We start from the raw sequence: 55,771 nt of genomic DNA on the forward strand, positions 1-55,771 counted from the left end.
ATGGACGTCGCGCTGCAACCTGCCAAAGCTGTCAGCGCAAGAACCACTATGTACACGGGCCTGTTCATGGGGTGCTCCTGCTACTGCGCCTTGTTGCGGCTGATGACCTTGGCTTTCACTTCTTCAGCGTAGCCGGCCAGCTTTTCCTCATCGCCTTGAAACAATGAGCACAGGCGTTCGATGGCTTGCGCATCGACCTCATTGCCTGCCTGGCGCAGTTGCTGTTCGAGACGCCTGAGTTCCACCACCGACCAGCGCAGATCCGACGCCAGCCCTTGCAGATCGCGTCGCAGTTCCTGTTCGAATTCGTTAAGCCACATATTGACCTCCTGACAGCTGCGTCAGGCCATTTTAGACCCGGTTTCGCAGGCAGGGCGGGGTGTTCGTCCGATCCGCAGCCGAAGCTGTGGAACTTAACGACACTGCCGATATCAATGTGTGTCGCTGAACTACGCTCGACCTGTGGCCGAGTGCACACCGACGGGCTACATTTTCATTTTTCAGGATCAAGGACACATCATGCGGATGTTGATGGGGGGGATTGCGCTGGCCTTGCTGGCGGGGTGTTCGTTGCCGGCGTCGCTGGTGCCGGGCGAGCCCAATGACACCAAATACAGTGAGAAACCGCCGAAGGAATACGCCGCCTGCGTGCTCCCGGCCTGGCAACACGAAGTATCGAACACCACCCAGACCTCGATTTCCAACGGCTACCGCATCAATGCGCCGAGCGTGATCACCGCTGACGAGATCCTCGACATCGTCAAGTACAAGGACGGCAGCCGGATTTCCCTGTATCAGGGGCCGCCGTGGGCGAAATCCGCGGCCATGCGCAAAGCGATGAAGGACTGCCTGTAGACCTCAGTCGCCGACATCGGTCACCGGGATGAGACTGTCTGCGCCAGGCGCGCTTTTCTTTTCCCGGCGGTCATTCATCCAGGTTTCGATTTTCGCCCCAAATTCCGCAGGCGCCTTGCGTCCGACCCTGCGGGCCAGATCGAGGATGGTTTGCTGGGCGAGGGCTTCTTCCATACGCTTTTGCGCCACCATCATCGCCCCGTGTACCGAGCAGGGGCCGTCCAGCGCCCAGTCGGGCGGCGAGCCATCAAACAGCGCACAACGACCACGGATTTCCCGGCAATCGAAAATCGACTTGCGCCCGTCGATGGCGTTGACGATGTCGAGCAGGGTGATTTCGTCCGCCGGCCGCGCCAGTTTGAAACCGCCGCGCATGCCTTCGGTGGCGACCACCAGTTTGCCCTTGGCCAGTTTGGTGAAGATTTTCGCCAGGTAATCCAGGGGCACGCCTTGCAACTCGGCCAGGTCGCGCACACTCGCTTCGCGGGTGTCGCCGCCGTTGCCCACCAGAAATATCAGGCAGTGGATGCCGTATTCGACACCCGCACTGTAAAGAGACATTCAGATCTCCGACTTGATTAGTCGTAAATGTTAGCAGCGCGCAAGCTGCCGGGCAACGCATCCCTGCGCCCGCCAATTATTTTCCATACCGCCGATTATCCATCCGGACCAGAGTCCGTAAGGCTTTGCGAGCGAATGTCGAGACTTTAGATGATGGGCATCGAGAAAAACCGGTTGCAGGTTTTAACTCGGATCAATACAGTCGTAGTTGTTGGCTCGGCAGCGGCAGTCGCAGTTTAGAGATCGGCGCCCCGTCAGCCGCATGCAATCCAATGACGTTCAATACGGGTCTTCCCCCCTGGAGTTCACAATGAAACAGCAGATTCTGGTCATCGGCGCAGGTTTTGGCGGCATGTGGACCGCTTTGAGTGCCACCCGCCTGTTCGACATTCATGGACACAACGACGTCGAAGTCACTGTGCTGGCGCCCCAGGCCGAGTTGCGTGTGCGTCCGCGTTTCTACGAACCCAATGCGCATCAACTGGCGGCGCCGATTGGCGAGCTGTTCGACGCGGTGGGGGTGAAGTTCATCAAGGGCGCGGCTGACAGCATCGATGTCGAGCGCAAACAGGTCGGCTACACCGATGCAGCAGGCGCCAAAAAGCTGTGCAGCTACGACAAACTCGTTCTGGCCACCGGCAGCGGCCTGGCTACACCCAATACACCGGGCGTGTCCGAACATGCGTTCGATGTCGACCAGATCGAACAGGCCGTGCGCCTGGAGAATCACCTCAAGGCCCTGGCCAACCAGCCTGCGAGCAAGGCACGCAACACGGTGGTAGTTGCCGGCGGTGGTTTCACCGGGATTGAAACGGCGACAGAAATGCCGACCCGCTTGCGCGCCATTCTGGGAGAGGGCGCCGATATTGAAGTGATCATCGTCGATCGCGGGAACAAAATCGGCGGTTCGATGGGCGAGGAGATTGCGCAATCCATTGCTGAAGCCAGTCTGGCAACCGGCGTGAAATGGCACCTGAATGCCTCGGTCGTCAGTGTGGATGGCAACGGCGTGAGCCTGTCCGACGGCACGCATATTGAAGCCAGCACCGTGATCTGGACCACTGGCGTGCGCGCCAGCTCGCTGACCGCGCAGATTCCCGCCGAGCGCGATCATCTGGGCCGTCTGCATGTCGACGCGCACCTGAAGGTCATTGGCCAGGACGACATCTTCGCCACCGGCGACGTGGCCCATGCCGCCAGTGACGCGATCGGCAACTACGCGCTGATGACCTGCCAGCATGCCATCGTGCTGGGTCGTCATGCCGGCAATAACGTGGCCGCGCAGATCCTTGGCGTCGCACCGACGCCCTACAGCCAGCCCAAGTACGTCACCTGTCTGGATCTGGGTGCCTGGGGCGCGGTGTACACCGAGGGTTGGGATCGCCAGGTCAAGCTGGTCAAGCAGGAAGCGAAGGCGCTGAAAACCCAGATCAACACCCAGTGGATCTACCCACCAGCGGCCAATCGTGAAGCCGCGTGGGCGGCCGCCGATCCGTTGATTCCGATTGCCTGATACACGACTTGAACAATCCCGCCCGGACCTTCCCGGGCGGGATTTTTTTTGCCGCGAATTGCCCGCGTGAAATTTATCGTGTAGTTTTTCATGAAATTATAAATACAAAATTTCACGAGGCCGTATGTTTCAGCAATCCACGCAGCATGTCGCCAGTTACTACGCCCACTCTTGCGCCGACCAACTGGTCAACAGAACGCCGCTGGAAGGCGAGCAGGAGACCGAGGTCTTGATCATCGGTGCCGGTTTCAGTGGATTGCACACCGCGTTGCGCCTGGCCCTGGCCGGCAAACGCGTGACCTTGCTGGAGGCCAGCCGCGTGGCCTGGGCCGCTTCGGGGCGCAATGGCGGGCAGGCGATTCTCGGCTGGTCGTGCGACATGCCGCCGCTGGAAGCCGCCCTCGGTTATGAGCGCGCCCGACGCCTGTGGGACGGCATGCGCTGGGCCGCTCGGGAGCTGCGGGATTTGCCCGGTCGCCACGGATTCGATTGCGATTATCGCCCCGGCCACCTGTGGACCTCGGTGATGCCACGGCGAGTGGGCCTGTTGACCGAATGGCAACACGAGGCCAGCCACAAGTGGGGCCACGATGCCTTGCAATTCGTCGAGCGCCGCGACTTGCCGAAATGGGTCGCCAGCGAGCGCTATCAGGCGGGGCTGTACGATCCCGAGGGCGGTCATTTGAACCCGCTGAAACTGGCCCTCGGCCTGGCGGCGGCGATCGAACGCGCCGGTGGTCGCATCCATGAACAAAGCAAGGCGCTGAACTATCGCCAGCAGGGCAACGGCTTTGTGGTGAGCACCGAGCGCGGGCAGGTTCGCGCCGACGTGCTGGTGCTGGCCTGCAACGCCTACCTCGACCGGCTCGACCCGCAGTTGGCCAGTTGCGTGCTGCCGGTAGGCACCTACCAAGTCGCGACGGCACCGCTGAGCAAGGAGCAGGCCACGGCGCTGTTGCCGAGCAATGTGTGCGTGACCGACAACCAGTTCGTGCTCGACTACTTCCGGCGCACCCCGGACAACCGCCTGCTGTTTGGCGGCGGCTGCACTTACCTGGGCGGTATGCCCAAGGACATTGCCGCAGCGACCCGGCCGTTTCTGGAGCGGGTGTTCCCGCAACTGACCGGCGTCGAACTGGAGTTTGCCTGGGGCGGTCACATCGACCTGACCCTCAAGCGCACCCCGGACCTCGGTCGACGCGGCGAGCTGTACTGGATGCAGGGCTACTCGGGCCACGGCGTGTTGCCGACCCTGGCCGGCGCCCGTGCGGTGTCCGATGCGATTCTCGGCCAGTCGGACGAACTGGCCCTGTATCAGGGCCTGGACAACGGCAGTTTTCCCGGCGGCAAGTATTTCGCCGCGCCGCTGGAAGCCATTGGCAAAGCCTGGTACCGGCTGCGCGACAGCATTTGAAGCGTCAATTTCTGGAAGCCATTCGATGGACATGCAAGAAGAAATCTCGGCGTTGGCGATCCTTATCCAGGACCTGCGCAAGCACAAGAAGTACACCCTCAAGGAGCTGGCGGACAAAATCGGCCGCTCCGTCGGGTTCCTGTCCCAGGTCGAGCGCGGCCTGTCGCGCCCGACCGTGGCCGACCTGACCGCCATCAGCGAAACACTCGGCGTGCCGACCACTTATTTCTACAGCCTGCCCAAACCCATGGCCTTGCCCTGGGTGACGCGCCCGGACGAGCGCCGCACGCTGTACTACGCCGACGGCATCACCGACATCATGGTGTCGCCGAAGATGCGTGCGTCCTTTTCCATGCTCGAAAGCCAGCTCGAACCCGGCGCCAGCAGCGGCGATCGGCACATGAAGGACAGCTCGGAGCAGGGCGGTTACGTGCTCGAAGGCGAGCTGACCCTGTGGCTCGACGACAACGACCCGGTGACCCTGCACGCCGGCGACAGCTTTCAACTGGCCAGCCATGCCCACTGCCGCTACGGCAACCTTTCCGCTCAAATGACCCGCGTGCTCTGGGTCTATACCTGATAACAACAAGGAACATCACGATGGATGCTGTGTGCTCTGAACTGCTGGCCGAGGTTCGCAACTTCCGCCATTGCAACCCTGAAGTGCGCTACGTCGACCTGATCTCCCTGGACATTCCGGGGCACTTCTACGGCAAGCGCTACCCGATCGAAATGCTCGAAAAAGTCGCCGCCGGCAGCGTCTTGAAGTTGCCGCAGAACTGCGTGTTGCTCGGTACCCAGGGTGGTTTGTTCAAAATTGGTGATTACTGTTTCAACGACGGCGACCCGGATGCACCGCGACGCCTGGTGCCCGGCACGCTGAAGCTGGTCAACTGGGAGAAACAACCCCTGGGCCAGATGCTGATCACCTCCGACGGCACCGAAAAGCCCATCGAATTCGAGCCTCGCGAAGTGCTGGCGCAAGTGCTGAACAGGCTGCACCGCAAAGGCATTTTCCCGGTGGTGGCGTTCGAACTGGAGTTCTACCTGTTCGACAGTCGCTTGAAGGACGGCCTGCCACAATTCCCCCGTGATGAACTGACCGGTGACGCCGACGATCAGCCGAACATGCACATCGAACGCCTGTCGCGCTTCGCCCCGGTACTCGATGAAATGGTCGAGACCGCCCGGGCGCAAGGCATCGAGGCCACGGTGATCACCGCCGAACTCGGTCCGGGTCAGTTCGAAATCAACTTCGGCCACCTCGACGACGGCCTGCGTGCCGCTGACTGGGCTGCCCTGTTTTGCCGCAGCACCCGCGGCGTGGCCCTCAAGCACAACTACCGCGCCAGTTTCATGGCCAAGCCCTACCTGCAACACCCGGGCAGCGGCATGCACGTGCACGTCAGCCTGTACGACAAGGCCGGCAACAATCTGTTGGCCGCCAACGGCCAGCGCGCCTTGCGCCATGCCGTGGCCGGGTGCCTGGACGTGTTGCCGCACTGCATGCCGATATTCGCACCCAACCACAACGCCTTGCGCCGTCTGAGCGGCACGGTCAACGTGGCGTCCCGCGCCAGTTGGGGCTTTGAAGACCGCGACGCCTGCCTGCGGGTGCCGGACTCCGACCTGAAAAACCTGCGCATCGAACATCGCCTGGCCGGCGCCGATGCCAACCCGTACCTGGCGTTGGCGGCGATTCTGGTGGGCCTGGAGCGCGGTCTGGAAATGGAGCAGGAGCCCATCGCGCCGCTCAACGAAGACCGCGACAGCGGCATCGATTTTCCGTTGGAAATGCTCGAAGCCGTGCGCTCCCTGCAAAGCCATGCAGCGCTGCGCGAAGGCCTGGGGGCGGAGTTTGTCGACGTTTATTGCGAAAACAAGCGCCAGGATCATCTGGCATTTCTGCATGACATCAGCGCGCGGGAATACCGCTGGTTTCTCTGAGGTCCCGTAGGAAATGTGTGGATATTTAAAGGCTTAGGAGATTTAGTAACCGGATAGTGAACAAAAATATCTTGTTACAGGCCGAAATATTCCGTAATATCCGCGCCGCGTTCACCACCACGGTTTATGCATTTTTAAATCCCAGGCGTCCATCAGCTGCCTGGGATTTTTTTTTGCCTGAAAATCAGTCAGGCACTGATTCCATTGCCGGTTTGCTCAGCCTCATCAGCCCGTAATAACTCAGCGCCGGCACCAGCAACCCGACCACCCACGCCAGGTCCACGCCCTCCAGTGCCGTGGCCACCGGGCCGACGTAGAGCGTGGTGTTCATGAACGGGATCTCCAGGGCAATCGCCAGCACGAAACTGCCGCAGGCGATTTTATTCACCCGCCCGTAGATGCCGTTCAGGTCGAAGATGTCGGCAATCCGGTACTCACCCTTGCGCAGGCAGTAGTAGTCCACCAGGTTGATCGCCGTCCACGGGATCAGGAAGTAGCTCATGAAGAAAATGAAGTTGAGGAAGAAGTTGATGAAGTCGTCCTGACTGACGGTGCACAGCGCCGTGGCGATCAGGCTGATCAGCAGCATGAACACGCCGCGCACCCGTGGCGTGACCTTGAGCCGGGCGAAGGGCTCGATCACGGTGATGGTCGACATGAACGCGCCGTACAGGTTGAACACGTTGATCGACACCTGGCCATAGACGATGAAGGCAAACAACAGCACCGCGGCGCTGCCGAACAGCCCGGCGACATGACCGCCGACGTTGTTCGAGAAGTCAGCGATGCCGACACTGAGGATGGCGCCGAGAATCATCATCCACGCACCGCCCAGCACCGTACCCGCGTAGCTGTACCAGAACACCTGCGCCGTTGGCGTTCGGCTCGGCAGATAACGCGAGTAGTCCGCGACATAGGGCGCATAGGACAGCTGCCAGGTCACGGCGATGCTCACCGCCACCAGAAACTTTGCCAGCGAGAACCCGCTCGGCAACCACTGTTCGGCGGGGATCGGCAGTTGCAATGCCAACAGCGTCGCAGCGGCGAACACCAGCAGCGAGAGGACCGACAACAGCTTCTGCAAACGGTGGATCAGGCGATAGCCATACAGCGCGACGACAAAACACAGGGCGCCGATCAGGTAGATGTTGCCGCTCGCCGGCAGCGGGCTGACGCTCTCCAGTGCCTGGGCCGCCAGCAGGGTGTTGCTGACGAAGAAGCCCAGGTAAATCAGCATCACGAACAACAGCGGCAACACTGCCCCCAGCACACCGAACTGCGCCCGGCTCTGGATCATCTGCGGGATGCCCAGTTTCGGCCCTTGCGCAGAGTGCGAGGCCATGAAAATCGCCCCCAGCAGCGAACCGAGAATGATCGCCAGGGCACTCCAGAACAGGTTGAGCCCCATCACCACCGGCAACACCCCGGAGGCGATGGTGGTGATGTTCATGTTGGCGCCGAACCAGATGTAGAACAGCGATGCCGGGCGACCATGACGCTCGTTTTCCGGAATGAAATCGATGCTTCTTTTTTCAACTTGCATGGCGCTTACTCCTGAGTCCGGGCGAGGTGGGCGTGCAGACGGTCGATGGTGCCGGGCAGCTCATGGGGCTGGTGGGCAAACAGGTCCGGTTGCGCGGGTTTCAGGCTCAGGTAGTCGTGACCGGCGAGGGCGCGCAGGCATTGCGCGCAGGTGAGCATTTCCAGCGAGTAGACCCAGTTGGCCAGGATCAACAGCGCCGAATAGTGCCCGGCCAGGGTGGTCGTGGTGCAGGCGTCGCTGACTAGTCGCACGCGATAACCGAGGGCGAACGCGTCGAACACGCTGGTGAGCACGCAGACGTCGGTCAGCACGCCGCAGACGATCAAGGTCTCGACCTTCAGGGCTTTGAGCCGGGCATCGAGGTCGGTGCGATGAAAGGCGCTGTAGCGGCCCTTGTCGAACACCCATTCATGGGGTCGCGGTGCCAGCGACTCGATGATCTCCACTTGTCGGGTGCCGGCGCGATAACCCAAAGGGCCGCCGTCGGCCGCGAGGGGTTCGCCGGGAGGCAAGTCACTGCCGTCGGCCTGGTTGATGTGACGGGTGTACATCACCGGCATCCGCTGCTGGCGGGCGGCGTCGAGGAGGGCGGCGGTGTTGGCGACCACCGTAGGGAAATTTTCGAGGACGAAACCGTCCTCCTGCTGCATGTCGATGATCAACAGCGCGTTGTTATTGTTCATTGGGCAAACCTGATCAAAGGCCAAATACAAGGCAACGCACACGCCCGGCAAGTACGGGCGTGAGGTGCATGTTTGTCGGATTTGGGCTCAGTGAACTATTTGCCAGAAACCGTTCTGCTTGGCCGTGACGCTGGCGCGCAGACGTTTGAAATGCAGGTGCGAAGCGCTCCATTCACCGCGCAGGTAAGCCCGCGCGGCACCGGAGGGGAGGGCATGAAACCGGAGGCGATCAACCATCATTGAATTCACCCCCCTGTAGGAGCGAGCATGCTCGCGAAAAACTTCTGGACCACGCGGTCCTTCAGATGACGCGCGTTATCGTTGACGTCCATCGCGAGCAAGCTCGCTCCCACAGTGATCTGTGTTGAACCCCGGATTTGTGTTCGGGGGCAGTCTGGCGCATTCAGCGAAAAGCTGGCACCACGTGCTTGATGAACAGCTCCAGGGACTTTTTCTTTTCCGCGTGGGGCAGGCTGTTATCGCACCAGAAACTGAACTCGTCGACACCCAGTTCCTGGTAGTACTTGATGCGCGGAATGATCTCTTCCGGGGTGCCGATCATCGCGGTCTTGTGCAGGCTTTCCAGTTCGAATTCCGGGCGACCGGCGAATTTCTCTTCCGGGCTGGGCTCGAGGAAGCCGTTGACCGGCGTGGTCTTGTTGCCGAACCAGGCATCGAAGGTGCGATAGAACCTGGAGATGGCCTTGGCCCCCACTTGCCAGCCTTGGGGATCGTCGGCGGTGTGCACGTGGGTGTGACGCAGCACCATCAGTTGCGGGCGTGGCACGCCAGGGTTGTTGTCCAGTGCGGCCTGGAACTTGTTCTTCAGGTCCAGCACTTCTTCGTCGCCCTTCATCAGCGGCGTGACCATCACGTTGCAGCCGTTGGCCACGGCGAAGTTGTGCGAATCCGGGTCGCGGGCGGCGATCCACATCGGTGGGTTCGGTTGTTGGATCGGCTTGGGCACGCTGGTCGAGGTGGGGAATTTCCAGATGTCGCCGTCATGGGCGTAGTCGCCGTTCCACAGGGCGCGCACCACCGGCACCATCTCGCGCAGTGCCTGGCCGCCGCTGGACGCAGGCATGCCGCCGGCCATGCGGTCGAACTCGATCTGGTAGGCACCACGGGCCAGGCCCACTTCCATGCGTCCGTTGCTGATCACGTCGAGCAGTGCACATTCACCGGCCACCCGCAGCGGGTGCCAGAACGGCGCGATGATGGTGCCGGCGCCCAGGTGAATGGTGGTGGTCTTGCCCGCCAGGTACGCCAGCAGCGGCATCGGGCTCGGCGAGATGGTGTACTCCATGGAGTGGTGTTCGCCGATCCATACGGTGCTGAAACCACCGGCCTCGGCCATCAGGGTCAGTTCGGTCAGGTCCTCGAACAACTGGCGGTGGCTGACGCTTTCGTCCCAACGTTCCATGTGTACGAACAGGGAAAACTTCATGACGTGTACCTCGAATCTTTTGTTGTTGGCCTGTCGACTGCGGGCCTGTTGCCAGGGATGAGCGCGGCGCGCCCCGGGGTGTTCTCGCCAGTGTAAAGCGCGTCTTGGAGTACGGCTGGCCGGCTGATTGAATATTGGTATACCATAATACGGAATATCCGCAAAATATTTCTCTCAAACGGTCAAGCACTCACCTCACAAGGAAGGCGAGCTCAATGAACATAAAACAAAAACTGACCCTGGCTTTTGCCGTCATCGCCAGCCTGCCGGTGTTGCTGGTGGCGGTGCTGATCATCCTCAACCTGCGCAACGAAGCACGCGAAGCCTTTACCGACAGCAGTGCGCGGGAAATTCGCCAGGTCGAAACGGCCATGCAACTGTTCTTCGAAGGCATCAGCCAGAACGTCGCTTACCTGGCCGAGCACCCGCAGTTGCAGGCCATCGATGGCCACCTCAAGCGCTACCTGGGCAGCGACGCGGCGCAGGTGCCGATGGGCGAGCAGGATCAACGGGTGTTCCAGTTGTTCGCCGGGCTGGCCAAGAGTCATCCGGCCTATGCCTACCTGTCGTTGGGCACCGAAGAGGGCGGTTATGTGTTCTGGCCCGGTGACCCGAAACTGGCCGGCTACGACCCGCGCACCCGGCCCTGGTACAAGACGGCGTTGGCCAACCCGGGCAAGACCTTGCGTACCGATGCTTATTACTGGGCGGCCGACGACGTCGTGTTGGTCAGCACCGTGCGCAGTTTCAGCAATCAGCTGGGCAGCCATGGCGGCGTGGTGAACATCGATGTGTCGCTCAAGCAACTGACCGATCTGGTCAAGCAGATCAAGCTGGGTGAAAGCGGCTACCTGATGCTGATGGAAGGCAACAACACCGTGCTGGTCGACCCCCATGATCCGAGCCACAACTTCAAGGCACTGGCGGAGCTCGGCGAAGGCTATCGACAGTTGGCCGAGTCCGGCAAAGGCCTGGTCGACGTTGAGTTGGCGGGCGAGCGCTACATGGCCTTTGTCTGGCCCTCGACGTCGTTGGGCTGGCGCTTTGTAGGCGTCGTGCCTGAGCGCGAAGTGATGGCCGCCGCCACACGCCTGACCTGGATCATCGCCGCCATCGCGCTGGTCTGTGCCGGGTTGTTCGCCATGGCCGGCGCCTGGTTTGCCGGGCTGATCGTCAAGCCGATTCGTGGGGTGGCCAATGGTCTGGAAGGTATCGCCCAGGGCGAGGGCGATCTGACGGCGCGCCTGGCGGTACGTGGGCAGGATGAAACGGCGCAACTGGCCGGTTGGTTCAACCAGTTTCTCGAAGCGATTCGCAGCCTCATCCAGCGCATCGGCCAGGCGTCGGGGCAGATCCACAGCAGTTCGGGCAGTGCCACCGAGGTGTCGGTGGAAATGGCCGAGGTGGCCTCGCGTCAGCGTGAAGCCGTGGACATGGTGTCGACGGCCTTTCATGAAATGGTTGCCACCTCCCACGAAGTGGCGCGCTCCTGCAGTCAGGCGGCGGATTCGGCCGACAATGGCCAGCGTCAGGCCCGCACCGGGCAGCAACAGATCGATAACGCGGTGAACAATGTCGGGCGCCTGAGCCAGGAGATCGGTCACTCGGCTGATGCGATGCAGCAACTGGAACAGGACAGCAACGACATTCAGTCGATTCTCGGCACCATCCGTTCGATTGCCGAGCAGACCAACCTGCTGGCCCTCAATGCGGCGATTGAAGCGGCGCGCGCTGGCGAGCAGGGCCGGGGGTTTGCCGTGGTCGCCGACGAGGTGCGTGCGTTGGCCAAACGCACCGCGGACTCGACCAGTGAGATCGACGGCCTGCTCGGCAATCTGGCGCGGCGCACCCACCAGATGGGCAAGCAAATGCATGCCAGCCTGGAGATGTCCCAGGAGACGGTGCTGTCGATCAACGAAGCGCGGGCAAGTTTCGGTCTGATTCGCGAGTCGGTGGACGTGATCCGTGACATGAACACGCAGATCGCCACGGCGGCGGAAGAACAGCACCAGGTGGCCGAGGACATCAATCGGCACATCAGCCAGATTCACGGTGATGCGCAACGGGTCGCCAACCTCGCGGACGCCACCCGTGAAGACGCGCAGAACCTGACCGAGCTGTCGCAAACGTTGAATGGCCTGGTGAGCCGCTTCAGGACCTGACCTGCAATCGCGAGCGGGCCCGCTCCAGCAGCGGGACGCTTTGCTCAAGGGGGTATGACTTGAAGTCATGCCCCCATGACTTTTAATGGTTACAGCCCCGCCAACCCCCGGTGTTAAAAAATCGCAAACCAGCTCATCAACAACAAAAAAGAGCGTTTGCAACCATGACCCATCATCACTGCTGCGTCTTCGCACATTTCCCGCTGCGCTCTTCGAATCCCGACTTTTGCCACGCCAGGCCCGCTGCCTGCGTGCGCTTCTGACCGTCCCCAACATCCCTCTGCGTCCTGACAAGAGAAACGATCATGAAAGAACTCGACCTGTACATCGGTGAAGGCTTCGAAGGCCCGGGCGTGAACGCCGCGCACATCAACATCCTCATCGGCCCGCGCAACGGCCCGGCCGGCCAGGCGTTCGCCAACAGCCTGGCATCGCCAAGCCAGGGGCACTGCCCGTTCATGGTGATCGCCCAGCCGAACATCCCGGTCAAGCCGATGACCCTGTACGTGAACAAGGCCGCGATCAGCAGCGACCTGCACGGCAACGCCACCTGGGGCGCGTCCCAGGCCGGTATCGCCAAGGCGGTTCTCGAAGCGCTGCTCGACGGCACCCTGCCGCCGGAAGCCGAAGACGAGTGGGCCATCGTCACCGCCAACTGGGTCAACCCGTCCTGCGACGACCTCGATGCGGTGTACCTGAACAACTACAACGCCTGCCGCACCGCGATCCGCGCCGCCCTGACCGGCAAGCCGGAAACCGCGCAGCTGGCGGACGTGGTCGGTCACATCAGCAACCCTTTCTACACCCCTAAAGCCTGAGGTCCGCGCCATGCAATACATTCGTTTGGGCAACTCCGGTCTCGAAGTCTCCCGCCTGTGCCTGGGCACCATGAACATGGGCACCCCGGACTGGAAACCGTGGATCTTCGATGAGAAGAAAAGCGAGCCGATCGTCAAGCACGCACTGGACAACGGCGTGAACTTCATCGACCTGGCGGACTTCTATTCCGCCGGCGTCGGCGAAGAAGTGGTGGGGCGCATCGTCAAGCGCCTGGCCCGTCGCGAAGACCTGGTGATCACCACCAAGGTCGGCTACGGCACCCGTTCGGGCATCAACGCCAGCGGCCATTCGCGCAAGCACATCATGGACAGCATCGATGCGTCCCTGAAGCGCCTGGACATGGATTACGTCGACGTCTTCATGCTGCACTACTTCGACGTCAACACCCCGGTCGAAGAGACCATGAGCGCGATGAACGACATCGTGCGCTCCGGCAAGGCCCGCTACATCGGCGTGTCGACCATGCTCACCGGGCAACTGGCGAAGATCCTCATGGCCTGCGAGCGCAATGGCTGGGTCAAGCCGATCAACATGCAGCTGCAACTGAACTGCGCCTACCGCGAAGAAGAGCGCGAGATGATCCCGTTCTGCCGCGATCAGGGTCTCGGTGTCTCGGTGTTCAGCCCGCTGGCCCGTGGTCTGCTGACTGGTGACGTGCAGTCGACCCGCAACCAGACCGACTTCTTCACCCAGCAGATGTACAGTGACGAAGCCTCCTTCGAAATCGCCCATTCGGTGCAGCGTGTGGCCCGTGCCCGCGGTGTGTCCAACGCGCAGATTGCCCAGGCGTGGGTGGCCAACCATCCGGGCGTGGATTGCATGCTGGTCGGCGCCGACACCACCGAGCAGTTCGACAGCGCCCTGGCGGCCCTGGAGACCAAGCTCGATGCCGAAGAGCTGCACGAGCTGGAACGCAACTACACACCGTGCGACGTGATCAACGATTACACCGCCGGCAAACGTATCCTGCGCACCGCCCGTCCGGGTCTGGAACGCTTCAACCTGACTGAGGCGGTGGCATGAGCGCGTTGATTCGGCACGGCAATTTCATTGATGGTGCATGGAGCAGTGGAGGCGCCACTTACCCGGTGCTGAACCCGGCCAACGGCGAGTTGATCGCCGAGGTGCAAAAAGCCGGCGCTGAAGAAACCAACCAAGCCATCGCAGCCGCCGAGCGTGCCTTGCCGGCCTGGCGCAAGCTGACCGCCAAGGAACGCAGCCAGCGCATCAAGCGCTGGGGCGAGCTGATGCTGAGCAACCAGAAGGAACTGGCCACCTTGCTCAGCCGTGAGCAGGGCAAGCCTCTGGCCGAAGCCATGGGCGAAGTGGTCTACGCAGCGAGTTTTCTCGAGTGGTTCGCCGAGGAAGCCAAGCGCGCCTACGGCGATGTGATCCCGAGCCACAAGGCCGATGCGCGGATCATCGTGGTCAAGGAAGCCATAGGCGTCGTCGCGGCGATCACCCCGTGGAACTTCCCGCTGGCCATGGTCACTCGCAAAGTCGGCCCGGCACTGGCGGCCGGTTGCACCATGATCCTCAAGCCCTCGGAAGAAACCCCGCTGTCGGCCTTCGCCCTGGCGGTGCTGGCCGAGCAGGCCGGGATTCCCGCCGGTGTGTTCAACGTGGTCTCGGGTGATGCCGTGGCCATTGGCGGTGCGCTGCAGGCTTCCAGCGTGGTGCGCAAGCTGTCGTTCACCGGCTCGACCCGTACCGGCAAATTGCTGATGCGCCAGGCCGCGGACACCCTGAAAAAGGTCTCGCTGGAGTTGGGCGGCAATGCGCCGTTCATTGTCTTCGACGATGCCGATCTGGATGCCGCCGTCAAAGGCGCGATGGCCTCGAAATTCCGCAACACCGGGCAGACCTGCGTTTGCGTCAACCGCTTCTTCATTCAGGACGGCGTCTACGAGGCCTTCACCGGCAAGCTCGCCGAAGCCGTCGCCGCCATGCGTGTCGGCAGTGCCCTGGAAGGCGAAACCGAACAAGGTCCGCTGATCAACGCAGCGGCGCTGGCCAAGGTCGAACTGCACGTCAGTGACGCAGTGGAGAAGGGTGCCAAAGTCTTGTGCGGCGGTCGTCGCCATGCGCTGGGCGGCACCTTCTATGAGCCGACCATCCTCGCCGAAGCCAACGGCGAGATGCTGATCGCCCAGGATGAAACCTTCGGACCGGTGGCTGCCTGCTTCCGCTTCAAGGATGAAGCCGAGGTGCTGCAAAAGGCCAACGACACGCCATTCGGCCTGTCGGCCTACTTCTACAGCCGCGACATCGGCCGTGTCTGGCGCATGGCCGAAGGCCTGGAAGCGGGCATGGTCGGGATCAACGAAGGGATCATTTCCACGGAAGTGGCACCCTTCGGCGGTATCAAGGAATCGGGCCTGGGTCGCGAAGGTTCGAAGTACGGTCTGGATGACTATCTGGAAATCAAATACCTGTTGATGGGTGGTTTGTAACCCTCAGTCGGTACCCCTGTAGGAGCGAGCCTGCTCGCGATGATGGCGTGTCAGTCGACATCAGTATTGCCTGACTCAGCGCTATTGCGAGCAGGCTCGCTCCTACAGGAATTACACGTTTCTTTTCTCCATCTATAACAACAACTGGAGACGAACATGTCCGTAAAACCGGTAAAAATCGACGACCTGCCCATTGGCCGCTTTCACATCAAAATCGCCGGCCTCACGTTCGGCGCGCACTTCACCGACGGCTACATCCTTGGCCTGATCGGTATCGCTTTCACCTTGCTGAGCCCGCAGATGCAGCTGGACGCATTCTGGCAGGGCCTGATCGGTGCTTCGGCGCTGATCGGCCTGTTTCTCGGCAGCCTGTTCTTCGGCTGGATCTCCGACAAGGTCGGCCGGCAGAAAATCTTCCTGGTCAGCTTCGTACTGATCACTGTCGCTTCGGTGATGCAGTTCTACGTCGAGTCGGCGCTGACCCTGTTCCTCTGTCGGGTGCTGATCGGCATCGGCCTCGGTGGTGACTTCAGTGTCGGCCACGCCATGCTGGCCGAGTTCTCGCCGAAGAAACACCGTGGCGTGTTGCTCGGTTCGTTCAGCGTGATCTGGACCTTCGGCTACGTCGCCGCGACCTTCGTCGGTACCGCCATGCTCAGCCTCGGTGACGACGCCTGGCGCTGGATGCTGGCCTCGTCGGCGATCCCGGCGGCGTTGATCCTGATTGCCCGTATCGGCACCCCGGAATCGCCACGCTGGCTGGTCAATCAGGGGCGCATTGCCGAGGCCCGCGCCATCGTCAAGAAGCATCTGGGCGAGCATGTCGAACTGGACGAAACCCCGTCCGGCGAGACCCGTTCCGGCTACGCCGTGCTGTTCAGCCCCGAGTACCGCAAGCGCACCGCGTTCAACTGCCTGTTCTTCGTGTGCATCGTGATGCCGTACTTCGCCATCTACACCTTCCTGCCGTCGATCCTGCAGAAAATGGGCTTGGCCGAGGGCTTCGGCACTGAGCTGATGTTGAACATGCTGTTGATCCTCGGTGCGCTGATCGGCATCTGGTGCACGATCAGGTTCACCCGGCGCGGGTTCCTCATCAACTCGTTCATCATCCTCGCGGTGGCGCTGTTCCTGCTGGCGGTGTTGCCGGGCAGTGCGGCGTGGCTGATGGTGCTGGTGTTCGGTGTGTTTACCCTGGTGTTGTCGGCGGTGAGCAACCTGGTCGGCGTGTTCCCGGCCGAGAGCTTCCCGACCGAAGTGCGCGCCAGCGGCATTGGTCTGGCGACGGCGGTGAGCCGTCTGGGTTCGGCAATCAGTACCTTCCTGTTGCCGGTGAGCGTGGCGGGTATCGGTTTGAGCCCGACCATGGGCATTCTCGCGGCGATCCTGGCGATCGGTGCCTTGCTGTCCTGGGCCTGGGCACCGGAGACCAAGTCGCTGACCCTGAGTCAGGCGTGCAAGGTGCAGAGTCCTGTTGAAGGTGGTGTGACATTGGCGGTAAAAGCCGCAACACCGGTCTAGAAATCATCCACAAATCCCTGTGGGGGCTTGCCCGCGATGGCGGTGTGTCAGATTGCAGATGTACCGACTGACCCTCCCTCATCGCGGGCAAGCTCGCTCCCACAGTGGGTATTGGTGTGCAGGGAATGACAAGGTGTCAGGGATTACTGACCACACTCAGCCATTCGGTAAACAAGCGCACCTTCGACAGGCCCTGCTTGTCATTCGCCACATCCAGCCAATAACCATACGGCCCGATCACCTCCACCGGGGTGATCGGCAGCAGGCTGCCGTTGGCCAGTTCCTTGACGATCATCTGCCGGTCGATCACCGCCAGGCCACCCCCGGCCAGGGCTGTGTGAATCACCTGGTCCAGGGTGCTGAATTCCAGCCCTTGCCCGGCATCGACATCCTCGCGGCCCATGGCCGCCAGCCAGTTCTCCCAGACCTTCAGGCGCTTGCCGTCGTGCAGGATGTGCAGCAATGGAAATTGCCGCAGGTCCGGCGGCTGCTCGCCGTTGAACAGCTCCGGGCTGGCGACGGCGATGTGCCGTTCCATCACCAGTAACCGGCTGCTGCAATGGTGCGCCGCTTCCAGACCGAAGCGAATGTGGCAGTCGATTTCGGCGAGGCTGTCGTGGCCCATCTGGTTGGTCACGCTCAGGCTGATGTCCGGGTAGCGTTGCACGAAGGCGCGCAGGTGCGCGGACAACCAGCGCGTGGCCCAGGTCGGCGGGGCGACGATGCGCAAGCGCTGGCGCAGATTGGGTACGCGCACGGCTTGCAGCGCGCGTTCAATGTGGTCGAAGGCTTGTGCCAGGTGCGGCGAGAGGGCCGTGCCGCTCTCGGTCAGCGACAGGCCCTGGGGCGTGCGGATGAACAGCGCGACGCCCAGGTAATCTTCCAGCTGTTTGATCTGCCGGCTGACCGCACCCTGGGTGACGTTCAGCTCCAGGGCTGCCTGGCTGAAACTGCGATGCCGCGCGACTTCTTCGAAGACACGCAGCATGTTGAGCGAGGGCAGTTGACGCATGAAAGGAGGGCTCCGCACCGGCCGCCGCTGTTGAGTGGGGCAGGTTTTCTGTACGAAATATCCGAAGGCCCTATCTGACTATGTGTATGGAGCGGTTGCAAGTGTTGTTTCGACCGGCCCCATCGCGAGCAAGCTCGCTCCCACAGGGGATTGGTGAACATCACAGATCCTATGTGGGAGCGAGCTTGCTCGCGATGGCGTCCTTAAGGACGGCGAAGATGCCTGATCAGAAGTAGTACCCGATGTTCATGTACAACTGGTTCTCCCACTGATCAGACCCACCCGCACCCAGGCTCTGGGTGTAGCTGCTGCCGCCGATGTAAGGGTCGTTCTTGCCGAAGATCCACTCGGTGGCGATCCACAGCTTGCTGAAGGAGAATGAGGTGCCGAGGATCGCCCGCTGGGAGGTCTTGAAGTCATCGGCGGATTTGTCGAAGGCGCTGTAGTTGGCGTACAGCTTGACCCCGCTGATCTGGTCGAACAGGTACTTGCCCGCCACGTCATAGCTCAGGTCCGCCACATACAGATTGCCGCGGCTGGCGACGTTGTAGGTGCCGTCGTAACCGCCCAGGGTCACCACTTCATCCGAGCCCGGGTTGCGCGGCGACATCTGTTGGCGCGCGGCCTGCAACTGCACGCCCCACGGACCGTTCTTGCCCAGGTAATGCACGGCCGCGACGTTGCGTCGACCGTTGTTGTCGGTGTCCTTGTTCTCGATGCTCGAGGTCAGGCCGGAAATACCCACTTCGGATTTCCACGGCCCCAGGTCCAGCGCCTTGGCCACCCGCAGTACCACGGTGTTGCGCTCCTGGTTGTTGCTGCCATCGGCCACATAGCTGTCCGCTTCGGAGACCACGCTGGAATAGGTCACGCCTTTGCTGGTGCCTTTGCCTTGCCACGCCGGGCGCAGGTAGTAACCGGCCTGGACGTTCCAGTCGCCACTTTGCTGGATGTATTTGGTGCCGATCTGCTGCACGTCTTCCAGGCCGATGACGTTGCCCAGGGTTTCGTAGAAGGTGCTGCCGAAGTAGGGCTGCAAGCCGAACGGCACCGTGTTCAGGCCCACTTGCACCTGCTGGTCGGGGTTGAACTTGTAGCCAACCCAGGCGTACTTGGCGAACTGGATGTCGCCGTAGTTCTTGGTGTACTGGTAGGGGTAGGAGCGACCGTAGAAACGGTACTGGGCTTCACCGATCCAGCTCTCGGAATTGTATTTGGCGCTGAGGAATACCGTGTCCAGGCCGAACTTCTGAATGTCGCGGTCCGGGTCGTAATCCCAACGGGCCCGAACGGCGCCGCCAAGGTCCAGGTTGTCGGTGACCTGGACTGCCATGGCCGGTGCGGCCAAGGCGCCAAGTACCGGAATCAGGGCAAGGGAATGGATGGCGCGAAGGGTGGTTGTGCGCAATGTCGTGTTCCTTTTTTTGGTTTTATGGTGGCAACAGCAACCCAGGCCACGGCGAATGCCGTAGCGTGGGGAAAGGGTTTATGGGTCAGTGGGCCTGGGGTCTGATCAGGCGCAAGGTCGGGCCATCGTCGGGTGTGGCCGGCAACGCCGAAGCGCCCGGTGCCGCCGCCAGCAACGTCTGGGTGTAGTTGTTCTGCGGACGCAGCAGCACCTGTTCGGCGCTGCCGTATTCGACCACTTCGCCCTGGCGCATCACCGCGATGTAGTCGCTGATCTGCGCCGCCACGCGCAGGTCGTGGGTGATGAACAGGATGCTCAGGTTAAGCCGCTGCTGCAGCTCGGCCAGCAACTCCAGCACTTGCTTCTGCACCGAGACGTCCAGCGCCGAAACGCTTTCATCGGCGATCAAAACCTCGGGACGCATCGCCAGCGCCCGGGCAATGCCGATGCGCTGGCGCTGGCCGCCAGAGAACTGCCGGGGCTTGCGTTTGAGGGCGTCACGTTTGAGGCCGACCTGTTCGAGCAGATCACCGGCCTCGGCCCAGGCATCCTTGGCCGACAAGCCGCGCAACTGGGCCGCGCGGGCAATGATGTCGCCGACCCTGTGACGTGGATTGAGCGAGCCGTAAGGGTCCTGGAAAATCATCTGGATGCGCCGCCGATTGGCTGCCAGCGCAGCGCCACGCAGGGCGAGGAAATCCGTGTCACCAACCCAGACGTGACCGCTGTCGCTGTCGACCAGGCGGATCGCCGCTTTCACCAGGGTGCTTTTGCCCGAGCCGGACTCGCCGACGATCGCCAGGGTCTTGCCCCGTGGCAGTTGCAGCGAGACATCCCGCAGCGCTGCCACCGAGCGGCCGCCGACGTTGTAGGTCTTGTTCAGGCGTTCGATGCGCAGCGCCAGTTCGCCATCGGCACTGGGCACATGCAACTCCGGGTGCAGCGCCGGGACGGCGGCGATCAGTTTGCGTGTGTAAGGGTGCACCGGCGCGTTGAGCACCTGGTCACGCTCTCCGATTTCCACCAGCCGGCCACCTTCCATCACGGCGATGCGGTCGGCGATTTCCGCGACCACGCCGAAGTCGTGGGTGATGAACAGAATGCCGTGCTGGCCACGGCCACGCAGCTCGCGCACCAGCTTCAGCACTTGCGCCTGGGTGGTCACGTCCAGCGCCGTGGTCGGCTCGTCGGCGATCAGCAGGTCCGGGTTCATCGCCAGCGCCATGGCGATCACCACCCGTTGGCATTGGCCGCCGGAGAGCTGGTGCGGGAAGCTGTTGGCGATCCGTGGCGGGTCGGGCAAATGGGTCGAGTCGAGCAGGGCGAGCATGCGTTCGCGGCGTTCGGCGGCGGGCATCTGCGGGGCGTGAATGTCGAAGATTTCCTCGACTTGTTGACCGATGCGAATCGCCGGGTTCAACGCCGCCATCGGCTCCTGGAAAATCATCGCGATGCGGTTGCCGCGCAAGCGCCGCAGGTCCTGTTCCGGCAAGCGGCAGATGTCATCGCCGAGAAAATCGATCACGCCTTCGCTGTGACGCAGGCCCTTGGCGTAGTCGCCCATGATCGCCGCCGAGAGCACTGATTTGCCCGAGCCGGACTCGCCGATTACACAGAGAATTTCGCCTTTGCGCACTTCGAAGTTGATGCCGTGCACGGCATGGCTGCGATCGGCACCGGCCGGCAATTCAATGGAGAGGTTCTCCACGCGCAGCACTTGTTGCAGGTTCTGTGGGTGGCTCATGCTCAGCTCCTTGCGCCTTTCTGCGCGTGTTCGTCGAGGCCGTCGGCCAACAGGCTCAGGCCCAGCATCAGGGTGGAGATGGCAATGCACGGGAAGATCACCAGATGCGGGAAGGCGATGGCCATGCTGCGGCCTTCGTTGATCATGCCGCCCCAGTCCGGGGTTGGCGGCGGCAGGCCCAGGCCGAGGAAACCGAGGGCGCCGATCATGATCGCGGTGTAGCCGATGCGCAGGCAGAAATCGACGATCAGCGGGCCGCCGCAGTTGGGCAGGATTTCCACCAGCATGATGCGCAGCGAGCCTTCGCCCTGGGTGATCGCGCTGAGCACGTAGTCGCGCGAGCGAATGTCGATGGTCAGGGCACGCATGATGCGGAAGATCGCCGGGGCGCTGGTGAAGGTCACCGCGATCAGGATGTTCAGCGCCGAGGCGCCGAGGGCGATGATGATCACGATGTACAACACCAGCACCGGGAACGACAGCACGGTGTCGGCGACGTAGGACAGGAAACCGTCGACCTTGCCGTTGAAGTAGCCGGCGCACAGGCCCATGGCGATGCCCACGGCGAAGGCGGTGAGGGTGGCAAGGATCGACCAGAACAGCACGGTGCGGGTGCCCCAGATCAGCCGCGAAAGAATGTCGCGGCCAATCATGTCGGTGCCCAGCAGGAATGTCTGGCCGTCGGGATCCGCGGTCATCGGCGTCAGCAGCGGGCTGAAGCTGGCCAGCGGATCATGGGGTGCCAGCCAGGGCGCGAACGCCGCGACCAGCACCCAGCCGCCGACCAGCAGCAGGCCGAGCAAGGCCAAAGGATGCTTGAACGATTGCAGGAAGCTCATTGGCCACCTCCGCCGAGACTGCGCAGGGTGATGCGCGGGTTGAGCCAGGTGTAGGCCAGGTCGGAAAAGATTTTTGTCGCGCCGACCACCGCGCCGCTGATCATCGCGCAGGCTTCGATCAGGTAGACGTCGTGGTTCAGTGAAGCGGTGTAGAGCAGCGAGCCAAAGCCCTTGTAGGCGAAGAACACCTCGACCACGATCACATTCGACAGCAGCCAGGGGATGTACAGCATGATCACCGTGATCGGTGCGATCAGCACGTTGCGCAGGGCGTGGCGCAGCACGATGCGCGAGGTCGATGCACCCTTCAGGCGTGCAGTGCGGATGTACGGCGCCTGCATCACTTCGACCATCGAGGCGCGGGTGATGCGCGCCAGGTAGCCGATGCCGAACAGGCACAGCACCATCAGCGGCAGGGCCAGTTCTGCACTGTTGAAACCGTCGCTCATGCTGCTCACGCCCGGCAGCCAGTTGAGCCAGAACACGAAAATCGCCGAGACGAACACCGCACTGGCGAAATCCGGAATGGAGGTGGTGACGATCGACAGGAACGACACCAGGCGGTCGACGAACGAGCCCTGGCGAATGCCCGCCAGAATGCCCAGGGTCAGGGCCACCGGGACCATGATCAGCAGCGCCAGGCCGGCAAGGATCAGGGTTTGCCCGAGGTTGGGCAGCAGCAGGTTGATCACCGGTTCACGAAAGTGCACCGAAGTGCCCCAGTCGCCACTGACGAAATCCTTCAGCCACACCAGATAGCGCCACAGGAACGGCTGGTTGTAGCCATGTTCCAGCAGCCACGCGGCGCGCTGGTCGGCGGCGGAGTAGGGGCCGAGGACGTTGATCGCGACGTCCTCGATGTTCAGTTCGAGGGCGACGAATACGATCAGCGACACCGACAGCAGGGTCGCGATCAACGCCATCAATTTGCGCAACAGAAATTCAGCCATGCTTGCAGGCTCCGGCTAATCAAGGGATGCGTGCCCGCCGTACCAGGCGGTGGGCGGGCACCGAGAGGGCTGCGCGTCAGGCGCTCAACCAGACTTCATCCATTGGGTAGAAGTCCGAGGGGTGAACTTTGAAGCCCTGGACCTTCTTGCTGGTGGCAGTGAACTTGTCCGCCCAGAACGGCTGCACCATCACCGCGTCGTCCTGAAGGATGCGCTCGACCTCCTGCATGGCCGCGGCGCGTTGTTTCGGGTCGATGATGCCCATGGCCTTGTCCAGGGCGGCGTCGAAAGCCGGGTTGCTGTAGTGGCTTTCGTTCCACGCTGCGCCGCTGCGGTAGGCCAGCTCCAGGGACATCACCCCCAGCGGACGGTGTGCCCAATAGGTCAGGCTGAACGCGGCCTTGTCCCAGATCGGCCAGTACTGGGTGGCCGGGATCACCTTGAGGTTGATGCGGATGCCGGCTTCCAGGCAGTTTTGCTGGAGGATCTGTGCGGTGTCCTGTTCGTAGCGGCCCTGGGTGTTGCCGACGATCAGGTCGATGTCCAGGCCATTGGCGAAACCGGCTTCGGCCAGCAGTTTTTTCGCGCCCGCGACATCGCGTTCGCGTTTGGGCAGCGGTGCGTATTCCGGATGGGACGGCGCGACGTGGTGGTCTTCACCGAGGGTGCCCATGCCGCGATAGGCGATTTTCAGCATCTGCGCGTTGTCGGCACACAGCGCCACGGCTTTGCGCACGCGCACGTCGCTGAAGGGCTTCTGGTCGCAGGCCATGCGCATGACCACGGTCTGCGCCGACTTGCAGCTGAGCAGTTGTGCGCCCGGCAAGCGTTTCGCCAGGTCCAGCTCGGCCACGGTGACGCGGTACAGCACATCGACCTGACCGGCCTGCAAGGCGGCCAGATGGGTGGAGATGTCGGTGCCCATGTCGACGTAACGCAGTTCGTCGAGGTTGGCCGGTTTGCGCCAGTAGTCGGCGCGCTTGGCGAAGGTGGCCTGCTTGTTCACCGCAAAGGACACCAGCTTGAACGGGCCGGTGCCGATCGGGTTTTTCGTCCAGTCGTCACCGTTCTTGAAGCTGCGGTGCACCAGGGTGCAGGTAAACGCGCTGAGCATTTCCGGAATGGCCAGGATCGGCCGCTTGAGCACCAGGCGGAACTGATAAGGGCTGACTTTCTCGACGGCAGCGATGTCCTGGAACGCGGTGCGGTTGACCGACTTGGAGTCGGCGGCGATCCAGCGATTGAGGTTGTGCTCGACATCGTCCGAAGTGAACTCGTCGCCGTTGCTCCACTTCACGCCCTGACGCAGGTTGAAGGTCCAGGTCTTGAGGTCCTCGGACGGGCTCCAGCTCTCGGCGAGGTAGGGGTGAGTGATGTTGTCGGCGTCGACCCAGGTCAGGAATTCCAGGGAGTTGCGCAGCAGGTTCGAGGCTTCGATCCAGGTGATCAGCATCGGGTCCTGGATTTCCTGGATGGCGCAGGCAAAGCGCAGGCTGCCGCCCTGACGGGGTGATTGCGCGTCGGCGGCGAACGCCGAATCGCCAAGCAGGGCCGAACCGATGAAAGTGCTGGCACTGGCCACGGTGACGCCGAGCAGGACGGCGGTGCGCAGAAACTGACGACGATTGATCTCGCCGCTTTTGACTTGGTTGCACAGGGCGTTGACGGCGGGATGCGGCGCAGTACCGTCCAGCGTTTTCAGCTCGTCGAGATGGGGCATGGGGCAGCTCTCATGTTGTTTTTATTAGAGATGGCCGCAGTTTTGTCATCCGTGCCTTGGTCGACAAACGATAAATTCAGCGTTTAAACGTTCGATAAACGCATGTTACTGGCGAGGGGCCATGCCAGTGCCTGATCTAGACCGGCCGAACACAACCCTTGTAGGAGCGAGCCTGCTCGCGATGGCGGTGTATGGGGCGACATTTTTGTGTCAGGTACGATGCCATCGCGAGCATGCTCGCTCCTACAGAGGGGCGCTGTGTGTTGAAGCAGGGATTGTCCTACACAACACAAAAATGCATGTTACTGCGGAAATTTCCTACGGAGCGTGGGATGCTAGTGACCAGGTCAGTCTTCCACGAGAGCCCTCCATGAAACGAAAAATGCCCGGCCTCAATGCCCTCAAAGCCTTCGAAGTCGCCGGCAGCACCGGCAGCTTCACCCGCGCTGCCGAACTGCTGAATGTCACCCAGAGCGCAGTCAGCCGGCAGGTGCGTCAGCTTGAAGAACAACTCGGCGAGAACCTGCTGGAGCGGCGTCACCATCACCTCGACCTGACCAGTGCCGGGCGCGTGTTGCTGCGGGCGTTGCATCAGTCGTTCGACAAGATCGAGCTGACGGTGCGCAGCATCCAGCAGAAAACCCATTCCAATCGTCTGCACATCAACGCGCCGCCAACCTTCACCAGTCGCTGGCTGATGCCACGCCTGGGACGCTTGCGCGAGCAGCACCCGGAGCTGGAACTGAGCATCACCACGCGCCTGCAGGACAGCCTGGCAGAAACCAGCACACTCGATTGTGCGATTCGTTTTGGCGATGGCGAGTGGGACGGGCTCAACAGTTCGCTGTTGATTCAGGAACGGCACATTGCGGTGTGCGCGCCGTCCCTGTACGCCCGGGAGTGGAGCGAGCAGGGCCTGGACCTCAATCGCCTGACCCTGCTGCATGTGCTGGCCCGCGAGGATCAACGCTACCTGACCTGGAAGCATTGGCTGGATGCGGCGCGCATTACCGGCGTGGACACCCAGGGCGGCTATGAATTCGACTTGCTCGACCTGGCGATTCAGGCGGCGACCGATGGCTTGGGCATCACCATTGCCGACTGGCACATGGTCGCCTCGGAACTGGCCAGCGGGCAATTGACCCAGGTGCTGAACGTGCATGTCGACGGCCATCAATCCTACTGGCTGGTGACCCGGCCCGAGCAGACCGAGATGCCGCAATTGCAGGTGTTCGCCCAGTGGTTGCAGGAAGAGATCTGGTTGGCGCAGCGGCAGCTGGAGCCTTCGACTGCGGCTGTCTAGTCAACGCAGGCCTACTGTGGGAGCGAGCCTGCTCGCGATGGTGGCCCGGGCAACGCGGGGTGTCTGGTGCCCCGTGTCATCGTTGACGACCATCGCGAGCAGGCTCGCTCCTACAGAGAATCGAATCGCTGGTGAGTAACCTGCATTTTTCGAATGTTACACCGCTCAATAAATCGTTTGTTCAAAGCGCGTCAGATGCCAAAACTGCCGGAACTGGATAAAAACAACGATGGGCGATGCACATGCGAGTCGAGCGAAATTTTGTTAATGGCCACTTCACCGAACCTGCCAGCGAGGCGCTGATCGCGGTCTACAACCCTGCGACTGAAGCCCTGGTCGGTCACGTTTCGGCGGCCACCGCCGATGAAGCCACCGCGGCAGTCGAGGCGGCGCAAGCAGCACAAAAAGTATGGGGCAAGCTCACCAGCATCGAGCGCGCCGATCACTTGCGTGCCTTCGCCGATGCCCTGGAAGCCAATGCGCAAAACATCGGTGAAGCGCTGGCCGCCGAATCCGGCAAGAGCGTTGCCGACGCCAGCAACGAAGCCCGTTACGCCGCGCAGATCACCCGCTACCACGCCGAGTGGGCACGGCGTATCGAAGGCGAGATCATCCCCAGCGACAGCCCCAACGAAAACCTGTTTCTGCACCGCGAACCGATTGGTGTGGTCGCCTGCCTGATTCCGTTCAACTACCCGGTCTACACCCTGCTGCGCAAGATCGCCCCGGCGTTGATTGCCGGCAACACAGTGGTGGTGCGTCCGAGCAACAACACGCCGACCTCGGCTTTCGAGATCGCCAAGGCCGTGCAGCAGTCCGGTTTGCCTGCCGGGGTGGTGAACATCCTGACCATGGATCACGGCACTGCTGCAGTGGTCTGCACCCATAAAGCCGTGGGCCTGATCACCCTGACCGGCAGCGTCAACGCCGGGCGCATCGTGCTCGACTACTGCAAGGCCAACATCGCCAAGCCGTCCCTGGAACTGGGTGGCAAGACCCCGGCGATCATCGAGGCCGATGCCGACCTTGAAGCGGCCGCCACGGCCATCGTCGGCTCGAAGACCACCCACTGCGGTCAGTTGTGCACGGCGGTGGAGCGGGTCTACGTACACGAGAGCGTGCATGACCGCTTCCTCGCGCTGCTCAAGGCGAAGATCAGCGCGGTGCAGTTCGGCGATCGCGCCAACGATGCTGCTCTGATGGGGCCGTTGGTCAACGCCAGCTCGCAGAAGAACATCCATGCCATGGTCGAGCGCGCCATTGCCGACGGCGCGGTACTGGAAGCCGGTGGCTTCTTGCCGGAAGGCAAAGGCCATTTCTACCCGCCGACCCTGCTCAGCCATTGCCGCCAGGACATGGAAATCATCCAGGAAGAAATCTTCGGCCCGGTACTGCCGGTGCTCAAGTACCGCGACATCGACGAAGCCCTGGCCATGGCCAACGATCACCAGTTCGGCCTGTCGTCGGTGCTCTACACCGAGAACTACCGCACCGCGCAGAAAGTCGCCAACGCCATCGAGGCCGGCGAGCTGTACGTCAATCGCACCCCGGCCGACCCGTACCAGGGTTACCACGCCGGCTGGAAGCGCTCGGGCCTGGGCGGTGATGACGGCAAGCACGGCATGCTCGAGTTCACCCAGACCCGTCTGGTGGTGATGAAGTACTGATCTGCACGCAATACCTCCTGTGGGAGCAACTCGCTCCTACAGGGGCCTGAGTAACTATAAAAACAATTATCAGAGCGCTCCGGACCACCGGGCGCCAGAGGTCTACTCGATGTCCAAGCCTGCAACCCCTGTTGCCGCTGTTCGGGATGCGAACGCCGGTTCACACAGCCACAGCGACAAGGGCAGTCGCTATCTGCAATTGATGCTGCTGGTACTGGCCGCCGGTGCGATCTACCCGATCCTGTACCTGCGTCAGGTCTACCAGACCACCATGCTCGAAGTGTTCCAGATCAACCACAGCGAGCTGGGTTATCTGTACTCGATGCTCGGCACGATCTTCCTGCTGTCCTATCTGCCCAGCGGCTGGCTGGCGGATCGCGTGGCGCCACGCTTCCTGATTTTCTTCTCGCTGGTGGCCACCGGTGCCCTGGGCCTGTGGTACTCCACGGCGCCATCGATGACCGGGTTGATGATCATCTTCGGTTGCTGGGGCCTGACCACCGGCCTGACCTTCTGGGCCTCGGTGCTCAAGCGCGTGAAGATGATTGCCCACCACAGCGAGCAGGGCCGCTTCTTCGGCATTCTCGATGGTGGACGCGGCCTGGTCGAAGCCTTGCTGGCCACCGTTGCCCTGGCGTTGTTCGCCTTTGCCACCGAAACCCGTGGCGAGTCGGTAGCCGAAGGCTTCAAGCATGTGGTGTATCTGTATTCCTTCACCTGTATCGCCATCGGCTGTGTGCTGGTGCTGATCAAGGACCCGAAGGCGATGGAAGACACGCCAGCGGTGGAGAAGGGCAAGTACAACCTGCTCAGCGACCTGATCACCCTGGTGAAAATCCCCGAGCTGTGGCTGGTGACGGCGATCGTGTTCTGCGGCTATCACATCTTCTGGGCCACCTACAGCTTCTCCGACTACCTGCAAGGTGGCGGCATGACCGCCGTGATGGCCGGCACCATCACCACCATCAAGCTGTGGATGCGACCCATCGGCGGCATCGGTGGCGGCTGGCTCGGTGACAAGTTTTCGAACATCTCGGTGCTGTGCGTGGCCTTGCTGCTGGCCAGCCTGGCGATGATCGGTCTGATCGTGTTCCCGGCCCTCAACAGCCTCGGCCTGCTGATCGGCACGGTGATCTTCATTGGCCTGATGACCTACGCCATTCGCGGGTTGTACTGGGCGATCCTCGACACCTGCAACATTCCGCTGCGCATCACCGGCCTGGCCATCGGCATCGTCTCGGTGGTGGGTTACCTGCCGGACGCGTTCATTCCCTTGATCAATGGCTACCTCACCGAACAGTTCCCCGGTGCCTTTGGTTACAAGCTGTATTTCGGCTACATCGCCTTCGTCGGCCTGCTCGGAACCCTGGCAGCCCTGACCCTGCGCGCACGAATCAATCGTAAATCCACGAATAAGAAAACAGGTGCCTGAGATGAAAATCGTCGCCCTTGAAACCCATATCGTTGCCGTTCCGCCACCGCACATCGGCGGCATGTACTGGCTGTTCGTCAAGATCAAGACCGACTGCGGCATCGAAGGCGTCGGCGAAATCTACGCCGCAACCTTCGGTCCCAAGGCCATGCTGCCGATCATCGAGGATGTGTTCGAACGCTACCTGCTCAACCAGGACCCGCACCACATCGAGCGCTTCTTCCGCCAGGCCTATTCCAGCGGTTTCACCCAGCGTCCGGACCTGACCATGATGGGCGTGGTCAGCGGCCTGGAGATGGCCTGCTGGGACATCATCGGCAAGGCGGCGAACAAGCCGGTGTATGAGCTGCTCGGTGGCAAGGTGCATGAAAAGCTGCGCTCGTACACCTACCTCTACCCGGTGAACAGCAAGGGCGAGTACGACTACGACGATCCGGACCTGGCGGCCGAGTGCGCCATCGAGAACATGAACAAAGGCTTTACCGCCCTCAAGTTCGACCCGGCAGGCCCGTACACCGCGTACTCCGGCCACCAGATCTCGCTGGAAGTGCTGGAGCGCTGCGAAACTTTCTGCCGCAAGATCCGCGAAGCAGTGGGCGACAAGTGCGACCTGCTGTTCGGCACCCACGGGCAGATGGTGCCGTCTTCGGCCATACGCCTGGCCAAGCGTTTGGAGAAGTACGACCCGCTGTGGTTCGAAGAGCCGGTGCCGCCGGGCCAGGAAGACGCCATGGCGCAAGTCGCGGCCAAGACCAGCATCCCGATTGCCACCGGTGAACGCCTGACCACCAAGTACGAATTCTTCAAGCTGCTGCAAGCCGGTGGTGCGTCGATCCTGCAGATGAACGTCGCCCGCTGCGGCGGTCTGCTGGAGGCGAAGAAGATCGCCAGCATGGCCGAAGCCTACTACGCGCAGATCGCCCCGCACCTGTACAACGGGCCGATTGGCGCGGCGGCGAGTTTCCAGTTGGCGACCTGCACGCCGAACTTCCTGATCCAGGAAAGCATCATGACCTGGGGCGGTTTCCATGCCGAAGTCCTGACCAGACCGCTGCAATGGGAGGACGGCTACATCATCCCGTCCACCGAGCCGGGCCTTGGCGTGGAGCTGAACATGGAGGTGGTGCGCAAGCATTCGCCTTACACCGGTGAGCGCCTGCACCTGCAAATGGCGCCGACTCCGGCGGATGTCAAAGACACTTCGCCAGCCAGGGGCTGATGGGCTCTCAGACAATCGCAAAACCTGTGGGAGCGAGCTTGCTCGCGAAGAGGTCAGTGCATTCGGCATGGATGTTGACTGATCCGACGCTATCGCGAGCTCCCACAGGGGCAGTGCCTTGCTCAAGGGCATTCTTTGTATAACGACTTACGCGGTAACCGTGCATGACATACGACTACATCATCGCTGGCGCCGGTGCAGCAGGCTGCGTTCTGGCCAATCGCCTCTCGGCTTCCGGGAAACACACGGTGCTGCTGCTCGAAGCCGGCGGGAAGGATTCGTCCCTCTGGTTCAAGATCCCGGTCGGCTTCGCCAAAATGTATTACAACCCGACCTTCAACTGGATGTACTACAGCCGCCCGCAGAAGCAATTGAACAACCGCGAGATCTACGCGCCGCGGGGCAAGGTACAGGGTGGTTCCGGCTCGATCAACGCCATGATCTACGTGCGTGGCCAGGCCCATGACTTCGACGACTGGGCGGCCAACGGCAATGATGGCTGGGGCTTCAAGGACGTGCTGCCGTACTTCCGCAAGCTGGAAAACCATCCGCTGGGCGACAGCGAGTATCACGGTGGCAGCGGTCCGATCAGCATCACCCCGATGAAGGGCCAGACGCACCCGATCTGCGATGTGTTCCTCAAGGGTTGCGATGAACTCGGCTACCCGCTGAGTGACGATTTCAATGGCCCGAAATTCGAAGGGGCGGGGATCTACGACGTCAACACCCGCGATGGTCAACGTTGCTCCAGCAGCTTTGCCCATCTGCACCCGGCCTTGAGCCGCCCGAACCTGAGCGTGGAGCATTACGCCCTGGTCGATCGCGTGTTGTTCGATGAGTCGCAGCAGCGGGCCACGGGCGTCGCCATCACCCAACACGGCGTGACGCGCACCTTCATGGCCAATAAGGAAGTGATCCTCTGCGCCGGCGCGGTGGACACGCCGAAGATCCTGCAACTGTCCGGTATCGCCGATCAGGCGCTGCTGGCCCGGCACAACATCCCGCTGGTCAAGCACCTGCCAGCGGTGGGGCAGAACCTGCAGGATCACCTGTGCGCCAGCTACTACTACAAGGCCAACATCCCGACGCTCAACGACCAGCTCAGCTCGCTCTTCGGCCAGTTCAAACTCGGCCTCAAGTACCTGTTCACCCGCAAAGGTGCGCTGGCCATGAGCGTGAATCAGGCCGGTGGTTTTTTCCGTGGGGACGAGCAGCAGGCCAATCCGAACCTGCAGCTGTACTTCAACCCGCTGTCGTACCAGATCCCGAAGAACAACAAGGCCAGCCTCAAGCCCGAGCCTTACTCCGGTTTCCTGTTGTGCTTCAACCCGTGCCGGCCGACCAGTCGTGGCACCATCGAGATTGCCTCGAAGAACCCACGGGATGCGGCGCTGATCGACCCGAACTATCTGAGCACGCAAAAGGACATCGACGAGGTGATCCAGGGCAGTCGCCTGATGCGCAAGATCATGCAGGCGCCGGCGCTCAAGGGCATTACCGTCGAAGAGGTGCTGCCGGGCCCGGTGGTCGATACCGACGCAAAAATGTTGCAGTACTTCCGCGAAAACAGCGGTTCGATCTATCACCTGTGCGGTTCTTGCGCGATGGGGGCGGACCAGCAGAAGTCGGTGGTGGACAAGCGCCTGAAAGTCCATGGCCTGGACGGTTTGCGCATCGTCGATGCGTCGATTTTCCCCAACGTGACCTCGGGCAACACCCACGCCGCGGTGCTGATGGTGGCGGAGAAGGGAGCCGACCTGATTCTGCAGGACGCCTGATGTTCGACGTCCGGTTGCATCAAAAATGAATTTCCGTCGAGTCCGCTGCTCATACGTTTAAGCAGCGGTTCAGAGCCCGCGAATTCATTGAGGCAATCAGGGAGCGGCACGGTCATGAGTGGAGTACCGACGGCAGGTGGACATCCAACCGGCGGGTTGATTCTGGTGGTAGAGGACGATCCGCTGATCCTTGAGTTTCTCTGTGAGATTCTTCAGGAGGAAGGCTTTCAGGTCGAGCCGCACGTCAGCGCGGACGCAGCAGTGGTGTACCTCGAAGAGCATGCGCCGGAAGTCGGCATGCTGCTGACGGACATCACCATGCCCGGCACGCTCAATGGCGCAGACCTGGCCAATCAGTTCGGCGATCGCTGGCCGGACAAGCCGATCATGATCATGTCCGGGTTCGAAACCCCGGACAGTTCAGGCGTGCGGCACCCGGTGTCATTCATCAAGAAACCCTGGGCCATTGGTTCGTTGCTGGACTGTGTCACCAGCACATTCAAGCCAACCCGGCTGAACTGACCGCAGCGCAGATGCTACATTGCCGGACCTGTCCGTTCGGCACCCGCGAGGTTCCCTTGTCCGATCACGCTGTCTTCAATACCACTTACCGCGCCTTTCTGTTTGATATGGATGGCACTGTGCTCACCTCCATCGCCGCTGCCGAGCGTGTCTGGACCACCTGGGCGGTGCGCCACGGTGTCGATGTCGAGCGTTTCCTGCCGACCATTCACGGTGCCCGTGCCATCGACACCATCACGCGCCTGGGCTTGCCCGGCGTGGATGCCGAAGCCGAAGCGAAGTGGGTCGCCGAGGCGGAAATCGAAGACGTCGATGGCGTTGCCGAGGTGGCGGGCGCAACGGGTTTTCTCAAGTCATTGCCGGCCCACCAATGGGCCATCGTCACGTCCGCTCCACGGGAGCTGGCCTTGCGCCGTATGGCGGCAGCGGGCATTACCGAGCCTGGGGTGATGGTGACCGCCGAGGATGTCACGGCCGGCAAGCCTGATCCGGCGGGGTATCGTTTGGCGGCACGGCGACTGGGAGTCGAGATCGGGGACTGCCTGGTTTTCGAGGATGCCAACGTGGGCATACAGGCGGCGGAAGCGGCGGGTGCCGATATCGTCGTTATCACCTCGACCCATGAGCAGCCAATCCAGACGCGCCATGCGACGCTGGCGAATTACGAGGCGGTTGAGGTTCGCGTGGAGAACGATGGTCTGCGACTGCACGCTCCCACAGTGGGGCAGTGCGCGAATCAGTAGATCCTCGGGATCAGCCGCCAGGTGTGGGCGCAATAGGCGTCGTACTCGCTGCCGAACTGTGACCGCAACAAGGCTTCTTCGGAATGAATCCGTGCAATCAGCGGGATCACCGTCAACACCGCCAGCAACAACCCGACCCCCGAACGAAACGCCAGTGCCCAGCCCACGGCAATGACCAGCATCCCCAGGTAACTGGGGTTGCGCAGATGCCGATAGATGCCATCGGTCACCAGGCGGTGTCCCGGCTGGATCGCCACCAGTCCGCTGAATCTGTTGCCCAGCACGAACACCGGCCACAGGCGCAGCGCACCACCGAGGATGAACAGCAAGGCCCCGAGCCAGCGCACGCCTTCGCCACCGAAGGTGCAGAAGTCGATGCGGTCGGTATAGGCCGGGAGAAAACCGCTGACCAGACCGATGATGCCGAACGCCGGAATCACCCAACGGTTGGCCCGATCCTCCCGCTCACCCGAGCTCAGATTGACTCGACTGAACAGCGACACAACGGCCATCACCAAAGTTGCCAGCGCGACGACTGTCAACGATCCATGGGAGAAGTACGCGGCAAAACCACCGATGCCCCAAATCGCCAGGGCGAGGTAGGCGAGGGTGCTGACGATGGCGAAAAACGCCAGTCTGGCTGAAACGTTCATGACGGCCTCACTCAAACAAAACCACCTCCCTACAGTGTAGGAGCCGGCTTGCTGGCGCTGCTGTTTATCGATTGATCTTCAATGTCCATTGTCCGCACGTAGCTGGCTACGCAGCCTGATCCGAGCGGGCATTGCGCCGGATCACCTGCGGCGGTTGTCCAAACGCGCGCAGGAACGCTTCGCGCATGCGCCGGCGATCAATGAAGCCGCTTTCGGCGGCAATCTGGTCAAGGTTCAGCCTGCCGCGTTCGAGCATCTGCCGCGCCGTTTCCAGGCGCAGGTTCTCGATGGCCTTGGCTGGTGACTGACCGGTTTCGGCACGGAATGCGCGACTGAACTGGCGCGGGCTGAGGTTGGCCACTTCGGCCAGTTGCTCGACCGACAGGGTTTGTGCGAGATGCTCGCGGGCGTAGGCGAGCACGGTCTGGATACGGTCGGATTTCGGTTGCAGTTCCAGCAGGGCCGAATGCTGTGACTGGCCTCCGGCACGGCGGTGGTACATCACCAGTTTCTGCGCCACGGCGCGGGCCAGTTCGGCGCCGTGGTCCTTTTCCACCATGGCCAGGGCCAGGTCGATGCCGGCGGTCATGCCGGCGGAAGTCCAGATCGAACCGTCGACCACATAGATGCGGTCTTCCTCGACCTTGATCGCGGGAAAGCGCGCTTGCAACTCCCGGGCGTAGGCCCAGTGCGTGGTTGCCCGGCGCCCGTCGAGCAAGCCGGCCTGGGCCATGACAAACGCACCGGAGCAGATCGAGGCGGTGCGCCGAGCCGTGTCGACGCTGGCACGCAGGTAGTCGATCAGGCCTGCGGAGGCCTGATCAAGGATCGAATCGCCACCGACGACGATCACCGTATCGAACACCCGCTCCCCGAATGCTTCGGTGCCGACGAAAAGGCCGCCGGAGGCACGCAGGGTCTGGCCGTTTTCCGATACCACGCGCACGTCGTACAGCGCTTCACCGGCGCTGAAGTTGGCGTACTCGAAGACCGGCATGGCTGCCAGCGCCATGGACTGGAATCCCTCGAAAACCACGAACGCCACGGAGATCATCGGAGTGTCCTCATATAACGATGTCCGAAAAACGTACTTTAAACGTCATTTGAGACGTTGGCGAGTGCATTTATAACGTTTCCACCACGGCGAATGTCTCGCCAAACGTAGAGGAAACGCACCATGACACTCTCATCCAAAGGTACCGCCCTGATCACAGGCGCCTCTTCGGGCATCGGCGCGGTGTATGCCGACCGCCTGGCCCGCCAGGGCTACAACCTGATTCTGGTCGCCCGCAGTCAGGGCAAGCTGAACACCCTGGCCAATCGCCTGGGCAATGAAACCGGGCGTGCGGTGGAAGTGGTGGTCGCTGACCTGATGGAAAAGGCCGATCTGCTGCGCGTCGAACAAATCCTGCGCAGCGATGCCAGCATCACGCTGCTGGTCAATAATGCCGGGGTCGGGGCGGTGCTGCCGTTGCTCGAGAGCCCGGTCGATGACATGGAGCAGATGATCAGCCTCAACGTCACCGCGCTGACACGTCTGGCCTACGCCGCGGTGCCGGGGTTTGTCGCCCGGGGTACCGGCACCGTGATCAACATCGCTTCGATCGTTGCCTTTGCCCCCGAAGTGCTCAACGGCGTGTATGGCGCGACCAAGGCCTTCGTGCTGGCGTTGACTCAATCGATGCAGCATGAGCTGGCGGAGAAGGGCTTGCGCATCCAGGCGGTGCTACCCGGTGCGACCGCTACCGAGTTCTGGAACGAGGCCGGCCATCCGGTGGAAAACCTGCCATCGGAGATCGTCATGCAGGTCGATGACATGGTCGATGCCGCGTTGGCGGGCTTGGCCATCGGCGAAGTGGTGACTATTCCGAGTGTTCACGACGGGGCGCAGTGGGACCGCTACGAGGCGCAACGCCAGGTGCTCTCCGGGTTGTTCGGCAACGCCACGGTGGCGCCGCGTTACCGCTGAAAACAGCGCAAGCAAGGCAGGGTCGTGAAGGCTATCCGGCGTTCACGAGCCCTGTTGCTGGCGTCGAGGATCGTCAGTGATCGGCGGCAACCCCTTCCTGGACAAGGATGGCGCGGGCCAGGTCCTCATCGCTGGCGTTGTTGAGGGCAGGATTGTCCTGGCGGATTTTCTGCAGGACGGCCTCCAGGTAAACGCCACGAATCGCACCGCCACTGGCGACGAAGCTGGAGGCATCGTCCCGTGCTGGAATCATGAGTTTATGGTCTTTGAAGGTCGAGTAGAGCGAGGCGGAGACGCCGGCCGAGGTGGCAACGTCTTCGGCATCCACTTTGGCCAGGGCCGAACCTGCAGGCAAACAAAGCAACAGAGAGGTAATGATAAAAATGCGGCGCATGACGGTGTCCTCCGACAGCATTTAGCAGCATAAGGGAAGTACCACATAATTTAGGATGCGCGGCGCTCCTCAGGAGTTCCCAGGCAATCCAAAGCAGCGTCTGCAGACGACCGATGATCGGTGGCAGGCCTGCTGTGCAGACTTCGGGTCTATGCTGGGGAGTGCGACTATCGCCATCGGAGAACTCTGATGATCACTGCGCGCACTGCCTGGTTGCTGGCCGACTACAAACGCTGGGCCAATCAGCGCCTGTTTGACAGTCTTGCGGCATTGCCGGCAGGGGAGGTCAGCAAAGCGCGCGATTCAGTGTTCAAGAACATGATCGGCACCCTCAATCATGTCTATGTAGTCGATTGCATCTGGCAGGCCCACCTGGAAGGCCGCGGCCATGGCTTCAAGACCTCCCATGACCTGTTGCATGCGGACCTGCTGGATTTGCGCCAGGCACAAAAAGAGATCGACGCCTGGTATTGCAGCTGGAGCGCCCGGCAATCGGATACGTCGTTGAACGCCTCGATCGAATTCAATTTTGTCTCGGGTGAAAGCGGGTCGATGAGCGCGGGAGCGATGCTCATGCACGTGGTCAATCACGCCAGCTATCACCGGGGCTGGGTGGTGCAGATGTATTTCGAGATTCCGGCGATGCCGCCGGTCACCGACATGCCGGTGTACTTGCGTGAATCCCGGCCGGCCGTCTTGCACACCCTCAGTCATCCGGTCGTGACGTCGGCGACGGTTGTGCCGTTCTCGAATGCCACCAGCGTTTTGCCGAACCGTTATCGTTGAAGTGTTGAGTCGGTGATTTCTTCGACGTAACGCTTTGCGGCAAGTCGTCTATCGTAATCAGTTGCCTTCAATCAATGCGCTTGCCGTTTCCGGTGACCGGACCGGCTGCGCCTGCATAACCGTCACTGGAGCTCGAGCATGAAGATTGATCTGAGTGGGAAACTGGCGATTGTCAGCGGCAGCACCGCGGGTATCGGCCTGGGCATCAGCAAGGCACTGGCCGAAGCTGGAGCGACAGTGGTGGTGATCGGTCGTGATGCGGCCAAGGTCGAGCAGGCGTTGGCGAGTATTCGCCAGCAAGTGCCGGGCGCGCAATTGCGCGGACTGGCGGCTGATCTCGGCACGGCCGAGGGCGCGGACAAGCTGTTCGCCGCCGAACCCCGGGCCGACATCCTGGTGAACAACCTGGGGATCTACGAGGCGGTGGATTTCTTCGACACCCCCGACAGCGAGTGGACGCGCTTCTATGAGGTCAACGTGATCTCCGGTGTGCGCCTGTCCCGGCATTACGTGCCGGACATGGTCAAGCAGGGCTGGGGGCGGGTGATTTTCCTGTCCTCCGAATCCGGGATCGCGATCCCGGCCGACATGCTCAACTATGGCGTGACCAAAAGCGCCAACCTGGCGGTATCCCATGGCCTGGCCAAGCGCCTGGCCGGTACCGGGGTGACGGTCAATGCGATCCTGCCGGGGCCGACCCTGACCGACGGCGTGGAGCACATGCTCAAGGATGCCATTGCCCAGTCCGGTCGCAGCCTGCAGGAGGAGGCCGATGCCTTCGTGCGCAAGGCGCGGCCGACTTCGATCATTCAGCGAGTGGCGGATGTCGCGGAAGTCGCCAATCTGGTGGCCTATATCGCTTCTCCGTTATCCTCGGCGACCACCGGCGCGGCCCTTCGGGTCGATGGCGGTGTGGTCGACAGCATGGCTATCTGAACCCTATTGATTGAGAGAGCGCATTGAATGGCAAAGGCATCAGCAACGATCGACCTCGCGGTTTCGGCCGATCAGGTCTGGCAATTGATCGGCGGGTTCAACTCGCTGCCGGACTGGATTCCGTTTATTCCCCACAGTGAACTCAGCGAGGGCGGGCGAGTGCGCCGCCTGAAGACGGTGGACGGCGTGGTGGTGGTCGAACGTTTGCAAATGTTCGACCACGGGGCGAAAACCTACAGCTATTCGTTCGTGGAGGCGCCGTTTCCGGTGACCGGGTATCTGGCGACGATCAAGGTCGAGCCGTTGGGCGAGGGCGCGCGGGTGACCTGGTCGGGACGCTTCGAACCGGTTGGCGTGAGTGATGCTGAAGCCGAGGCCACGTTTGCTGCGGTGTATCAGGGTGGGATTGACGCGTTGCGTGCGCGTTTTCAGGCCTGAAGCATGGCACAACCCTGTAGGAGCGAGCATGCTCGCGATGGCGATTAGACAGGCAAAGAAAAGTCGTCTGATCCAACGCCATCGCGAGCATGCTCGCTCCTACAAGGTGATTGAATCAGGCCTGTGGAATCAGGCTTTCCCTACAATCGAGCACCAACCGTGCGCCGCCCAGTTCGCTGCTGCCCACCTCCAGGGTAAAACCGTGCAGGCTGACGATGGCGGCCACAATCGACAGGCCTAAACCGAAACCGCTCTTCTGGTTGCCGGCTTCGGCGCGATAGAAACGCTGGAACACCGCTTCGCGTTCCGACTCGGGAATGCCGGGGCCGGAGTCGAGCACTTCGATGCGGGTGTGCCCACCCTCATTGACCCCGCGCAGGATCACCGCACCGCCTGGAGGGGTGAACTTGATCGAGTTGCTCAACAGATTCGCGACGGCCTCGAACAACAAGGCCCGATCGCCGTTGAGCGGCGGCAAATAGGCCGGTACGTGCAACTGAAAAATCAGACCGTCGTCTTCGGCCAACGGCAAGTAGAACTCGTGCAACTCCTGCAGCAACGACACCGGGTCCAGTTGCACGAAGCCGGAACGTCGCTGCCGATCCTCCAGTTCGGAAATCCGCAGCAAGCCGCGAAAACGCGCCATCAGGGTATCCGCTTCGGCCAGCACCGAATCCAGTTGCGCGGCCTGGGGTGAACCTTCACCGGCCTGTTGCTGCATGCGGTAAAGCTGCGCGCGCAGGCGTGTCAGTGGCGTGCGCAAGTCATGGGCGATGTTGTCGCAGACTCCCTTGACCTCGTTCATCAAGCGTTCGATGCGCTCGAGCATGGCGTTGACGATGGTGGCGAGCATGTCCAGTTCGTCGCGCCGATTGGACAGCGGCAGGCGCCGGGTCAGGTCACCGGCAACGATGGCTTCGGCGCTGGCCTGGATACCGCGAATGCGCCGCAACGGGCGACGACGCAACAGGTGCCAGCCGACGATGCCGGGCACTATGGTCAGGGTTACCCCCCAGAACAGGGCATGCAGGATGATCCGGGTTACCGCGAATAGCGAGCCGTTGTCGCGTACCAGCACCAGCCAGCGACCGTCCAGGGTGCGGGTCGCCACCGCGTCACAGCTGTCGGCGGGCAGGGTCTGGTCGCTGTTGGCATCGTCAGACGCGTCGCAATCGCTGAGCATGTGGATTTTGCCGTCCAGCGGCAAGTCGGGCGGGAGAAAGCGCAGTGCGCCGCTGAGGTAGCGGTGCTGGGCGTCGAACAGGCCATAGGCGTCGATGCCGCGAATGTCGAAGGTCATGCTGACGGCGAGGGCGTCCACCAACTGCTCGCCGGAAAAGCGCGAGAACAGATGCTGGCGCTGCATCAGCGAGTGCTTGGCCAGGTTGTCCAGGTAGGCGGAGACCTCGTAGTACATGACGCCCATGAGAATCCCGCTCCAGATCACGAACAGCGAACTGTAGAGCGCCAGCAAGCGGCTGCTGGAAGAGCGCCAGCCTTTAGACGGGTTCAGCAATGACATAACCCGAGCCTCGCACGGTCCGAATCAATGGGACATTGCCAGGCGGGTCGATCTTTTTGCGCAGACGGCCGATGTGCACGTCGATCAGGTTGGTGCCCGGGTCGAAGTGATAACCCCAGACCTCTTCGAAAATCATCATCCGCGAAAGGATCTGCCCGGTGTTGCGCATGAGGAATTCCAGCAGCTTGTATTCGGTGGGCAGCAGCATCAGCAACTGACCATCGCGGCTGGCTTCGTGGCTGATCAGGTTCAACTCCAGATCGGCCACGCGCAAGGTCGTGGCCTGGGCAGTCACAGTGTTCTGCCGGCGCAGCAGGACTTCGACCCGGGCGGCCATTTCGTCGGTGGCAAAGGGTTTGGTCAGGTAGTCATCGCCACCGGCACGCAAGCCGCGCACGCGTTCATCGACATCGGACAGGGCGCTGATCATCAGGATGGGCGTCGACACGCCCATGGTCCGCAGGGTGGTGACAATCGCCAGGCCATCGAGCTCCGGCAGCATGCGATCGAGGGTGATCAGGTCGTAGTTGCCGCTGACGGCGCGCTCCAGGCCTTCGCGACCATTGTCGACCCAGTCCACCTCAAGGCCGTGGCTGCTCAGTTCGGCGACAATTTCCCGGGCGGTTACGGCGTCGTCTTCGATGGTCAAGATTCGGGTCATGGATTGGCCTGATTAAATGTTCACAACGTTCGGCGGCATTTTGCCAAGAAATGACCGCAGGCTTGCTAAATAAAACTTCATGGATATGCCTGAACTTTAGTTCAGTGCATAAAACCCGCTGAGGCTGACCGTTCGTTGCAGATTGCATGAGCGGCAGAAGTTCAAACTTTATAACCCATTGAAATTGATCAACTAATTTAAAAAGCGTAACTGGCACGCTGACTGCAATTACCAGGCTGAAGAGTTGTAACACCATCTTTCTGCCTGGAGCGACACAATAATGAATAGATCCTCTGATGGTTTCTATCCTGCCCTGGATGATTCAAGCACGCTCTCGGGGGTGTCCTGGGGGGCGATTTTCGCCGGGGCGGCTGCGGCGGCGGCACTGTCGCTGATTCTGGTCCTGCTCGGTTTCGGCTTGGGTTTTTCCGCGGTGTCACCCTGGGCCCATGAAGGCGTCAGTGCCAAGGGCCTGGGGATTTCCACCATTGTCTGGCTGGCGTTCACCCAGATTGCCGCGTCCGGGCTCGGTGGCTACATTGCCGGGCGCCTGCGGGTGAAGTGGGCGAACCTGCATGGCGATGAAGTCTACTTCCGCGATACCGCCCACGGCTTTCTGGCCTGGTGCGTGGCCACGTTGGTGACTGCCGTGCTGGTGGCCGGTTCGGTCAGCAGTGTGGTGGGCGGTGGCGTGCAGGCCGGGGCGAACATGGTCGGTGGCGCAGCCACTGCCGCGACCCAGGCCATGGGCACGGCGGCCAGCAATACCAGTGGCGACCAGTACGGTTACTACATCGACAGCCTGTTTCGCGATGATCGCCCGGCTGCGGTCAGTGATGACGCCGCCCGTGGCACCGTGACCCGCATCTTCGTGCAATCGCTGAGCAATGGCGGTCAATTGGCCGCCGAGGATCGCACCTATCTCGCGCAACTGGTTGCCCAACGGACCAACCTGACCCAGGCCGATGCCGAACGTCGCGTCGATGAGGTCTACGCCCGCACCCAGAAAGCCGTGGCCGACGCCAAACTGGCCGCCCAACAAGCCGCTGACACCGCCGCGAAAGTGGCTGCATGGACCACGCTGTGGATGTTCGTAGCGCTGCTGATCGGTGCGTTCTTCGCCAGTCTTGCCGCTACCTTCGGCGGTCGCCGTCGGGATGCCGTGGTGTATCTGGAAACCGACACCTATGTAGCTACCGCACCTGTTCGCTAACCCAGGAGAATCATCATGCGCTCATTACTGTTGTTCTTTCTCGGCGTGCCAATCCCGATCATCATCCTGATTGCACTGTTCATGCATTGATAAGGCGGCTGTTGCGCCACTGATCAAGCCGTTGCAAAAAAACGCCGCCCGGAGCACTTGTTTCGGGCGGCGTTTTTGATGACTGGGTTATTCAATCGGTGTGCTGACAAACACCTCAAGCCCTTCGGCATACGCGGTGAACTCCGCGATCCGTGGATACTGACCGGCATCCACCTGGTCCGGCACCACCAAGCGAGTAAAGCTCCACGCCACCGCCAGCGTGATGCCGTCCTGATCAATCGAGCCATCGGTGCGCAGTGGTTGTTTTTCCAGTTCTCCTTCCAGTGCCGCATACGCCGCCGACAGTTGCCCTTCGACACGCTCCACCCACGGTGCGTATTGAATGTCTGCCGGCCGCAGGTTGCGCTCGTAATAAAGCTGTACGGATTTTTCGCTGGCCGCCAGGGCCAGGCCAATCAGGCGCAAGGCGCGCAGGCGCTGCCGAGGTTCACTCGGCATCAGGCTTTTCGCCGGGCCGGCCAAGGTTTCCAGGTAGTCGATGATCAAAGTCGAGTCCATCAACACCTCGCCGTCATCGAGCACCAGGGTCGGCGCCTTGACCACCGGGTTGATGTCCTGGAAATGCGCGAAGTGGCGGAACACCGATACCGATTCGTGTTCCAGGGCAATGCCCAGGCGTTTGGCGGAAATGGCGGCGCGTCGTACGTAGGGTGAATCCAGCATGCCGATCAGCTTCATGGTCCTTTCCTTTATATGGCCACGTCGGGAGGGACTACCTTAGCCGAGGTTTTGCGGGGTGCAAATGCAGCCGTTTGTCTTCTATATACCTCCGCTGAATTGAATTTCTTGCTATAAACGCACTCCGATTAGCGCCGCAAAGCCTCCCATAGGGCATTTTCAGGGCTTTGTCGGGCAAATTCGCTGTCTTTTCAGTTGCTGAGGCCTCAAGTCGGCCTTAGACTGCCGCCCCTCGTAAATTGAGTGCCGGGTGGCGCTTGGAACCCGTGGTGCCTTTCCGATGACCCGAGCGGTCGGCGCGGAACGCTCCCTTATTCGCCTTAATGCACGTTTTTTTATAGAGATATCAATGACAAAGGACAAGTTGCTGGCCATGCCGGCGGATGACTACATGAATGCCGAGCAACACGCTTTTTTCTCTGAGCTGTTGCAGAACATGAAAGTCGAAACCCATGAGCGCATCGAGCAGAACCGCATCGCCATCGAAAGCCTGGACACCCCGGCTGACCCGGCTGACGCGGCTTCGGTCGAAGAAGAGCGCACCTGGCTGGTAAACGCGATCGATCGCGACCAGCGCATGCTGCCTCAGTTGGAGCAAGCCCTTGAGCGCATCAAGGAAGACAGCTTCGGTTGGTGCGACGACAGCGGCGAGCCGATTGGCCTCAAGCGCCTGCTGATCAGCCCGACCACCAAGTACTGCATCGAAGCTCAAGAACGCCACGAGCAAATCGACAAGCACCAGCGTCAGGCCTGATTCCGAAGGGCAGCCGGCTTGATGCCGGCTGGCCTTGAAAAGATCGCAGCCTCTGACAGACCCCGCAACCGGGCTGTCGCAGGCTGCGATCTTTGCTTTTCGACGTCTGTATAAAACCCCTCGGCTTCTATTGATCTGCTTCAACAACCTCGACTAATGGACCATGGATAATGGCCAGGTAGTGGCGTTTAATGCGCAGACAACAATTAGAAGCTTTACGGGGTGACGATGATGACGAAAGACGGATCTCTGGTTGCAGCTGTTCCTGCACCAGTGCTTTTGCCGAAAAACCGCTGGCTGACCCCGACGCTGCAAAGCATCGCCCTGATGCTGTTACTGGCGGGCATGGCGCTGATGGAGGGGCCGCTGTACATTGGCTTGCCCGTGGCCATGCTGATTGTCTGGCTGCCTCGCCTGCGTTCGCGCGCCGCCCCTGAGGTTGCTTCCCCGCAAAGCGCCGATGGGATCGCTGAGCTGACCCGTGATCTTTCCCATACCACCAGTCACAACGCCCTGTCGGCGGCAGGCGTGGCCTTTTCCGTTCGCCAATTGGCAGACAAGCTGCAATCTCAGCTCGCCGCGGCCGCGCAGATCGTCAGCAATGCCGAAGTCATGATCGCCACCGAACAGGCGACGTCCGCGCTCAGTCAGCAAGCCCTTGGCGCTGCCAGCGAGGCCCACCAGAGCAGCGCCGCCGGGCGCACGGAGCTGCGCGAATCGATTACCCGCATGCATCAACTCAGTGAGCGCGCCACGCTCAGCCGGGAAATGATCGAAGCCTTGAGTCAGCGCAGTGATGACATCCAGCGCGTGACCCTGGTGATCCAGTCCATTGCCAGCCAGACCAACCTGCTGGCGCTCAATGCGGCCATCGAGGCGGCACGGGCAGGCGAGCACGGGCGCGGTTTTGCGGTGGTGGCCGATGAGGTCCGTGGGCTCGCCGCGCGCACCGCGACCGCCACGGGAGAGGTCGGAGAAATGGTCGCCGACATTCAGCAACGCACGGCTCAGGTGGTCGAGCAGATTCGCCAGTTGTCCAGCGATCTGGACATCGGCGTCGGGCAGGTCGAGCACACCGGGCAACACCTGGACAACATCGCCCGGCTGGCAGCCAGTGTCGAAGCGCAGGTCGGGGGAATTGCCAGGGGCGCAGACACCAATCGCGAACAACTCGACAGCCTGTTTCACGCCATCGAGCAGATGCGTGGCGACCTGGCCATCAGTGACCAGCAAACCCGACGCCTGGCCGAGGCGGCCGTACAAATGGAAGGCCAGGCCGAAACCATCAGCGAGCGCCTGGCCGAGGTCGGGCTGGACGATTATCACCAACGCATTTATGACCTGGCCCGTGAGGGTGCCGGGCAGATTGCCGCACAGTTCGAAGCGGATATCGCGGCCGGACGTATCAGCGGCGAAGACTTGTTCGACCGGCATTACCAGGCGATTGCCAATACCAGCCCGGAGAAGTTCCAGACCCGCTTCGATCGCTATACCGATCAGGTCCTGCCGGCGATCCAGGAGCCGCTGCTGCCGCGTCATGAGGGCCTCGTATTTGCCATCGCCTGCACCCAGCAGGGTTACGTGCCGACCCACAACAAGCTGTTCAGTCAGCCGTTGACCGGCGATGTACAGGTTGATGCCTTGCACAATCGCAGCAAGCGCAAGTTCGCTGATCGCACCGGAATTCGCTGCGGCAGTCATCAGAAAGCGGTATTGCTGCAAACCTATACCCGTGACACCGGTGAGTTGATGCACGATCTCTCGGTGCCGATCATGGTCAACGGCCGACACTGGGGCGGTTTGCGCATGGGTTACAAACCGGAAAACCCTCGGTGAAGAGGGCTTGAAGGGCGGTGATTGTTACTGATTGTGCAACGGATCTGTGCAGCGTGTGGCTGTTTCCTGACCGGGAAATTAATTAACATATCTACTAGTTAGGTTGCTAATGAATTTCCAGAGGTCAGCATGCAAAGCAAGGTTGATGTCGCGGTCATGATTGGTAGCGGTGTACCCGCCAGTTTGCGCGCGCTGGGTCGACGCGTCTGTTGGGTCGTGTTGCTCAATGGCGAACCGAAAGGGACTGCGTTTTCCAGTCGGGATGAGGCGGAGGAGTGCAAGGCTGCCTGGCTGGCGCAGTTGAACGCCGAAAAGCCCGACAGCCTGCATTGAAGCGAGGTCAGTGAGTCTGGTGCAGGCGCAGGTTGAGTTCGTCGACCACCCGCGCCCAGTCCGCGTCTTCACGCAGTTGCTCTTTGAGGAAGGCGGCCTGTTGCGGCGTCCAGAAATCGGCGTCGATCAGCTTGATGTTTTCCGGTAGCGGGGAATGGCTGGCAATGAAATCGTCGATCGCTTTCTGGCCGGAGTCCAGCCCGAGTTGGTCGAACAGGCCTTTGAGGTCGTGTGTCGGTGATTCCATGTTCTGCTCCTCGCAAGTGTTCAGTCATGTCGTAAGCCGAAGTACGGCTCCCTTGTTTCGAGGGCGACGTACCGGCGGAGTTCGATCTGGATGTACAAACGCAAGAAGTGAGCATAGACCCACCTGGTGACGCTCAGGATTTCAATGCCCCGGCATCGACGGCCGCCTTCAGTTCACGGGCCTGCTCCTGAGCGGCAATGGCTGCCACATCCGAAGTTTTGAACCAGCGATCTTTTTCGACCTGGTGGTAGGTCACGGTTTTCAAGGGTGGTTTGGCGCGCAACACAATGACGGCCTGGAATTCGCCGTCGACTTCTCTGGCTTCGCCCCGGATAAAAAACTCGCCGATATCAAATTCGGTCACGTAACAGCCTTCCCTTGAATATATATTGTTGTTAACGCATGCCGCTGTTCAGGCATGCGTTTGATTGGACGGGCAGTATGGCAGTAGTTGCCCGTCCCAGGCTGAGTTAAGTCGGCTGATAGACGAAACGTCACCCTCGTGACCGATTCAATGGCTTCAAAAGCGTGTTTCGAGAAAGCGTGCGAGTGCGCAGGCTTCGTTGTGGTCAGCTCGGAAACCTCTTACACGTCCTGAGGAAGTTTCCTTGATGTGGAAGAAGGCATTGCCAGCCAAAACCACGTGAAACCTTGGCCTGGGTGCCTGTTCGAACGCTTGTTCAGGGTAGCGAAACGATGCAGGTGGCAGCGCGAGGATAACGCCAGTGTGCGGGGCAATGCTTTGGGTGAAGTGTGTGTGCGTGTACATATGAAGTCCTTTTCATTGTTTTGCCGACGTATGCACGCCGTTATGGGTAGTCTCCAGGAGCATCGCTGCTCTAGAATCACCCTTACCGGTGGGGAGTGATGTTTATCTAAAGCAATTTTTCGCTGGCGATATGTAGGAAATGCGCTTTTCTCGCGCAGTTTTTTCCCTATTGTTGATAGTCCATTATTATCTGGCCGTAGGAAGGGAGTTTTCCTTCAACCTTTGGCGAATGCCCGGCAGGACAACGCGAGTGACACTTCGGTAGTCTGCTCAAGCGTGGTGATCAAGGCGTGCACGGCGCCTCCAGGATCTCGACCGGGCTCTTTGGCGACACATTCGGCATTGCCGCTTTTTTTGCTGTGCGCTTTTTCCGCGTACCGCACCATTTTCAGATGTGGGGATGTTTCCTTGGCAGTCAGTAATCTCGATATGCATGCGTTGTTTGTGCTGGGTGATTTGCGCGCGAAACTGGTCAAGCTGTTTCAATCACGTTTTGTCTACATCACCGAGCAGAACGCAGAAGGCATTTACGTCGCTGAAATCGATACCGAATCGGCCCTGGTGGTAGACGATAAACCCGGACTCAAGCTCAAGGTCGGCGATCATTTCAGCGCCTCGGTCTTGCCCAGTCGTGAAGGCGGCAAGCTGGACATCAGGTTTCGCGACATCAAGCTGACGGTCTACGGCCTGGGCGATTACGCCTTTGTCACTACCGCCGACGGCAATGCCATTGTGTTCAAGGAAGGTCACAACGTCGTGACGGTGTTCAGCGCCCACCAGCAATTGCAGGAAGGCCTGACCAAGACCCTGAAAGCCGTGACCGCCAAGGCCGCCAAGTGGCGCAAGGGTGAACTGGTGACCTTCAAGGCCAGCGAGTAATGAGCCTGACCCGCGCCGAATTCCGCGAACAGAACCTGGCCAGCGCTCACCTCGAGGCGCAGCGGCTGTTCGCACAAAAAGCGCAGTTGCAAGGCGCCTGGCTGAGCTGGGTGGCGTCACAAATCTACCTTTTGCGGCCGGCGGAATACGCCAGCATGGTCAGGCGAGAGCTGACGCGTCTGCAGGAACTTTCCGAAAACTGATCCACATCCCTCGAAAGCAGGAACCTCTACTACAGTCAGATGACTGAGTATTCAGAGGCTTCGCGGTCTTCTGCCAGGCCATCCTGCCAATGCTGTGAACAGCACGAGGTGCATGAAGCATGAACGGAATTCGACAGTTGCTGGCCGCTACGCTGGCCACCTTCAGTGTAATGGCAACCCCCATTCCAGTGTCTGCCGCGCAGGCGTCGATTCACTTTGCCGACTTGAACTGGGAGAGTGGCAGCCTGATTACCGACGTCCTGCGCATCATCGTCGAGAAGGGCTACGGGCTGCCGACCGACACCTTGCCGGGCACCACCATTACCCTGGAAACCGCGCTCGCCAACAATGACATCCAGGTCATTGGCGAAGAGTGGGCAGGGCGCAGCCCGGTGTGGGTCAAGGCAGAGGCCGAAGGCAAGGTGGTCAGTCTCGGCGACACCGTCAAGGGTGCAACCGAAGGCTGGTGGGTGCCTGAATATGTGATCAAGGGCGATCCGGCGAAGAACATCAAGCCGATGGCGCCGGACTTGCGCAGCGTCAGCGACCTGCCGCGCTACAAGGATGTGTTCAAGGACCCGGAAGCACCGGGCAAGGGGCGCTTCCTCAACAGCCCGATCGGCTGGACCTCGGAGGTGGTCAACAAGCAGAAGCTCAAGGCTTACGGGCTGGACGACAGCTACGTGAACTTCCGCAGTGGCTCGGGCGCAGCCCTCGATGCGGAGATCACGTCGTCCATTCATCGCGGCAAGCCGGTGCTGTTCTATTACTGGTCGCCGACCCCTTTGCTCGGTCGCTTCAAGCTGGTTCAACTGGAAGAACCACCGTTCGACGCCGAAGCGTGGAAGACCCTGACCGACGCTGACAACCCCAATCCGCAACCGACTCGCTCGCTGGCCTCGAAGTTGTCCATCGGCGTGTCCACGCCTTTCCAGAAACAGTACCCGCAGATCGCCGAGTTCTTCAGCAAGGTCGATTTTCCGATTGAGCCACTGAACAAGGCGTTGGCCGAAATGAGCGAAAAACACACGCCGCCACGGCAGGCTGCCGAGACGTTCATGAAGGCGCATCCGGACGTCTGGCAGGCGTGGGTGCCGAAAGAGGTCGCGGACAAGGTATCGGCGGCGTTGTGAATGGCAGGCGTTCCGACGGATGAATTTTTGTCCGGACGCAGAGTGCAAAAATGCCGACTAGGATGTTCAGTTCACATCCCTTCAAAGGATCTCTGAACCATGACCTTGTTGTTGGCTCGATGGCTGGTGACGATCTTCGCGGTGATCAGCCTGGTGCATGTGTATTGGGCGTTGGGTGGAACATGGGCGGCGGTAGCGGTGGTCCCGCAGGTGCCGCAGGAAGGTAGTGCGGCGTTGCGGCCGGCCTTCAAACCCCAGGGCTGGATCACCCTGGTGGTGGCTGCGGCGCTGCTGCTGATTGCCGTGCTGGTGTGCTTGCGCGTCGGCTGGTGGTTGCCCCAGGTGCATCACTGGTCGTTGCAGTGGTTGATCAGCGCGATTGCGTTGCTGCTGTTTGCCCGGGCCATCGGCGATTCGGAGCTGGTGGGTTTTTTCAAGGAAGTGAAGGGCTCGGAGTTTGCCCGGCTGGACACCTGGGTTTACTCACCGTTATGCGTGGTGCTGGGGGCGGGGTTGCTGGCGGTGGCGTGGGCCTGAGTGCTTCGGCGCTGCGACTGGCCCCATCGCGAGCAAGCTCGCTCCCACACTGGTTCTGGGGTGTTCACCCATCCCCTGTGGGAGCGAGCTTGCTCGCGATGGGGCGGATCCATCAATGCATCCTTCGGATCAGCTCCCGCTCTCGTTACGCCGACTGCTCACCTCCGCCGGCACATCCTCTCCAGCCATGCGCTTGCGAAACAGCGCCGCCCGCGCCAGCAACAGCGTGGTCACCGGCACGGTAATCGCCAACAGAATCGGAATCAGCCAGGCATGCAGCACCGGCCCCGACTTGAGCGCGGAAAAATAAATGATCGACGCCAATGCAACGCACCATGCGCCGAGGGTCGAGGCCAGTGCCGGTGGGTGCATGCGCTGGAAGTAGTCTTTCATGCGCAACAAACCCGTGGCGCCAATCAGTGCGAACACGCCGCTGAGCACCAGCAGGATCGCCACCGGAATTTCCACCCACAAAGACAGTTCGGGGTTCATTCGATCACCTCGCCGCGCAAGAGGAATTTCGCCAGGGCGAACGAGCCGACGAAGCCGAACAATGCAATCAGCAGCGCGGCCTCGAAGTAGGTGTCACTGGCATAACGAATGCCCAGGGCAAGCATCATCAGCATCGCCACGATGTACAGGTAGTCCAGCGCCAGGACCCGGTCCTGGGCCGACGGGCCCTTGAACAGGCGGATCAGCGTGAGGATCATCGCCAGGGAAAAGAGGAACAGGCTCAACACGATCGCGTTCGACAGCAAGGCGCTCATTCGAAGATCTCCATCAACGGGCGTTCATAGGTCGTCTTGAAATGCTCGATGAACAACGCGTCGTCATCCAGATCGAAAACGTGCAGCAGCAGAACGCTGCGGTCCAGCGCCAGCTCCGACCAGACCGTGCCGGGAACCACCGTGGTGATCATGGCCAGCGCGGCCAGGCCGTTGGCATCGCGCAGGTCCAGCGGCACCTTGATGAACCGCGAGCGGGGCGGGCGACGGCCTGCGCTCAATACGTTCCAGGCCACCGCGAGGTTGGACAGCAATACGTCGCGACCGACCACCAGCACCAGGCGCAGGATCACCCCCGGCCGACCAATGCGCACGGGCAGCGGCCGCAGCCTGCGCATCATCAACGGCGCGCAGAAACCCAGCGCGGCTCCCAGCAGCAAATTGCCCGGGCTCACCGACAGGTTCAGCAACAACCACAGCAAACACAAGGCCAGCGACAGCAGCGGCGCCGGAAACAGTCGCTTCATGGCTGCACCTCCAGCATCGCGGTCTTGCTCGTCGGGTTAGGTACGACGCGGGTGCCGAGCACGGCATCCACGTATTGCCCGGGGTTGCTCAAGGTGTCAGCCGCGGCCTGGGTGTAACGCAGCAGCGGTTCGGCCTTGAAGGTGAGGAAAATGCTCAAGCCGAGCAGGGCGAAGATCGGTACGCATTCCAGGCGTCGCAACACCGGCGAAGGGCGTTCCGCCGGCGTCCAGAAGCGCTGGATGCCCATGCGCGAAAACGCGATCAGCGACGCCAGCCCCGAGACGATCAGCAACACCGTCAGCCCCCACGCCACGCCGGAAATCGGCTCGACGCTGTTGCCCAGGCCCAGGGGATTGAGCAGTGCGCTGATCAGGCTGAGCTTGCCGATAAACCCGGACAGCGGTGGCATGCCGATGATCAGCAGCGCGCAGGCGATGAAGCTCAGGCCGAGGAAGGCCATGGTCCATGGAATCACCTGACCGACCAGCGCTTTCTGGTCATCGTCGAGGTTGATGCCTTTGGGCGGGTGCAGGGATTCGAGCGGGCGGGGCAGCAGCTCGGTTTCATCTTCCAGGGGGATTTCATTGGCCGAGCGCGAACGTTCGATCAGTTCCGCGAGCAGGAACAGCGCACTCAATGCCAGGGTCGAGCTGACCAGATAAAACAGCGCCGCACCGATCAGGTTCGGCTGGGCAAAACCGATGGTCGACAGCAGGATCCCCGCCGACACCAGAATGCTCAGGCTGGCCATGCGCTCCAGGCGCTGGGCGGCGAGAATGGCCACCCCGGCGCAGGCGATGGTCGCCATGCCGCCGTAGATCAGCCATTGGCTGCCAAAGAATGCCGATGCACCTGCCTGGGCGGAGAACAGCAGCGTCCACAGGCGCAACAAGGTGTAGATGCCGACCTTGGTCATGATCGCGAACATCGCCGCCACCGGTGCGCTCGCGGCGCTGTAGGCCGGGACCAGCCAGAAGTTCAACGGCCACATGCCGGCCTTGGCCAGGAAGGCAATGGCGAGGATGCCCGCACCGGCGTGCAGCAGTCCACGATCTGCCTCGGACACCAACGGGATCTTCACCGCCAGGTCGGCCATGTTCAGGGTGCCGGTGACACCGTAGATCAACGCGGCACCGATCAGGAACAGTGACGAGGCCAGCAGGTTGATCGAGATGTAATGCAGCCCTGACGACACCCGTGCCCGGCCGGAACCGTGCAGCATCAACCCGTATGAAGCGGCGAGCAGCACTTCGAAGAACACGAACAGGTTGAACAGGTCAGCCGTCAGAAAGGCACCGTAGAGGCCCATCAACTGGATCTGGAACAGCGCGTGGAAGCTCGAGCCGGCGCCGTCCCAGCGCGCCATGGCGAACAGCAGGGCGCTGACGCCGATCACACCGGTCAGCACCAGCATCAGCGCCGACAGGCGGTCGACCACCAGCACCAGGCCAAATGGCACTTGCCAGTTGCTGGGCAGGTAGACGCCGATGGAGCCTGGCACACCGGTAGTTTGTGTCCATTGCAACAGCGCCACGGCAATGCCCAGCCCCACGAGGGTGGAAAGCAGGTTGATCCTGGCTTTCAGCGGGCGGTGTTTTTCCCCCAGCATCAGCATGATCGCGGCGGTCAGCAGCGGCAGCAGGATCGGCGCCGCGATCAGGTGAGTCATCGACATCATTCCTTGGGCTCCCTGCCGTCCACATGGTCAGTGCCGGTCAGGCCCCGTGAGGCCAGCAGCACCACCAGGAACAGCGCGGTCATGGCGAAGCTGATGACGATGGCGGTCAGCACCAGTGCCTGGGGCAGCGGGTCGGTGTAATGCAGCAGGTCCTGGGGCACGCCGTCCTTGATGATCGGCTCCTTGCCGATGAACAGGCTGCCCATGCTGAAGATGAACAGGTTGACGCCATAGGACAGCAGGCACAGGCCCATGACCACCTGGAAGGTCCGTGGACGCAGGATCAGCCAGACCCCGGAGGCGGCCAGGACGCCGATGGCGATTGCGATGACTTCTTCCATCAGACGGCTCCCCTGGCAGCAACGGATTTCGGTTGGGCCGCGGTCTTGTGGCCACGAACCGATTGGTGGGCGAGGGCGGTGAGGATCAACAGCGTCGAGCCGACCACCACGGCGTAGACGCCGATGTCGAAGAACAGCGCGCTGGCCAGGTGAATGTCGCCCAGCAACGGCACGCTGAAATGCCAGGTGTGGGTGGTCAGGAACGGATAGCCGACGGCCATCGCCCCGAGCCCGGTGACGGTGGCGAACAGCAAGCCGGTGCCCATCCAGCGCAACGGCCGCAGGCTCATCTGTGCCTCGACCCACTGGGTGCCGGCCACCATGTATTGCAGGATGAACGCCACCGACATCACCAGCCCGGCAACGAAACCGCCGCCCGGCTGATTGTGCCCGCGCATGAACAGGTAGAACGACACCACCAGCGCAATCGGCAGCAGCAGGCGCACCAGCACCGCCGGCACCATCATGAAGCCGAGCGCGGTGTCGCTGGCGTGACGCGGGTTGACCAGGTCGGTGACCACGTCGGGCGCCAGCAAGCGTTGTTGCGCCGGCAATTGCAGGCTTTCTTTCGGTGGACGGAAACGCCGCAGCAGGGCGAACACGGTCAACGCCACGGCCACCAGCACGGTGATTTCACCCAGGGTGTCGAAACCACGGAAGTCCACCAGCATCACGTTGACCACGTTGCTGCCGCCGCCTTCCGGCAACGCGCGGCTGAGGTAGAACGAGGAAATATCGTTGGGCGTCTGGCGCGTGAGCATGGCGTAGGCCAGCAGCGCCATGCCGACACCCACCGCCGTCGCCAGCAGCAGGTCGCGGATACGCCGCACCCGCGCCCGGCGCAGGCTGCTCGGCAGTGGCGAGACCTCTTCGATCCGTCGCGGCAACCAACGCAAGCCCAACAGGATCAGCACCGTGGTCACCACTTCCACGGCCAGTTGCGTCAGGGCCAGGTCCGGGGCCGAGAACCAGACGAAGGTCACGCAGGTCATCAGCCCGCAGACGCTGACCATGGTCAGGGCCGCGAGTCGGTGATACTTGGCTTGATAGGCCGCGCCAATCGCACAGATGATCGCCAGCAACCACAGGGTGACGAACACGATCGAACCCGGGATCTTCGGCCGGTCGCCCCAGTGCAGGTGGCTGTGCAACATCGGGATCAGGCCGGCGAGGACCGCGGCGAGCACCATCAGGAACAACTGCGCCTGCAGGCGCTTGGTGCCCAGGCGACGCTCCAGTCGCCGCGCCAGCTGCATCATCACCACCAGCGCGCTTTCGAACAGGCGCTGACCGTCGAGGCGGCCAATCAGCGGCGGGAAACTGAAGCGTCCGCGCTTGAGTTGATTACGCAGCAGCAGATACAGCACCGTGCCGCAGCCCATGGCGATCAGACTCATGATCATCGGCGCGTTCAAACCGTGCCAGATCGCCAGGCTGTATTCAGGCAGGGGCCCGCCGACCACGGGTTGCGCGGCCATGGCCAGCAACGGGCCGATGACCTGGGCGGGGAAAATCCCCACCAGCAGGCAGGTGAACACCAGCAGTTCCACCGGTGCACGCATCCAGCGCGGCGGCTCGTGGGGCGTGTGCGGCAGGTCGGTGGCCGGTGGACCGAAGAACACGTCCACGGTGAAGCGCAGGGAATAAGCCACGCTGAAAGTGCCAGCAATGGTCGCCACGATCGGCAGGCTCAGTTCGACCCAGCGCGTGGCGTTGATGAACACGGTTTCGGCGAAGAACATCTCTTTGGACAGGAAACCGTTGAGCAGCGGTACACCGGCCATGGAGGCGCTGGCAACCATGGCCAGGGTGGCGGTGAACGGGATCAGTTTGATCAGGCCGCTGAGCTTGCGGATGTCACGGGTGCCGCTTTCGTGGTCGATGATACCGGCGGCCATGAACAGCGAGGCCTTGAACGTGGCGTGGTTGAGAATGTGGAACACCGCGGCCACGGCGGCCAGCGGGCTGTTCAAGCCGAGCAGCAGGGTGATCAGGCCCAGGTGGCTGATGGTCGAGTAGGCCAGCAATCCCTTGAGGTCGTTCTGGAACATCGCGCAATAGGCGCCCAGCAACAGAGTGCAAGCCCCGGCGCCGCTGACGATGTAGAACCATTCCTCGCTGCCCGACAGCGATGGCCAGAGCCTTGCAAGCAGGAACACCCCGGCCTTGACCATGGTTGCCGAGTGCAGGTAAGCCGAGACAGGGGTTGGCGCCGCCATGGCGCGGGGCAGCCAGAAATGAAAGGGGAATTGCGCACTTTTACTCAGGGCGCCGATCAGGATCAGGGGTAACAGGATGGGGTAGAGGGCATGTGCGCGAATCAGCTCGCCGGCGGCCAGGACCTTGTCCAGGTCATAGCTGCCGACCACATGGCCGAGCAGCATGACCCCCGCCAGCAGGCATAAACCGCCGGCGCCCGTGACCATCAGCGCCATATAGGCGCCACGACGGGCGTCGCTGCGGTGATGCCAATAGCCGATCAGCAGGAACGAGAACAGGCTGGTCAGTTCCCAGAAGAACACGATCTGGATCAGGTTGCCCGAGATCACCAGGCCAAGCATGGCGCCCATGAACGCCAGGAAAAACGCGAAGAAGCGCGGTACCGGGTCGTCCGGCGACATGTAGTAGCGGGCGTACAGCGACACCAGGGTGCCGATGCCCAGTACCAACATGGAGAACAGCCAGGCGAAGCCGTCCATGCGCAGGACGAAGTTCAGTCCCAGGCTGGGCAACCAGACATATTCTTCACGGAGGATGCCGCCGTGGGCGATCTGCGGGTACAGGAAAGCCACCTGAAGCGTGCCGATCAAAGCGACCAGACCTGCCAGCAAGGCTGCGGTATTACGTGCGTTGTGCGACAACACGGCCGCCAAACAGCTGCCCATGAAAGGCAGAAGCAGTAGAACTATCAGGGACATAGGCTTCTAATCTGCGGAAGTTTGTGAAGCATCATACGTGCCAGCTCCCGGATCGCCAAACGCCAAGCTGTCGCAGAATCCTACACGGTAGTCCGAAAATCCCTGATTCACATTGTTTCGAGGAGAAGCGTTGCCTGGGGCAGGTGCATTGCGATCACCTTGTGGGAGCAAGCGCTCCCACAAGGTGATGGGGTGCGAGTTACTCCTGCGGTTCCTGCTCCAGCGCTTCCTGCGTGGCAGCCGCTTTGGCCTT

At 61.5% G+C, this 55,771-nt stretch carries 57 protein-coding genes and 2 pseudogenes (2 of these 59 only partly in view); 30 read left to right on the top strand and 29 right to left on the bottom strand.

The genetic code is table 11. From position 1 onward, the window contains the following. On the bottom strand, positions 1–68 hold the 5' portion of the coding sequence (gene osmE, locus EIY72_RS07970; protein ID WP_093218529.1) for an osmotically-inducible lipoprotein OsmE. The gene continues 283 nt to the left of window position 1, outside the view; only the first 68 of its 351 coding nucleotides appear in the window; its start codon is at positions 66–68; the stop codon falls past the left edge of the window. Between the two features lie 12 nt (positions 69–80). After that, the gene (locus EIY72_RS07975; RefSeq protein WP_093218531.1) at positions 81–320 is read right to left on the bottom strand and encodes a hypothetical protein; all 240 of its coding nucleotides are present in this window, start codon (positions 318–320) and stop codon (positions 81–83) included. 199 nt (positions 321–519) lie between these two features. Here EIY72_RS07975 and EIY72_RS07980 point away from each other — a divergent pair, with 199 nt between their 5' ends. After that, positions 520–855 (top strand): hypothetical protein, encoded by a 336-nt coding sequence (locus EIY72_RS07980; protein ID WP_093218532.1) that lies wholly within the window; start codon positions 520–522, stop codon positions 853–855. A 3-nt stretch (positions 856–858) separates the two neighbouring features. On the opposite strand, the gene EIY72_RS07985 is transcribed toward EIY72_RS07980, so the two are convergent. Further along, on the bottom strand, positions 859–1,416 hold the full coding sequence (locus tag EIY72_RS07985; RefSeq protein ID WP_093218533.1) for an RrF2 family transcriptional regulator: 558 nt from the start codon (positions 1,414–1,416) through the stop codon (positions 859–861). 310 nt (positions 1,417–1,726) lie between these two features. On the opposite strand from EIY72_RS07985, the gene EIY72_RS07990 reads away from it, so the two are divergent. The 4 genes from EIY72_RS07990 to EIY72_RS08005 all read left to right on the top strand — a co-directional run bounded on the left by EIY72_RS07990 (position 1,727) and on the right by EIY72_RS08005 (position 6,290). Next, positions 1,727–2,929, top strand: a complete 1,203-nt coding sequence (locus EIY72_RS07990; RefSeq protein ID WP_093218534.1) for an NAD(P)/FAD-dependent oxidoreductase — start codon at positions 1,727–1,729, stop codon at positions 2,927–2,929. A 124-nt stretch (positions 2,930–3,053) separates the two neighbouring features. After that, positions 3,054–4,343: an NAD(P)/FAD-dependent oxidoreductase gene (locus tag EIY72_RS07995; RefSeq protein ID WP_093218535.1), complete on the top strand. Its 1,290-nt coding sequence runs from the start codon at positions 3,054–3,056 to the stop codon at positions 4,341–4,343. A gap of 25 nt (positions 4,344–4,368) precedes the next feature. Then, the gene (locus EIY72_RS08000; RefSeq protein ID WP_093218537.1) at positions 4,369–4,923 is read left to right on the top strand and encodes a helix-turn-helix domain-containing protein; all 555 of its coding nucleotides are present in this window, start codon (positions 4,369–4,371) and stop codon (positions 4,921–4,923) included. A 20-nt stretch (positions 4,924–4,943) separates the two neighbouring features. Then, positions 4,944–6,290 carry a glutamine synthetase family protein gene (locus EIY72_RS08005; RefSeq protein ID WP_093218538.1) on the top strand — a complete coding sequence of 449 codons (1,347 nt, stop codon included), beginning with the start codon at positions 4,944–4,946 and terminating at the stop codon, positions 6,288–6,290. A 184-nt stretch (positions 6,291–6,474) separates the two neighbouring features. Here the strand turns inward: EIY72_RS08005 and EIY72_RS08010 are convergent, their stop codons facing one another. The 4 genes from EIY72_RS08010 to EIY72_RS08020 all read right to left on the bottom strand — a co-directional run bounded on the left by EIY72_RS08010 (position 6,475) and on the right by EIY72_RS08020 (position 9,963). After that, complete coding sequence (locus tag EIY72_RS08010) at positions 6,475–7,833, bottom strand: purine-cytosine permease family protein (protein ID WP_093218540.1); 1,359 nt, start codon at positions 7,831–7,833, stop codon at positions 6,475–6,477. 5 nt (positions 7,834–7,838) lie between these two features. Continuing rightward, positions 7,839–8,516 (bottom strand): cysteine hydrolase family protein, encoded by a 678-nt coding sequence (locus EIY72_RS08015; protein ID WP_093218542.1) that lies wholly within the window; start codon positions 8,514–8,516, stop codon positions 7,839–7,841. A gap of 87 nt (positions 8,517–8,603) precedes the next feature. Next, positions 8,604–8,753: a hypothetical protein gene (locus EIY72_RS29875; protein ID WP_165939588.1), complete on the bottom strand. Its 150-nt coding sequence runs from the start codon at positions 8,751–8,753 to the stop codon at positions 8,604–8,606. 166 nt (positions 8,754–8,919) lie between these two features. Further along, positions 8,920–9,963 (bottom strand): LLM class flavin-dependent oxidoreductase, encoded by a 1,044-nt coding sequence (locus EIY72_RS08020; RefSeq protein ID WP_093218543.1) that lies wholly within the window; start codon positions 9,961–9,963, stop codon positions 8,920–8,922. A 371-nt stretch (positions 9,964–10,334) separates the two neighbouring features. On the opposite strand from EIY72_RS08020, the pseudogene EIY72_RS30315 reads away from it, so the two are divergent. From EIY72_RS30315 to EIY72_RS08045, 6 genes and pseudogenes are all read left to right on the top strand, one after another. Next, positions 10,335–11,267: pseudogene (locus EIY72_RS30315) on the top strand (cache domain-containing sensor histidine kinase); the annotation flags it as partial. A gap of 258 nt (positions 11,268–11,525) precedes the next feature. Then, positions 11,526–12,125: pseudogene (locus EIY72_RS30320) on the top strand (methyl-accepting chemotaxis protein); the annotation flags it as partial. Between the two features lie 305 nt (positions 12,126–12,430). Continuing rightward, entirely contained in the window at positions 12,431–12,943 is a 513-nt protein-coding gene (gene fae, locus EIY72_RS08030) for a formaldehyde-activating enzyme (RefSeq protein ID WP_093218549.1), read from the top strand. 10 nt (positions 12,944–12,953) lie between these two features. Further along, positions 12,954–13,988 carry an aldo/keto reductase gene (locus EIY72_RS08035; protein WP_093218550.1) on the top strand — a complete coding sequence of 345 codons (1,035 nt, stop codon included), beginning with the start codon at positions 12,954–12,956 and terminating at the stop codon, positions 13,986–13,988. Next, complete coding sequence (locus EIY72_RS08040; protein ID WP_093218552.1) at positions 13,985–15,418, top strand: NAD-dependent succinate-semialdehyde dehydrogenase; 1,434 nt, start codon at positions 13,985–13,987, stop codon at positions 15,416–15,418. The genes EIY72_RS08035 and EIY72_RS08040 overlap by 4 nt, the downstream gene beginning before the upstream one ends. Positions 15,419–15,574: 156 nt before the next feature. Beyond that, the gene (locus EIY72_RS08045; RefSeq protein ID WP_093218553.1) at positions 15,575–16,939 is read left to right on the top strand and encodes an MFS transporter; all 1,365 of its coding nucleotides are present in this window, start codon (positions 15,575–15,577) and stop codon (positions 16,937–16,939) included. Between the two features lie 136 nt (positions 16,940–17,075). Here the strand turns inward: EIY72_RS08045 and EIY72_RS08050 are convergent, their stop codons facing one another. From EIY72_RS08050 to EIY72_RS08075, 6 genes are all read right to left on the bottom strand, one after another. Next, entirely contained in the window at positions 17,076–17,951 is an 876-nt protein-coding gene (locus EIY72_RS08050) for a LysR substrate-binding domain-containing protein (RefSeq protein ID WP_093218554.1), read from the bottom strand. A gap of 226 nt (positions 17,952–18,177) precedes the next feature. Next, complete coding sequence (locus EIY72_RS08055; RefSeq protein WP_197678827.1) at positions 18,178–19,359, bottom strand: hypothetical protein; 1,182 nt, start codon at positions 19,357–19,359, stop codon at positions 18,178–18,180. Positions 19,360–19,444: 85 nt separating this feature from the next. After that, positions 19,445–21,103, bottom strand: a complete 1,659-nt coding sequence (locus EIY72_RS08060; RefSeq protein ID WP_093218555.1) for a dipeptide ABC transporter ATP-binding protein — start codon at positions 21,101–21,103, stop codon at positions 19,445–19,447. A 2-nt stretch (positions 21,104–21,105) separates the two neighbouring features. Beyond that, entirely contained in the window at positions 21,106–21,942 is an 837-nt protein-coding gene (locus EIY72_RS08065; RefSeq protein WP_093218557.1) for an ABC transporter permease, read from the bottom strand. Beyond that, positions 21,939–22,892: an ABC transporter permease gene (locus EIY72_RS08070; RefSeq protein WP_093218558.1), complete on the bottom strand. Its 954-nt coding sequence runs from the start codon at positions 22,890–22,892 to the stop codon at positions 21,939–21,941. The genes EIY72_RS08065 and EIY72_RS08070 overlap by 4 nt, the downstream gene beginning before the upstream one ends. Before the next feature lie 76 nt (positions 22,893–22,968). Continuing rightward, entirely contained in the window at positions 22,969–24,612 is a 1,644-nt protein-coding gene (locus tag EIY72_RS08075) for an ABC transporter substrate-binding protein (protein ID WP_093218559.1), read from the bottom strand. Positions 24,613–24,982: 370 nt separating this feature from the next. Between EIY72_RS08075 and EIY72_RS08080 the strand changes: the two genes are divergently transcribed. From EIY72_RS08080 to EIY72_RS08110, 7 genes are all read left to right on the top strand, one after another. After that, positions 24,983–25,915, top strand: coding sequence for a LysR substrate-binding domain-containing protein (locus EIY72_RS08080; protein ID WP_093218562.1), 933 nt, complete (start codon positions 24,983–24,985; stop codon positions 25,913–25,915). 242 nt (positions 25,916–26,157) lie between these two features. Next, positions 26,158–27,582 (top strand): aldehyde dehydrogenase, encoded by a 1,425-nt coding sequence (aldA, locus tag EIY72_RS08085; protein WP_093230420.1) that lies wholly within the window; start codon positions 26,158–26,160, stop codon positions 27,580–27,582. A 109-nt stretch (positions 27,583–27,691) separates the two neighbouring features. Further along, a complete protein-coding gene (locus tag EIY72_RS08090; RefSeq protein ID WP_093218564.1) occupies positions 27,692–29,014 on the top strand; it encodes an MFS transporter in 1,323 nt (440 codons plus the stop codon). A 1-nt stretch (position 29,015) separates the two neighbouring features. Next, entirely contained in the window at positions 29,016–30,233 is a 1,218-nt protein-coding gene (locus EIY72_RS08095; protein ID WP_093218566.1) for a mandelate racemase/muconate lactonizing enzyme family protein, read from the top strand. 164 nt (positions 30,234–30,397) lie between these two features. Next, positions 30,398–32,011, top strand: a complete 1,614-nt coding sequence (locus EIY72_RS08100) for a GMC family oxidoreductase (RefSeq protein ID WP_093218568.1) — start codon at positions 30,398–30,400, stop codon at positions 32,009–32,011. Between the two features lie 114 nt (positions 32,012–32,125). Beyond that, a complete protein-coding gene (locus EIY72_RS08105) occupies positions 32,126–32,533 on the top strand; it encodes a response regulator (RefSeq protein WP_093218569.1) in 408 nt (135 codons plus the stop codon). A gap of 56 nt (positions 32,534–32,589) precedes the next feature. Further along, on the top strand, positions 32,590–33,276 hold the full coding sequence (locus tag EIY72_RS08110; RefSeq protein ID WP_093218570.1) for an HAD-IA family hydrolase: 687 nt from the start codon (positions 32,590–32,592) through the stop codon (positions 33,274–33,276). Here EIY72_RS08110 and EIY72_RS08115 read toward each other — a convergent pair. Then, positions 33,270–33,929, bottom strand: a complete 660-nt coding sequence (locus EIY72_RS08115) for a methyltransferase family protein (protein ID WP_093218572.1) — start codon at positions 33,927–33,929, stop codon at positions 33,270–33,272. The genes EIY72_RS08110 and EIY72_RS08115 overlap by 7 nt on opposite strands. 106 nt (positions 33,930–34,035) lie before the next feature. Next, positions 34,036–34,983 carry a GlxA family transcriptional regulator gene (locus EIY72_RS08120; protein WP_093218573.1) on the bottom strand — a complete coding sequence of 316 codons (948 nt, stop codon included), beginning with the start codon at positions 34,981–34,983 and terminating at the stop codon, positions 34,036–34,038. A gap of 123 nt (positions 34,984–35,106) precedes the next feature. On the opposite strand from EIY72_RS08120, the gene EIY72_RS08125 reads away from it, so the two are divergent. After that, positions 35,107–35,898 carry an SDR family NAD(P)-dependent oxidoreductase gene (locus EIY72_RS08125; RefSeq protein ID WP_093218576.1) on the top strand — a complete coding sequence of 264 codons (792 nt, stop codon included), beginning with the start codon at positions 35,107–35,109 and terminating at the stop codon, positions 35,896–35,898. Positions 35,899–35,971: 73 nt separating this feature from the next. On the opposite strand, the gene EIY72_RS08130 is transcribed toward EIY72_RS08125, so the two are convergent. Continuing rightward, positions 35,972–36,292 carry a DUF2388 domain-containing protein gene (locus EIY72_RS08130; protein ID WP_093218579.1) on the bottom strand — a complete coding sequence of 107 codons (321 nt, stop codon included), beginning with the start codon at positions 36,290–36,292 and terminating at the stop codon, positions 35,972–35,974. Between the two features lie 189 nt (positions 36,293–36,481). On the opposite strand from EIY72_RS08130, the gene EIY72_RS08135 reads away from it, so the two are divergent. From EIY72_RS08135 to EIY72_RS08145, 3 genes are all read left to right on the top strand, one after another. Beyond that, positions 36,482–37,078: a DinB family protein gene (locus tag EIY72_RS08135; protein WP_093218581.1), complete on the top strand. Its 597-nt coding sequence runs from the start codon at positions 36,482–36,484 to the stop codon at positions 37,076–37,078. 138 nt (positions 37,079–37,216) lie between these two features. After that, positions 37,217–38,014, top strand: coding sequence for an SDR family NAD(P)-dependent oxidoreductase (locus EIY72_RS08140; protein ID WP_093218585.1), 798 nt, complete (start codon positions 37,217–37,219; stop codon positions 38,012–38,014). 27 nt (positions 38,015–38,041) lie between these two features. Next, complete coding sequence (locus tag EIY72_RS08145) at positions 38,042–38,452, top strand: SRPBCC family protein (RefSeq protein WP_093218587.1); 411 nt, start codon at positions 38,042–38,044, stop codon at positions 38,450–38,452. 115 nt (positions 38,453–38,567) lie between these two features. Here EIY72_RS08145 and EIY72_RS08150 read toward each other — a convergent pair whose 3' ends face one another. Further along, positions 38,568–39,974 (bottom strand): sensor histidine kinase, encoded by a 1,407-nt coding sequence (locus EIY72_RS08150; RefSeq protein WP_093218588.1) that lies wholly within the window; start codon positions 39,972–39,974, stop codon positions 38,568–38,570. Then, positions 39,952–40,635: a response regulator transcription factor gene (locus EIY72_RS08155; RefSeq protein WP_093218589.1), complete on the bottom strand. Its 684-nt coding sequence runs from the start codon at positions 40,633–40,635 to the stop codon at positions 39,952–39,954. Before EIY72_RS08155 ends, EIY72_RS08150 begins: the two co-directional genes overlap by 23 nt. Before the next feature lie 280 nt (positions 40,636–40,915). Here EIY72_RS08155 and EIY72_RS08160 point away from each other — a divergent pair, with 280 nt between their 5' ends. Continuing rightward, positions 40,916–41,848 (top strand): hypothetical protein, encoded by a 933-nt coding sequence (locus EIY72_RS08160; RefSeq protein ID WP_093218592.1) that lies wholly within the window; start codon positions 40,916–40,918, stop codon positions 41,846–41,848. A 177-nt stretch (positions 41,849–42,025) separates the two neighbouring features. Here EIY72_RS08160 and EIY72_RS08165 read toward each other — a convergent pair whose 3' ends face one another. Beyond that, entirely contained in the window at positions 42,026–42,637 is a 612-nt protein-coding gene (locus EIY72_RS08165) for a glutathione S-transferase (RefSeq protein WP_093218593.1), read from the bottom strand. Between the two features lie 349 nt (positions 42,638–42,986). Here EIY72_RS08165 and EIY72_RS08170 point away from each other — a divergent pair, with 349 nt between their 5' ends. The 3 genes from EIY72_RS08170 (at position 42,987) to EIY72_RS08180 (ending at position 45,560) form a co-directional block, all read left to right on the top strand. Beyond that, positions 42,987–43,391 (top strand): TraR/DksA family transcriptional regulator, encoded by a 405-nt coding sequence (locus tag EIY72_RS08170; RefSeq protein ID WP_007935965.1) that lies wholly within the window; start codon positions 42,987–42,989, stop codon positions 43,389–43,391. Positions 43,392–44,003: 612 nt separating this feature from the next. Beyond that, positions 44,004–45,227, top strand: coding sequence for a methyl-accepting chemotaxis protein (locus tag EIY72_RS08175; RefSeq protein ID WP_371315394.1), 1,224 nt, complete (start codon positions 44,004–44,006; stop codon positions 45,225–45,227). A gap of 129 nt (positions 45,228–45,356) precedes the next feature. Then, the gene (locus EIY72_RS08180) at positions 45,357–45,560 is read left to right on the top strand and encodes a hypothetical protein (protein WP_093218594.1); all 204 of its coding nucleotides are present in this window, start codon (positions 45,357–45,359) and stop codon (positions 45,558–45,560) included. Positions 45,561–45,567: 7 nt separating this feature from the next. On the opposite strand, the gene EIY72_RS08185 is transcribed toward EIY72_RS08180, so the two are convergent. From EIY72_RS08185 to EIY72_RS30090, 3 genes are all read right to left on the bottom strand, one after another. After that, entirely contained in the window at positions 45,568–45,807 is a 240-nt protein-coding gene (locus tag EIY72_RS08185; RefSeq protein WP_093218595.1) for a DUF2789 domain-containing protein, read from the bottom strand. A 133-nt stretch (positions 45,808–45,940) separates the two neighbouring features. Further along, positions 45,941–46,171, bottom strand: a complete 231-nt coding sequence (locus EIY72_RS08190) for a hypothetical protein (protein ID WP_093218596.1) — start codon at positions 46,169–46,171, stop codon at positions 45,941–45,943. 156 nt (positions 46,172–46,327) lie between these two features. Continuing rightward, positions 46,328–46,576 (bottom strand): hypothetical protein, encoded by a 249-nt coding sequence (locus EIY72_RS30090; protein ID WP_093218597.1) that lies wholly within the window; start codon positions 46,574–46,576, stop codon positions 46,328–46,330. A 408-nt stretch (positions 46,577–46,984) separates the two neighbouring features. Between EIY72_RS30090 and EIY72_RS08200 the strand changes: the two genes are divergently transcribed. From EIY72_RS08200 to EIY72_RS08215, 4 genes are all read left to right on the top strand, one after another. After that, positions 46,985–47,455 (top strand): hypothetical protein, encoded by a 471-nt coding sequence (locus tag EIY72_RS08200; protein ID WP_093218608.1) that lies wholly within the window; start codon positions 46,985–46,987, stop codon positions 47,453–47,455. Next, positions 47,455–47,658 (top strand): hypothetical protein, encoded by a 204-nt coding sequence (locus EIY72_RS08205; protein WP_093218610.1) that lies wholly within the window; start codon positions 47,455–47,457, stop codon positions 47,656–47,658. Before EIY72_RS08200 ends, EIY72_RS08205 begins: the two co-directional genes overlap by 1 nt. A gap of 119 nt (positions 47,659–47,777) precedes the next feature. Then, positions 47,778–48,791 (top strand): ABC transporter substrate-binding protein, encoded by a 1,014-nt coding sequence (locus EIY72_RS08210; RefSeq protein WP_093218615.1) that lies wholly within the window; start codon positions 47,778–47,780, stop codon positions 48,789–48,791. A gap of 99 nt (positions 48,792–48,890) precedes the next feature. After that, entirely contained in the window at positions 48,891–49,328 is a 438-nt protein-coding gene (locus EIY72_RS08215) for a DUF3995 domain-containing protein (RefSeq protein ID WP_093218618.1), read from the top strand. Positions 49,329–49,457: 129 nt separating this feature from the next. Here EIY72_RS08215 and EIY72_RS08220 read toward each other — a convergent pair whose 3' ends face one another. The 7 genes from EIY72_RS08220 to EIY72_RS08250 all read right to left on the bottom strand — a co-directional run. Further along, complete coding sequence (locus tag EIY72_RS08220; RefSeq protein ID WP_093218624.1) at positions 49,458–49,820, bottom strand: Na+/H+ antiporter subunit G; 363 nt, start codon at positions 49,818–49,820, stop codon at positions 49,458–49,460. Next, positions 49,817–50,095: a K+/H+ antiporter subunit F gene (locus EIY72_RS08225; protein ID WP_093218625.1), complete on the bottom strand. Its 279-nt coding sequence runs from the start codon at positions 50,093–50,095 to the stop codon at positions 49,817–49,819. Before EIY72_RS08225 ends, EIY72_RS08220 begins: the two co-directional genes overlap by 4 nt. Next, positions 50,092–50,580: a Na+/H+ antiporter subunit E gene (locus EIY72_RS08230; protein WP_093218627.1), complete on the bottom strand. Its 489-nt coding sequence runs from the start codon at positions 50,578–50,580 to the stop codon at positions 50,092–50,094. Before EIY72_RS08230 ends, EIY72_RS08225 begins: the two co-directional genes overlap by 4 nt. Next, the gene (locus EIY72_RS08235; RefSeq protein ID WP_093218628.1) at positions 50,577–52,259 is read right to left on the bottom strand and encodes a monovalent cation/H+ antiporter subunit D; all 1,683 of its coding nucleotides are present in this window, start codon (positions 52,257–52,259) and stop codon (positions 50,577–50,579) included. Before EIY72_RS08235 ends, EIY72_RS08230 begins: the two co-directional genes overlap by 4 nt. Continuing rightward, positions 52,256–52,600: a Na+/H+ antiporter subunit C gene (locus EIY72_RS08240; protein ID WP_007986256.1), complete on the bottom strand. Its 345-nt coding sequence runs from the start codon at positions 52,598–52,600 to the stop codon at positions 52,256–52,258. Before EIY72_RS08240 ends, EIY72_RS08235 begins: the two co-directional genes overlap by 4 nt. Continuing rightward, the gene (locus tag EIY72_RS08245; protein WP_093218629.1) at positions 52,600–55,518 is read right to left on the bottom strand and encodes a monovalent cation/H+ antiporter subunit A; all 2,919 of its coding nucleotides are present in this window, start codon (positions 55,516–55,518) and stop codon (positions 52,600–52,602) included. The genes EIY72_RS08240 and EIY72_RS08245 overlap by 1 nt, the downstream gene beginning before the upstream one ends. A 199-nt stretch (positions 55,519–55,717) precedes the next feature. After that, a protein-coding gene (locus EIY72_RS08250; RefSeq protein ID WP_093218631.1) for a DMT family transporter crosses the window boundary here: on the bottom strand, positions 55,718–55,771 show its 3' end. The gene runs 972 nt beyond the window's last position; the window shows 54 of its 1,026 coding nt (coding positions 973–1,026); its start codon lies off the right edge, out of view; the stop codon is at positions 55,718–55,720.

This window comes from Pseudomonas vancouverensis (assembly GCF_004348895.1).
In the GTDB taxonomy this organism is placed as follows: domain Bacteria; phylum Pseudomonadota; class Gammaproteobacteria; order Pseudomonadales; family Pseudomonadaceae; genus Aquipseudomonas; species Aquipseudomonas vancouverensis.

Coding starts and splice junctions, on each gene's coding strand:
- EIY72_RS07975 (WP_093218531.1), bottom strand. CDS start 320: ATGTGGCTTAACGAATTCGAACAGGAACTGCGACGCGATCTGCAAGGG.
- EIY72_RS07980 (WP_093218532.1), top strand. CDS start 520: ATGCGGATGTTGATGGGGGGGATTGCGCTGGCCTTGCTGGCGGGGTGT.
- EIY72_RS07985 (WP_093218533.1), bottom strand. CDS start 1,416: ATGTCTCTTTACAGTGCGGGTGTCGAATACGGCATCCACTGCCTGATA.
- EIY72_RS07990 (WP_093218534.1), top strand. CDS start 1,727: ATGAAACAGCAGATTCTGGTCATCGGCGCAGGTTTTGGCGGCATGTGG.
- EIY72_RS07995 (WP_093218535.1), top strand. CDS start 3,054: ATGTTTCAGCAATCCACGCAGCATGTCGCCAGTTACTACGCCCACTCT.
- EIY72_RS08000 (WP_093218537.1), top strand. CDS start 4,369: ATGGACATGCAAGAAGAAATCTCGGCGTTGGCGATCCTTATCCAGGAC.
- EIY72_RS08005 (WP_093218538.1), top strand. CDS start 4,944: ATGGATGCTGTGTGCTCTGAACTGCTGGCCGAGGTTCGCAACTTCCGC.
- EIY72_RS08010 (WP_093218540.1), bottom strand. CDS start 7,833: ATGCAAGTTGAAAAAAGAAGCATCGATTTCATTCCGGAAAACGAGCGT.
- EIY72_RS08015 (WP_093218542.1), bottom strand. CDS start 8,516: ATGAACAATAACAACGCGCTGTTGATCATCGACATGCAGCAGGAGGAC.
- EIY72_RS29875 (WP_165939588.1), bottom strand. CDS start 8,753: ATGGTTGATCGCCTCCGGTTTCATGCCCTCCCCTCCGGTGCCGCGCGG.
- EIY72_RS08020 (WP_093218543.1), bottom strand. CDS start 9,963: ATGAAGTTTTCCCTGTTCGTACACATGGAACGTTGGGACGAAAGCGTC.
- fae (WP_093218549.1), top strand. CDS start 12,431: ATGAAAGAACTCGACCTGTACATCGGTGAAGGCTTCGAAGGCCCGGGC.
- EIY72_RS08035 (WP_093218550.1), top strand. CDS start 12,954: ATGCAATACATTCGTTTGGGCAACTCCGGTCTCGAAGTCTCCCGCCTG.
- EIY72_RS08040 (WP_093218552.1), top strand. CDS start 13,985: ATGAGCGCGTTGATTCGGCACGGCAATTTCATTGATGGTGCATGGAGC.
- EIY72_RS08045 (WP_093218553.1), top strand. CDS start 15,575: ATGTCCGTAAAACCGGTAAAAATCGACGACCTGCCCATTGGCCGCTTT.
- EIY72_RS08050 (WP_093218554.1), bottom strand. CDS start 17,951: ATGCGTCAACTGCCCTCGCTCAACATGCTGCGTGTCTTCGAAGAAGTC.
- EIY72_RS08060 (WP_093218555.1), bottom strand. CDS start 21,103: ATGAGCCACCCACAGAACCTGCAACAAGTGCTGCGCGTGGAGAACCTC.
- EIY72_RS08065 (WP_093218557.1), bottom strand. CDS start 21,942: ATGAGCTTCCTGCAATCGTTCAAGCATCCTTTGGCCTTGCTCGGCCTG.
- EIY72_RS08070 (WP_093218558.1), bottom strand. CDS start 22,892: ATGGCTGAATTTCTGTTGCGCAAATTGATGGCGTTGATCGCGACCCTG.
- EIY72_RS08075 (WP_093218559.1), bottom strand. CDS start 24,612: ATGCCCCATCTCGACGAGCTGAAAACGCTGGACGGTACTGCGCCGCAT.
- EIY72_RS08080 (WP_093218562.1), top strand. CDS start 24,983: ATGAAACGAAAAATGCCCGGCCTCAATGCCCTCAAAGCCTTCGAAGTC.
- aldA (WP_093230420.1), top strand. CDS start 26,158: ATGCGAGTCGAGCGAAATTTTGTTAATGGCCACTTCACCGAACCTGCC.
- EIY72_RS08090 (WP_093218564.1), top strand. CDS start 27,692: ATGTCCAAGCCTGCAACCCCTGTTGCCGCTGTTCGGGATGCGAACGCC.
- EIY72_RS08095 (WP_093218566.1), top strand. CDS start 29,016: ATGAAAATCGTCGCCCTTGAAACCCATATCGTTGCCGTTCCGCCACCG.
- EIY72_RS08100 (WP_093218568.1), top strand. CDS start 30,398: ATGACATACGACTACATCATCGCTGGCGCCGGTGCAGCAGGCTGCGTT.
- EIY72_RS08105 (WP_093218569.1), top strand. CDS start 32,126: ATGAGTGGAGTACCGACGGCAGGTGGACATCCAACCGGCGGGTTGATT.
- EIY72_RS08115 (WP_093218572.1), bottom strand. CDS start 33,929: ATGAACGTTTCAGCCAGACTGGCGTTTTTCGCCATCGTCAGCACCCTC.
- EIY72_RS08120 (WP_093218573.1), bottom strand. CDS start 34,983: ATGATCTCCGTGGCGTTCGTGGTTTTCGAGGGATTCCAGTCCATGGCG.
- EIY72_RS08125 (WP_093218576.1), top strand. CDS start 35,107: ATGACACTCTCATCCAAAGGTACCGCCCTGATCACAGGCGCCTCTTCG.
- EIY72_RS08130 (WP_093218579.1), bottom strand. CDS start 36,292: ATGCGCCGCATTTTTATCATTACCTCTCTGTTGCTTTGTTTGCCTGCA.
- EIY72_RS08135 (WP_093218581.1), top strand. CDS start 36,482: ATGATCACTGCGCGCACTGCCTGGTTGCTGGCCGACTACAAACGCTGG.
- EIY72_RS08140 (WP_093218585.1), top strand. CDS start 37,217: ATGAAGATTGATCTGAGTGGGAAACTGGCGATTGTCAGCGGCAGCACC.
- EIY72_RS08145 (WP_093218587.1), top strand. CDS start 38,042: ATGGCAAAGGCATCAGCAACGATCGACCTCGCGGTTTCGGCCGATCAG.
- EIY72_RS08150 (WP_093218588.1), bottom strand. CDS start 39,974: ATGTCATTGCTGAACCCGTCTAAAGGCTGGCGCTCTTCCAGCAGCCGC.
- EIY72_RS08155 (WP_093218589.1), bottom strand. CDS start 40,635: ATGACCCGAATCTTGACCATCGAAGACGACGCCGTAACCGCCCGGGAA.
- EIY72_RS08160 (WP_093218592.1), top strand. CDS start 40,916: ATGAATAGATCCTCTGATGGTTTCTATCCTGCCCTGGATGATTCAAGC.
- EIY72_RS08165 (WP_093218593.1), bottom strand. CDS start 42,637: ATGAAGCTGATCGGCATGCTGGATTCACCCTACGTACGACGCGCCGCC.
- EIY72_RS08170 (WP_007935965.1), top strand. CDS start 42,987: ATGACAAAGGACAAGTTGCTGGCCATGCCGGCGGATGACTACATGAAT.
- EIY72_RS08175 (WP_371315394.1), top strand. CDS start 44,004: ATGATCGCCACCGAACAGGCGACGTCCGCGCTCAGTCAGCAAGCCCTT.
- EIY72_RS08180 (WP_093218594.1), top strand. CDS start 45,357: ATGCAAAGCAAGGTTGATGTCGCGGTCATGATTGGTAGCGGTGTACCC.
- EIY72_RS08185 (WP_093218595.1), bottom strand. CDS start 45,807: ATGGAATCACCGACACACGACCTCAAAGGCCTGTTCGACCAACTCGGG.
- EIY72_RS30090 (WP_093218597.1), bottom strand. CDS start 46,576: ATGTACACGCACACACACTTCACCCAAAGCATTGCCCCGCACACTGGC.
- EIY72_RS08205 (WP_093218610.1), top strand. CDS start 47,455: ATGAGCCTGACCCGCGCCGAATTCCGCGAACAGAACCTGGCCAGCGCT.
- EIY72_RS08210 (WP_093218615.1), top strand. CDS start 47,778: ATGAACGGAATTCGACAGTTGCTGGCCGCTACGCTGGCCACCTTCAGT.
- EIY72_RS08215 (WP_093218618.1), top strand. CDS start 48,891: ATGACCTTGTTGTTGGCTCGATGGCTGGTGACGATCTTCGCGGTGATC.
- EIY72_RS08220 (WP_093218624.1), bottom strand. CDS start 49,820: ATGAACCCCGAACTGTCTTTGTGGGTGGAAATTCCGGTGGCGATCCTG.
- EIY72_RS08225 (WP_093218625.1), bottom strand. CDS start 50,095: ATGAGCGCCTTGCTGTCGAACGCGATCGTGTTGAGCCTGTTCCTCTTT.
- EIY72_RS08230 (WP_093218627.1), bottom strand. CDS start 50,580: ATGAAGCGACTGTTTCCGGCGCCGCTGCTGTCGCTGGCCTTGTGTTTG.
- EIY72_RS08235 (WP_093218628.1), bottom strand. CDS start 52,259: ATGATGTCGATGACTCACCTGATCGCGGCGCCGATCCTGCTGCCGCTG.
- EIY72_RS08240 (WP_007986256.1), bottom strand. CDS start 52,600: ATGGAAGAAGTCATCGCAATCGCCATCGGCGTCCTGGCCGCCTCCGGG.
- EIY72_RS08245 (WP_093218629.1), bottom strand. CDS start 55,518: ATGTCCCTGATAGTTCTACTGCTTCTGCCTTTCATGGGCAGCTGTTTG.